Below are 57,671 nucleotides of genomic sequence, written 5' to 3' on the forward strand. Positions count from 1 at the left end.
ATACCCCTGGCGGGATAAGAGGTTCAGCAGGACTCTGCCGCCCACGTTTCTCTTTCTTCATTATTCAATTTTCAAAGAACAGACACCGCAAACGCAATGTCGTGGCCCGTTTCGCTTTTGGCTCCGGGGCCGTCCGAGTGTCGCTTACGCGGCTCTCTTGAATTTCGCTAAGGGCAGGCTTAGAAGCAAACTCCTTCGTCGCCAGCGGCGAGCCGCCCTCGTTCGTGAGGCGTATATAGTCGCCACACTCGACAACTGTCAACACACATCGACAATGTTTTTGAAGTTTTTGCGACAGAAATTTCGGACCCGATCTGTCGATAGCCGACTGCCCCAGGGGAACGCCGGCAATAGCGATTGGACGGCCAGGAAGGAGCCCTATTGCCGCCGCATTGCCGTTCGACACCAAAGCCAACGAAAGTGGGCGCCGCCGACGGAGCAGCGCCTCTCTTATGAGCCCTACTATATAGGAGTGTGCGATGGGCCTTGCAGAGAAGGTACACCGCCCCGCCTGGTAGAGCGCTCTATAAGAGAAGTGCTTGGGGGCTCGTTCGGAGCCTGGCGCTTCGTTGACTTCACCTGCCATGACAGGCAAATGTCACGGCCACAACAAAAGCGACAAGCCGTTCCGCCCGGGGAAGAAGCAGCCTTTCTGGATGCCAGACACGGAAGATGTCATAGCCGAACTCGGCAACGAGCCGCCGCTTATCGCGGATGGCCGCAGCGGCCCGCCCGACCGGCGCGAGGTTTCTGCACGCTGGCTGTCGGGAACATTTCTCACTGGCGTGACCTCGAGCGTGCTGATGGGCGTGGCGCTGTTCGCCGCCCTTGACGGCCGTCAGCAGCTGGCCACCCCACCCGAGATCGCCGAGTTGATCAGCCTTGCCGGCAACGGGGATTCCGGTGAAGTCGCCAAGACCACCAGGCTGGTGGCGCCGCGTCAGATCGCAAAGGCCAAGGACCGCCGCCGCATGGAAGTGTCGATGGTCACCAAGGTCGGCGACCGCGACGTCATCCACACCATGCCTTTCGTCCAGATCAAGATGGCCCTTGCCGCCGGCCACACCACCAGCCGCGCCTACCCACCCTTCGACCCGATGCAGGTGTTCGGCGACGACAGCGACGACAATGCCCAGCCGGCGACGGCCTCTGCCGCTTCCGGCCAGATCTACGGCGCCAAGGTCGAAAGCGAGATGAGCCTGAAGACCATCGATTTTCCGATCGAAACGGCTTCCTTCGACGAAAAGAGTGACCTCTCCGCCGACGAGGTGGAAAAAGTGGTGCGCGAAGCCGGCACCGACCTCAGCGACGGCGCCGTGCAGGTCGCTTCACTTCACTATGTCGACCCGCAGCGATTCGGCGAAGCTTTTGCCGAGAGCATGGCGGGCTCCTACGACGTCAAGATCGTGCCGGAAAATGTCTCGGTGGCGCCCCGCGCCACTGTTGACGACCAGGCGCCGGCTTTCGCCGAGGAAATCATCCCCTTCACCAAGGATCTCGACGTCACCGAGGCTTTTGCTAATTCGGGCTACACGGGTGAAGATGCCACCGGAATGGCCGAAGCCATCGCCAAGTTGCTCAACGCAACGGCGCTCAAAGCTGGAACCGTGCTGCGTGTCGGTCTTGAGGTTCACGGCGATGCCGCCAAGGTCGTGCGCACCAGCGTCTATGACCGGACCCAGCACATCGTCACCATCGCGCTCAACGATCGCGGCCAGTATGTGCCGGCGCAGGAACCGGATCCGAACCCCGAATTGCTGACGGCCTTCGATGATTCGTCGGCGCCCGTGGTGGTGCGCGGCAACCTGCCCAACGTCTATGACGGCATCTACCGCGCCGCCTATTCCTACGGCATGTCCAAGGTGATGACGCAGCGGTTGATCAAGTTGCTGGCGTCCGACGTCGACTTCCAGTCCCGCCTCAGCCCCGCCGACCGCATCGAAGTCCTGTTCTCGCAGCCCGACGGTGACGACCAGACCTCGGACAGCTCCGAGCTTCTTTACGTCTCGGCGACGTTCGGCGGCCAGACCCGCAACTTCTACCGCTTCCAGATGCAGGACGGCGGCACCGACTATTTCGATGAGGACGGCTCGAGCGCCGAGCAGTTCCTGTTGCGCAATCCCCTGCCCGCCGGGAAATTCCGCTCCGGTTTCGGCGCCCGCAGGCATCCCATCCTCGGCTATGTCCGCATGCACACCGGCGTCGACTGGTCCGCGCCGATCGGCACGCCGATCATCGCCGCCGGCAACGGCACGGTCGAGAAGGTCGGCTGGGCCGGCGGTTACGGCAAGCAGATCATCATCCGCCATGCCAATGGCTATGAGACATCATACAATCACCAGAGCGCTTTTGCCAAAGGCATCGAACCGGGCGTGCACGTCCGCCAGGGCCAGACCATCGGCTTCCTCGGCCAGACCGGCCTCGCCACCGGCCCGCATCTTCACTACGAACTGATCGTCAACGGCACCAAGGTTGATCCGATGCGTGTCCGCCTGCCGGTCGGCAAGGTGCTGAAGGGCGATGACCTCGTTGCCTTCAAGCGCGAGCGCGAGCGCATCGACGAACTGCTGAAGCAGGAAGACAGCGATTCGCTGAAGGTTGCGAGCGCCAAGATCGACGGTTGACCCGCTTCAGCCTTGCTGATCTTCGGCCTGTCGCGACCATGGCAATCGCTCACCGGGAATGGTCGTCCAGGCGATGACAGCCGCAAACAGGCAAAGCAGCGCGGTCACCGAAGAGACCGCGGCAAAAGCGGCGTCGCTGGCGGCGAGCCTCGCCGCATCGATGGCCGGCCCAAGCCCGGCTGGCGCCGGTTCACCAAATCCTGGGATGCCCGGCGTTGCGCTCGCGTCCAGCGCATTCGCGTAAACCCATGCGGCAAGCGAGCCCATCGCCGCCACCGCGATCAAACCGCCGATGCGTGAGACGGCATTGTTGATGCCGGAGGCCGCCCCCGTGTCCTTGTCTTCCACCGCCGTCATGATCGCGGTCGACAAAGGCGATACGACCAGAGCCATGCCGAGCCCCATCAGCCCCATCAGCGGGAATGTTCCGGTCCAGAAATTATGGATACCGGCGTAGGTGAGCAAGGCCAGCCCGGCAAACGCAAAAGCCACGACCAGGCTGCCGCAGGCGATCGGAAAACGCGGTCCGATCCGGTCCGACAGCTTGCCGACAGGTCCTGACAAAAGCGCGATGGCTGCCGACAAGGGCAGGAAGATGAAGCCGACCTCGGCCGTGCTCAGTCCCCAGCCGGCGATCAGCAGCATCGGCAGATAGAAAAGGTTGGCCGATAGCGCGAAATAGAGGAAGAACGTCGCCACATTGGCGCCAGCGAAAGCACCGACGCGAAACAGGCTGAGGTCGATCATCGGCTCGCGCTGCCGAAGCTCGAAGATGATGAAGACAGCCAGCAATACGACGCCTGCGGCAATGCTCGGCCCTGCCATGAGGCCCTCGCCGCTGGCGCTCATCGAGGTCAGCCCATAGGCAAGCGCGCCGAAGGCCAATGTCGCGAGCGCTGCACCGCCGAGATCCAGGCTGCGTTTCTCCGTCGGCGTATCGGCTGGAACCTTGGCCAGCAGAAGCCAGATCGAAATAAGCCCGAGCGGCAGGTTGATGGCGAAGATCGCCCGCCAGATGCCGTCGCCGAAGGCCGACAGCACGAAACCGCCGAACACCGGGCCAAGTGCCGTGGTCAGCGCTGAAGCCGCCGCCCAGATGCCGATAGCGCGGCCGCGTTCTTTCTTCGGGTAGGCCTTGGCGATGATGGCGAGGCTGCCGGGCACCATGATCGCTGCGCCAATGCCCTGGACGGCACGAAATGCGATCAGCACAATGGCATTCGGCGCCAGCGCACAGGCAAGCGAAGCGACGATGAACAGCGCAATGCCGGCCACGAAGGCGCGGCGTAGGCCGAATCGGTCGCCGGCGGCACCCCCGGCCAGGATCAGCGCCGACAGCGTCAACGCATAGGCATTGGAAATCCACTGCGCCTCGGCAAGGCTGGCGCCGAGGTTGACGCGGATCGCCGGTGTGGCGATGGCCAGGATCGAGCCGTCTATGAAGCCAAGCGCCGAGGCCAGAATTGCCGCGATCAGCACAAATCGCCGCTGCGACTGCGGACAGAACGTCCCATTCCTGACCGGGCTGGTCAGCGGGACGGCGGCAGCTTTACTCGGTGAATGCATGAAATCTTGCTTAAACCCCTAGCGCACCGGCAACAACCAGCCAGTGGCTTGCTGTCGCTGAAACCAGCCGTTTGGCCAGGTCGCACTCTGTCAGGGCGCAAATGGCACAGTCATGCTGGCGCCGTTACACGCAGCCGGCGGGGATTTCGGTGAGGCGACCACTTGAAAGCTCGGTTTCATTCTGATCGTGCATCTGGTCTATGCCGCCGCACTTCACAGTTCATTGCTGCGCAAGGTTATCGGCTGAAGGTCCGCCGACAAACTCCACCGTGACACCCGGTGAAACCAGCTTGGCCAACTCCCGCGCATCCCAGTTGGTCAGGCGTACGCAGCCATGGCTTTCGGTCTTGCCGATCTTCGACGGATCCGGCGTGCCGTGGATGCCATAGGTCGGCTTGTCCAGGGCGATCCAGACCGAGCCGACGGGACCGTTCGGGCCCGGCGGAATGGTCAGGACCTTGTCGTTCTGGCCCTGCTTGAAATTGATGCTGGGGTTGTAGGTGTAGTTCGGATCGAGCGCGACGCGCGACACCGTGTGTATGCCGGACGGTGACGGCGTGTCCGATGAGCCGATGGTTGCGGGATATGCCGCGACCAGTCTGCCGCCGGCATCATAGGCGAAAACCTCTTTCTTGTCCTTGTCCGCGACGATGCGGGCCACCGGCGTCGAAACCAGTTTTCCGAAATTGGCGACCTTGATGGTTGTGCCGGGACGATTGAAATCGACGTCCGGGTTGAGCGCTTTGAGATAATTCTCGTCCATGTGGAAGCGCTCCGCGAGCGCCTCGGTCACGGACGTATAACCCATGCGGTCGAGTTGCGCCTTCTGGCTGTAGTCTTCCGGGATCGACGCGACATAGGGACCGGCCGCATCCTCCGCTGTGATCGTGTAGTTGGCGAAGGCATCGCCGCCGGATTGCGCAAGTGCCGCCTGGATGGCGACCGCGTCGGTCGATCGCAGATTGGCGCCGGTGATCTGGTTGTAGGCAGCGAGCGCCTTGTCGACATTCGAACCGAAACGCCCGTCGATGACGCCAGGCGAAGCGCCACCCCGGTCGAGCAGCACCTGAAGGGCGGCGACATCCTGGCGCGCTCCCAGCGAAAGTGCTGGGGCAACAGTGGCCTTGTCGTCAGCCTTTGGTGGCAGAGCCGCCTGATCGGCGGGTATCGCCGGCTGGGCAGGGTCTATCGAGGCCTCGTTCAGCGGCTGGCGCTTGATGGTGCCCGGCTTCGCCGGCTGTGGCGCGTCGGGATAATTGTCGTCGTAGCTGCCATCGTCCTGCGGTGGGGGAGGATAGGCTTCGACGGAATTGTCCCCATAGGGATCGTACTCGTCCGCCGGTGGCGGGATAACGCGGCCTTCCTCTTCCAACTGCTGGCGGCGGAACCGCGCCATGTCTTCCGGATCGTCGAGATAGTAGCGGTCGTCGCCGTCGGGGGCGCGGCCCAATTCGCGCAGTCGTGTCTCACGGCGCAGGGCACGACGGTCGAGCCGGGTCTGCGGCGGCTGGATGGCGATGACCTTGCCGGTATCGGCATCGACGATGACGCGGTTGCCTCTAGCGTCGTAGTAGATGTCGAGATTGCCGTCCTGGGCGATAAGGATGCCCCCGGTATCGGCGGCACGGACAATCGGTGGTGCGCTGTCCTGCGTTGGGGCAGCGATTGCATTGGCAGACAAAAGCCCGCCGGCAAGTACCGAAAGGGTGAAGATCGTACGCAGCATAGTGGCGAAACTCTCCGGTCCGTAATTGCCGCCGCCCGGCATTGTTCTCTGGCGAAGCCCCTCGCCAGCAAACCAGTTACCCACCATATGGTTCCAACATGAACCGGGCATGAAGATGGCGGTTTCCCGGCACCTCGACGAATATTGGGTGGCCTGCGGCAAGCCCCAATTCCTTGCGCGCCTGCTTCGTCAGTTTCAGGGCAACAAGGCGATGGCTCTCGCGCAGATAGTCTTTCAGCGCAGCATCATCCATGCTCTGGCTTGTCCGACGCTGGATCCATGTCATGCCGCGCGAGGCAAGATAGGGCGCTGGTCGCAGGCCCGGCTGCTCCTTGAGCACATCATAGGCGATTTCGGAGCATTGAACGTGACGAAGAGCTGCTGGCCCTGGTCCCAGCCGCCGATCGCGAAGACCTTGGCTCCGACCTTCCAGACATGGGCTCCGCCCCACTGGACGACATGGCTCGTCGCAGGCAGCGATGCGCAGAAGCTGTTATAGTCGTCCAGCGTCATCCCCGCCCCCGTTTATATGAAAAAGCCGCGCGTCCAGGATGGACGCGCGGCTTTGGATCAGGCTGCCACTTCCGCCGCCACAATCGTCGGTTTCGAGCGGAAGTTCAGCCGATCGGAACCGGCTGTCACCTTGACGGTCGAGCCGTCGAGGATGTCGCCGAGCAGGATCTTCTCCGCCAGCGGGTCCTGCAATTCCTTCTGCATCACTCGCTTCAGCGGTCGCGCGCCATAGGCAGGGTCGTAGCCCTTGGCCGCCAGCCAATCGATCGCCTCCTGGTCCAGCGAAAGTGTGATCTTGCGATCGACAAGCAGGCTCTCCAGCCGCTTGAGCTGGATCTCGACGATGCGGCCCATATCCTGCCGGCGCAGCCGGTGGAACAGGATCACCTCGTCGACGCGGTTGAGGAACTCCGGCCGGAACGACGCCCTGACGACACCCATCACCTCGTCGCGAACCAGATCGACGTCCTGATCCTCGGTGAGATTGACGAGATATTCGGCGCCCAGGTTCGACGTCATGATGATCAGCGTGTTGCGGAAGTCGACCGTGCGGCCCTGGCCATCGGTCAGGCGGCCATCGTCGAGCACCTGCAACAGCACGTTGAACACATCGGGATGCGCCTTCTCGATCTCGTCGAACAGCACGACCTGATAAGGCCGGCGCCGCACCGCTTCGGTCAGCGCGCCGCCTTCCTCATAGCCGACATAGCCGGGAGGCGCACCGATCAGCCGGGCGACCGAGTGCTTTTCCATGAACTCCGACATGTCGATGCGCACCATCGCGCTGTCGTCGTCGAACAGGAAGCTTGCCAGCGCCTTGGTCAACTCGGTCTTGCCGACGCCCGTCGGCCCGAGGAACATGAACGAGCCGATCGGCCGGTTCGGATCCTGCAGGCCCGCGCGGGCGCGCCGCACAGCTTTCGAGACAGCTTGCACCGCCTCGCCCTGGCCGACGACACGCTTGCCGATCTCGTCTTCCATGCGCAGCAGCTTGTCGCGCTCGCCCTGCAGCATCTTGTCGACCGGAATGCCGGTCCAGCGCGAGACGATATGGGCGACATGATCGGGGGTGACCACCTCTTCGACCATGCCGGCTTTGCCGTCCTGGGTTTCGGCCTCCTTCAGCTTCTTTTCCAGCTCCGGGATCTTGCCATAGGCAAGCTCGCCGGCGCGCTGGAATTCACCCTTGCGCTGGGCAATGGCAAGGTCGTTGCGCGCCTCGTCGAGCTGCTTCTTCAGATCGGCGGCCAGCCCGAGCTTCTGCTTCTCCGCCTGCCATTTGGCGGTGATCTCGGTCGATTCCTCCTCAAGGCCGACGAGTTCCTTTTCCAGGCGGGCAAGCCGATCCTTCGAGGCGCCGTCCGTCTCGACCTTCAGCGCCTCGCGTTCGATCTTGAGCTGCATGATGCGGCGATCGATCTCGTCCAGCGCCTCGGGCTTGGAATCGACCTGCATGCGCAGCCGCGATGCGGCTTCGTCGACCAGGTCGATCGCCTTGTCCGGCAGGAAGCGGTCGGCGATGTAGCGGTTGGACAGCGTCGCCGCCGCCACCAGCGCCGAATCCGAAATACGCACCTTATGGTGCTGCTCGTACTTCTCCTTCAGGCCGCGCAGGATCGAGACGGTGTCTTCCACCGTCGGCTCGTCGACGAACACCGGCTGGAAGCGGCGGGCAAGCGCTGCATCCTTCTCGACATGCTTGCGATACTCATCGAGCGTAGTGGCGCCGACGCAGTGCAACTCGCCCCGCGCCAAAGCCGGCTTCAACAGGTTCGACGCATCCATGGCGCCATCCGCCTTGCCGGCGCCGACCAGCGTGTGCATCTCGTCGATGAACAGGATGATGTTGCCGTTGGCCGAGGTGACTTCGGAGAGCACTGCCTTCAGCCGCTCCTCGAACTCGCCGCGATATTTGGCGCCGGCAATCAGCGCGCCCATGTCGAGCGCCATCAGCTGCTTGTCCTTCAGCGATTCCGGTACGTCGCCATTGACGATGCGCAGCGCCAGGCCCTCGGCGATCGCCGTCTTGCCGACGCCGGGTTCGCCGATCAGCACGGGATTGTTCTTGGTGCGGCGCGACAGCACCTGGATGGTGCGGCGGATCTCGTCGTCACGGCCGATCACGGGGTCCAGCTTGCCGGCACGGGCATCCGCGGTCAGGTCGCGCGCGTATTTCTTCAGCGCGTCGTAGCCCTGTTCGGCACTCGCCGAATCGGCGGTGCGGCCCTTGCGGACATCGTTGATGACCTGATTGAGCGCCTGCGCGGTGACGCCGGCCTTGGCCAGTATGTCGGCGGTCTTGGCCGATTTCTCCATGGCGAGCGCCTGCAAGAGCCGCTCCACCGTGACAAAGCTGTCGCCGGCTTTCTTGGCCAGTTCCTCGGCGGTCGAAAACACTTTTGCCAGCGGCTGCGCCAGATAGAGCTGGCCATTGCCGCCCTCGACCTTGGGCATCGCTTCGAGCGCCGCCTCGACGCCAAGCTTGACGTCGCGGACGTTGCCGCCGGCGCGTTCGATCAGCGACGCGGCCAGGCCCTCATCGTCGTCGACGAGCACTTTCAGGATATGTTCAGGGGTGAATTGCTGATGGTTGCGGGAAAGCGCCATGGTCTGCGCGGACTGGATAAAGCCGCGCACGCGCTCTGAGTATTTCTCGAGGTTCATATCTGTCTCCTTCCATCACCGGCCCGCTTTGCGGCACCGGATCCGATTGCGGTGACGGACCCGCCCATTCGAGCCGGGTCCAGTTGAGGCTGATATGGTGCACAAGCTCCGAACCCTCAAGACGTCTCGATATCGGCAACTTCATAATATTGCACGGCCGCCCAAACGAAAACGGCGGAGATTCCTCCCCGCCGTTCCATGTCTTGAGGTGCCGTTCGATCAGTTGTCGATATCGACATTGACCGGCTGGGCATTGCCGCTTTCGACCGGGGCCGCCTCGGCACTTTCGCCACCGCCATCAACCTGATCGGCGTTCACGCGCGGGCGGCGCGGACGACGCGGACGACGGGCAGCCCCGCTTTCAGCGGCCGCCTCGTTGAGTTCGGCCTGGGCGGCAAGACCTGCCGGGGAAAGATTCTCGAACGACGGAGCCGGTTCGGCCGGCGCTACAGATTCGGTCGGCGAAACGGCTTCGCCCTGAACCGGGGTCTCGTTGCCCTGGGGCTGACCACCTTGCTCCACAGACGAACCAAAGTCGCGCTGGCCGTTCTGGCCATAACCGCCATTGGGGCGACGATCGCGATGGCGCCCGCCATTGTTGTCGCGGCCACCATTGTTACGCCCGCCATTGTTATCGCGGGCCTCGCGGCCACCTTCCCGGTTGAGCGCAACCTCGGCAGGCGTCCCTTCGATGACCGGCTGCGGGCCGGCGCCATGGTTGATCACCGGGATCTGGACGTCGGAAACAGTGTTGCTGTTGTTGTTGCCGCCATTGTCGAAATCGTCGCGATCCTCGTCGCCGTCATCGTCGAAATCATCGCGATTCTGCTGCGCGTTCTGGATCGGCATCTGCGCCTGTGCGGCCGCGATGATGCGATTGTAGTGCTCGGCGTGCTGGAGATAGTTCTCCGCCATGACCCGGTCGCCGGAGCTGTGAGAATCGCGGGCAAGGGTGGCATATTTTTCTGCGATCTGCTGAGCCGAACCGCGGATCTTCACATCCGGGCCATTGCTCTCGTAGTTGCGCGTCAGGGGATTAGGCCCCTTGCGGTTGTTGTTATTGTTGTTGTTATTGTTACCACCGCCGCCGCCACTATTGTTGCGACCGCGCATGCGCCTGTTCTGCTGTTGTGGCCTCATCAAACTCTCTTCATTTTGAAATTTTCGAAAAACTCTTCACGAACGGAGGCGCTCATGCAGCCAGCCGTTTCGTCTCTTCACCGGCGTTCGCCCGCATCGATTGCGTTGGCGCCACGTGCCATCCTGTTCCGGTTACATCACTTGCCGGACGATTCCCGCACGAAGCTTGGGCATCGTTTGCGCAAGAAGGCAGCTATTTCCAAGGAAAACCGAATCGCTAAGAGCACTGCCTGCTTCGTCTCATCCGGTTAAGGCGACCCTAGCCGCATTCCCCGGCATTGCCAAGCGCTTTTTTGCACTGCGTCAAGGCTTTATCCTTTCAAAGACAACAACCCTGTCGTTTCCACCGAGGTCACGAAAAGCACCGCCCGGCACATAGCCGGCTGCAGCGAATATCTCGCAGACCTCGTTGCGTTGCGTATGGCCGATCTCGACCGCAATCCTGCCTTCAGTTTCCAAAAACCTTGCCGCTTCCGCAGCGATGGTTGTGTAGGGGTTCAGACCGTCCGCGCCACCATCCAGGGCCAGGTGCGGGTCGAAATTGCGGACTTCGTCCTGCAGATTTCCAATGTCTTCCGTGGTTATATAGGGAGGGTTTGCGACAATTACATGGTACCGGCCGGAAACTTTTTCGAACCAGTCCGACTGCAGCGTCGTGAACCGGCCTGCAAGACCCAGTTGCCCGGCATTGCGCGCCGCCGTCGCCAGCGCACCCGCGGACAGATCGACGCCCGTGGCGTTAGCCGTCGGCACGACGCTGAGCAGCGCCAGCGCAATGGCGCCGGTGCCGGTGCCAAGATCGAGGATGCGGCACTCGCCTTCCCGCGCCGCAACTGCCTTGACGAAGGGCAATATTGCCTCGACCAGCGTTTCGGTATCCGGCCGCGGCTCCAGCGTTTCCGGCGACAGCGACAGGCGCAAACCGTAGAATTCACGATAGCCGAGGATGCGATGCACCGGTTCGCCGCCAGCGCGGCGTCTCAAGGCGGCATCGATTTCGGCAACAACGCCGGCGCCGAGCCTGCGTTTGGGGTCCGCAATGGCTTGCGTGCGCGTGGTGCCGGAAAAATGCTCGACGATCAGCCTCGCATCGAGCGCCGGATCATCGATAGCGGCAGCGGCAAGCCGAGCCTGCGCTTCCCGCAGCAGCGGCCCGAGTGCATCGGGCAGGTCAGTCATCGATGCCGATGTCGGCGAGCAATTTCGACTGGTGATCGGCGATCAGCGCGTTGATGATCTCGTCGAGTTCGCCCATCATTACCCGGTCGAGCTTGTAGAGCGTCAAATTGATGCGGTGGTCGGTGACGCGGCCTTGCGGAAAATTATAGGTGCGGATGCGTTCCGAGCGGTCACCGGAACCGACCTGTGACTTGCGCGATTCGGAACGCTCCTCGTCAGCCTTTCCGCGCTCCAGATCATAGAGCCGGGCCCGCAGGATCTGCATGGCCTTGGCGCGGTTCTGATGCTGCGATTTCTCCGCCTGCACGACCATGATGCCGGTCGGCAGATGGGTGATGCGGACGGCCGAATCGGTGGTGTTGACGTGCTGGCCGCCCGAACCCGAGGCGCGCATCGTGTCGATGCGGATGTCTTCGGCCCTGATGTCGATGTCGACCTCTTCGGCTTCGGGCAGCACCGCGACGGTTGCCGCCGAAGTGTGGATGCGCCCGCTCGCCTCGGTTGCCGGCACGCGCTGCACCCGGTGCACGCCGGATTCGAACTTCAGATGCGCAAAGACGCCCTTGCCGGACACGGTGGCGATGATTTCCTTGTAGCCGCCGGCATCGCCATCGCTGGCCGAGGCGGTCTCGAAACGCCAGCCGCGTTCGGCGGCGTAGCGCTCATACATGCGAAACAGGTCGCCGGCGAACAGCGCCGCCTCGTCTCCGCCGGTGCCGGCGCGGATTTCGAGAATAGCGTTCTTGTCGTCGGCGGCATCCCTGGGCAACAGCAGGATCTGAATGTCCTTCTGCAGCGCCTCGATGCGGTCTTCGATCTCCGGCAGCTCGGCCTCGGCGAGCGCCCGCATCTCGGCATCGGTGCCCTTGTCGGCAAGCATGGCTTCGAGGTCGGCCTGCTCACGCTCGGCCAGGCGCAGTGCCCTGACCTTGGCAACCATGTCCTGGATTTCGGCATATTCGGACGCCATGCGCACATAGGCATCCGGCGCCGGGCCGGCTGACATCTGCGCTTCGAGCATCTCGAAACGCTTGACGACTTGATTCATACGATCGCGGGGCAAATTGACCATGATGAGGCTGCTATAACGGGATCGAACGGTCGTCGGCAAAGGCCTGCAGCAGCGCTCGCATCGGCAAGCCCTGTGCCGGAGCCATCAGATTGTCGTCGAAAAACGCCTTCAACTCGTCCAGCGGCAGTTCCGTCAGCATCGCCTTGACCGGACCGATCGATGCCGGCGACATCGAGATCGAACGGAAGCCGAGTCCGATCAGCGCCATCGCCGAAATCGGCTTGCCTGCGAGTTCGCCGCACAGCGTCACCGGCGTATTGTTGCGGACGCCGGCATCGGCGATCTGCTTGAGCACCCGCAGGAACGGCGCCGACAGCGTGTCGAAGCGGTTGGCCAGTTGCGTGTTGCCGCGGTCGACGGCCATGACGAACTGGAACAGGTCGTTCGAACCGACCGAGACGAAATCGACCGACTTCATCAGTTCATCGAGCTGGAACAGGAGCGACGGCACTTCCAACATGGCGCCCAACTTCAGGCTGGTCGGCAAATGATGGGCAAAGCGCGAGAGATGCCGCACCTCGCGGTCGATGATCTCGCGTGCCTGGGTGATCTCGCCAAGCTCGGTCACCATTGGCAGCATCAGCTTCAATTCGCGGCCGCCGCTGGCCTTGAGCAACGCGCGAATCTGGGTGCGCAGCAGGCCCGGCCGGTCGAGCGTCAGGCGGATCGCCCGCCAGCCAAGCGCCGGGTTCTCTTCCTGGATCGCGCCCTTGAAATAGGGCAGCACCTTGTCGCCGCCAATATCGATGGTGCGGAAGGTGACCGGCTTGCCACGCGCCGCCTCGAGCACGTCGCGGTAGAGCTTTTCCTGGGCTTCGGCCCGGGGAAATGTCGAGGCGACCATGAACTGAAGTTCGGTGCGGAACAGGCCGATGCCGGCCGCACCCGCTTCGGCAAGCTGCGGCAGGTCGACGGCAAGACCGGCATTCATCAGCAAATCGACCTGGACACCATCTCTGGTCGTCGACGGCTTCTTGCGCAGCTCGCGGTAGACCTCTTGCCGGCGCGCCCTGAAACGCACCTTTTCGGCGTAGGCGGCTTCGAGATCTGGCTGCGGCCGCAAATGGATCACGCCCTCTTCGCCGTCGACGATGATGGCATCGCCGTTTTCCGCCATGGAAACGGCGCCCTTCATCTGGCCGGCGACGGGGATGCCCATGGCACGCGCGACGATGACGACGTGGCTGGTCGCCGCACCATCCTCGAGCACCAGCCCGCGCATCTTGTCGCGGGGATAATCGAGCAGCTCGGCGGCCCCCATCGAACGGGCGACGATGATGGCGTCCTTCGGCAGCGATGCCGCGACATCTTCCGGCCCGCGCCCCATCAGCTGGCGCAGCAGGCGGTTGGCGAGGTCGTCGAAATCGCTCATCCGCTCGCGCAGATAGGGATCGGTCATGTGCAGCATGCGGGCGCGCATGTCGCTCTGCACCTTTTCCACCGCCGCTTCGGCCGTCAGGCCGTTGCGGATGGCCTCTTCCAGCCGCCGCACCCAGCCGCGATCGTTGGCGAACATGCGATAGGCTTCCAGCACCTGGCGATGCTCGCCTTCGAAGGCGACGTCGCGGCGTTCCAGCATGTCGTCGATGGACAGCCTGAGCGAGCTGAGTGAGGTCTCGAGCCGGCGGACCTCTTCCTCGCTGTCTTCGTTGAAAAGATTGGTGACGACGATGCGCGGCTCGTGCAGCACGACATGGCCGAGCCCGACGCCTTCATTGAAGGACAGGCCGGTGAAGCTGACAGGACGGCGCAGATCGAGTTCGAGGCCGGGCCGGGTCAGCCGCGCCAGATCGCCGGTGGCGATCATCTCGGCGATCACCATCGCGGTGGTTTCCAGCGCCTCGACCTCGTCGTCGCGGTAGTGGCGCATGGTCTTGTTTTGCACCACCAGCACGCCCAGCGTGCGCCCTGCCCGCAGCACCGGCACGCCGAGGAACGAGTTGTAGATCTCTTCTCCGGTCTCCGGCAGATAGGCGAAGGCAGGGTGTTCCTGCGCATTGGACAGGTTGAGCGGCCGCGCGCTGGCTGCGATCGTGCCGACCAGACCTTGGCCCAGCCGCAACTGCGCCAAATGGACGGCGTTCGGGTTCAGACCTTCGGTGGCGTAGAGTTCGAGCACCGAATCGGCGCGCAGCACATAGAGCGAGCAGACTTCCGCGACCATGTTGGAGGCGATGTCGCGCACAATCCGGTCAAGCCGCTCCTGCGGCTCCAGCGGCTCCTGCATGAGCTCGCGGAGCCGTTTGAGCAAAACGCGCGGGCCACTGGCCTGATCACGCATCGCGGCTTGTTCTCCAATGGGCATTCTGCCCGCCGCAGTTTCCACCGCGACCGGCGCACACGCAACAACTCAAATCGTTCTCGCTACTGCTTATCCAGACCGTAGACGGAATGCAAAGTACGAACCGCAAGTTCCGTATATGGACCGTCGATCAGGATCGAAATCTTGATCTCGGAGGTCGTGATGGCGCGGATGTTGATCGATTTGTCGGCCAGCGCCTTGAAAGCGGTGGCGGCGACGCCGGCATGGCTCCTCATGCCGATGCCGATGACCGAAACCTTCGACATGCCGGCTTCCGACTGCACGACATCGTAGCCGATCGAGGCCTTGAGGCGTTCAAGCACGGCCAGCGCCTTGTCGACATCGCCCGACGGCACGGTGAAGGTCATGTCGGTGAACTTGCCGTCCTCGGAAATGTTCTGGACGATCATGTCGACATTGATGTTGGCCTCGGCCAGCGGCCCGAAGATGCCGGCGGCAACGCCCGGCCGGTCGCCGACCCGGCGCAGCGAAATCTGCGCTTCGTCCTTGGCGTAGGCAATTCCGGTGACGACCTGCTGTTCCACGATCTCTTCCTCGTCGCAAATGAGCGTTCCGGGCGGATTGAGCAAATCCCCCATTCCGGGCGCGTCGGGATCGTCGAAGGACGACCGCACGAAGGTACGCACCCTGTGCACCATGGCAAGCTCGACCGAACGCACCTGCAGAACCTTGGCGCCGAGCGAAGCCATTTCAAGCATTTCCTCGAACGAGATCTTGGCCAGCCGCCGCGCCTTGGGCTCGATGCGCGGATCGGTGGTGTAGACCCCGTCGACATCGGTGTAGATGTCGCAGCGATCGGCCTTGACCGCCGCGGCGATGGCGACAGCACTAGTGTCGGAGCCGCCGCGGCCGAGCGTGGCGATGCGATTGTCCGGGCCGATGCCTTGGAAACCGGCGATCACCGCCACCTGGCCCTCGCCGAAGCGCTTGATCAGGAACGCGCCGTCGATGTCGAGGATGCGCGCCGCGCCATGCGCATTGTCGGTCTTGATCGGGATCTGCCAGCCCTGCCAGGAACGTGCATGCACGCCCATATTCTGCAAGGTGATGGCCAGAAGGCCGGCCGTGACCTGTTCGCCGGAAGCGACGACCGCGTCATATTCGCGTGCATCGTGCATCGGCGAGGCCTCACGCGTCCAGCCGACCAGTTCATTGGTTTTTCCAGCCATCGCCGAAACGACCACCGCCACCTCGTGGCCGGCGTCGACCTCGCGTTTGACGTGACGCGCCACGTTGCGGATGCGGGCGATGTCGGCGACCGAGGTTCCGCCGAATTTCATCACGATGCGCGCCATGGGAGCGAAATGCCTTTGCCTGAAGCCGGACCCGGCCAAAAGCCGGAATCCCGAAAAGCGGAAGGCCGGCTGACGCCGGCCGCTGAATGCGCGGCCTCCTTAGCCAAATGATGAAGGTTTCGCAAGGCTGGCGGCCGATTGCCGGTTCCAGAAGCCGGCATATTGCCTTCCGCCCCGCCGCCGCCTACGAAATGCTGCCTGCGGGGAATTCTTTTGGTTCGGCATAACAGATGATGATTGCTCGTCTTCGACGCGCCATGCGATGGCAATCGCTCCCGCTTGTCGCCGGCTTTGCCGTGCTGGCGCTGATTGTCGGCAGCCGTGCCATGCTGGTCGAGGAACAGCGGGCCAACCGCGCCGCCGCGCGCGAGGCAATCGAATATCAGCAATTGCTTTCGGGACTGCTTTCGCTGGCGCAAGATGCAGAGAGCGGCCAACGCGGCTATCTGCTGACCGGCGAGGAATCCTATCTCGATCCCTATCAGCGCGCTGTCGGCGCCATTCCGGGGCAACTTGCCCGCATCGACAGCTTGACTGCCCCTGACGACCAGCTCGTCCAGCAGATCAGCCATATGAAGGACGCGCTTTCGCAAAAGCAGGCTGAACTGGCCGAGACGATTGCCCTGTACGACCAGGGCAATGCGACGAATGCGCTGGATCTGGTTCGCAGCGGCCAGGGCAAGGCCGTCATGGAGGAAATCCGGACCAGCATGGATACGGTCCGACGCATCAGCGCCGCAGCCGTCGCCGCGCGCGATGCGCATACCGACCAGGTCGAGGCCTGGTTACGCATCGGTTCGGTGGCGGCGCTGCTGGCGATCTTCCTGCTTGCCGGCTACGCGATCAGGGAATCGCGCCGCCGCTTCCGTGAGGTTGCCGTTGCCCAGGATGAGTTGGTGCGCAAGAACGTCGCCCTCGGCAAGGAGATCGAGACACGCGAAAAGGCCGAATCCCAGATCCGCCAGATGCACAAGATGGAGGCTGTCGGCCAGCTTACAGGCGGCATCGCCCACGACTTCAACAACATGCTGGCGGTGATCATCAGCGCCATGAACCTCGCCCAGCGCAAGCTGGCGCGCGGCGAGCACGACATCGCACAATTCGTCGATGCGGCGATCGATGCCGCGACCCGTGCCGCCAATCTGACGGCCCGGCTGCTCGCCTTCTCGCGCCAGCAGCCGCTGGCGCCGCAGATCGTCGACGCCAACCGTCTGCTGACCGGCATGTCCGACCTGATCCGTCGGGCACTCGGCGAAACCATCCGCATCGAAACGGTGCTGGCGGGAGGCTTGTGGAAAACCCATGCCGACCCGAGCCAGATCGAGAACGCCGTTCTCAACCTGGCCGTCAACGCGCGCGACGCCATGGGCGATGATGGCAAGCTGACCATCGAGACCGCCAACAGCCATCTCGATGAGAGCTACGCCGCCGCCCATGCCGAAGTCGCGGCCGGCCAGTATGTGATGATCGCCGTCAGCGACACCGGTTCGGGCATGACCCCCGATGTCATCGCCAAGGCCTTTGAACCCTTCTTCACCACCAAGCCGGTCAATAAGGGCACCGGCCTGGGATTGAGCCAGGTGTTCGGCTTCGTCAAACAGTCGGGCGGCCACGTCAATATCTATTCCGAACCCGGCGAAGGCACGACGATCAAGATCTACTTGCCGCGGTATTTCGGCGCCGATGAGCCGGCCGTGCCCACCGGGCGAGGCGACAACCCCGCCGCACCGGTCACCGAAACGATCCTTGTCGTCGAGGATGATGCCCGCGTGAGGGTCTCCACCACCGAGGCCATACGCGAACTCGGATACACCGTCATTCATGCCGCGAGCGGCGAGGAAGCGTTGCAGAAACTGGCGGAGCGCCCGAACGTCGGCCTTCTGTTCACCGACATCGTCATGCCCGTCATGAACGGCCGCAAGCTGGCGGAAGAGGCCGTTGCCCGCATGCCGCAGCTGAAGGTGATCTTCACCACCGGCTTCACCAGGAACGCGGTGGTCCACAACGGCGTGCTCGACCACGACGTGCATTTCCTCGCCAAGCCCTTCACCATCGAGCAACTGGCGGCGAAACTGCGTGACGTGCTCGGCACGACGCAGGGCGCAGCGGATTGATTACAATCGCTTCAGTCTGACGCAGCCGCGCTTCTCCACAGGCCAGGATAGTCGACAACGAAGCCGTGCGGCGAGATGTTGAGGGTCTCGTCATAGCCGAACACCGGCGCGGCATAGGCGTAGCGAACCGTGTCGAGACGCCGATAGGTCTGATCGAGGCGCACCAGGCTCAGTTCAGGGAAAGTCAGGTAGGCGGCCGGAGCAGGCGTCGCCTCGCCGATGCCGAGGTCATACCGGCGGATCGCCAGCAGGTTCGATGCCGGTGTGAAGCCAAGATCGACATCGACAAGGCCGTCGACGCCCTGCTGGACTTCGCCATTCAGCGTCCACTGGCCGTCCGAATCGCGTTCGATCGCATAATGCAGCTTGCGGGTGCCGAGAAAGCCGTCGATCCGCGCTGAACGCGTGCGCCAGCCGACATCGCAGATCACCTCATAGCCAAGGCAGCACGGCTTGCCGTCCTGGATGAAGATGGCCTGTCCCTCGAGACTGTGCCCGACATTGGTCTGTGACAACAGGCAGGCGTCGTGACCCTCCACGTCGAGGCGGTGCCAAAGGATCGAAGCCGTTTCCTGTTTCATCATGGTTTCCTCCAATTCAAATCCTGTCTCCTTTTCGCCCGGCGGATCAATTGTGTTTCGATGCAGGCGCGTGACAGGTGACATGCCCTGACAGAGCCTGTTGCCTGGCAGGCCGAGGAAAATGCTGCCTTGACATTCGCGGCCTCACGCCCGACTTCCTAGCGCATGACCCCGAAATCGAAGTCGATTTCGGAAAGGATCATACGCAGAATTTAAAGTGCTACAGCGTCCTTTGCGCGTCCAAGAGGACGCGCGGCGCTGTAGTGTCGAGGAGACCAACCGATGCCAGAGCCCCGACGATCGACGATCGATGCCGGAGAAGTGGAACGCTTTTCCGCCCTTGCCGCCGAATGGTGGAACCCGAACGGCAAATTCCGTCCCCTGCACAAATTCAATCCGGTCCGGCTGGCCTATATCCGCGACCAGATAGCGACGCGCTTCGGCCGTGACCCGCGCGCTGCAAGGCCTTTCGAGGGCCTGCGCATCCTCGACATCGGCTGCGGCGGCGGACTTCTGTGCGAGCCGATGGCGCGGCTTGGCGCCGAGGTTGTGGGCGCAGATGCCTCCGAAACCAACATCGAAGTGGCCAAGCTGCACGCCGCCGAGGGCAATGTCAGCGTCGACTATCGCGCCACGACGGCCGAGGACCTTGCCGACGCCGGCGAGAAATTCGACGTCATCCTCAACATGGAAGTGGTCGAGCATGTCGCCGACATCGACCTGTTCGTCGCCAAATGCGGCGAGATGGTGCGGCCCGGCGGCATCATGTTCGTGGCCACCATCAACCGCACGCTGAAGGCGCTGGGCTTAGCCATCATCGGGGCCGAATATGTGCTGCGCTGGCTGCCGCGCGGCACCCACCAGTTCGGCAAGCTGGTGCGCCCGGAAGAGCTCGAAAAGGCGCTTGGCGGCGCCGGCCTGACCATCATCGACCGCACCGGCGTCACCTACAACCCGCTGGCCGACCGCTGGGCGCGGTCGAAGGACATGGACGTCAACTACATGGTCCTGGCGGAAAAAGGCTCGGTCTGAAGGCTGATCTGGAGATTTGTCGGACCGTGGACAGTGTGAGAGCCCGACAATTGGCGCTTGAGCTTCCCGAAGCGGCCGAGAAATCGCATTTCGGCAAGGCCGACTTCCGGGTACGCAATCGCATCTTCATGTCGCTGCCCGAAAACGATCGCGCCGTCATAAAGCTCGACATCGGCCAGCAAGAGATGACGACTGCAGCCGAACCGCTGGTTTTCAAGCCAGTGCCTGGTGGATGGGGACGAAAGGGCTGGACGTCGATCATTCTTGACGCATGCGATGAAAGACATTTCGCAGCGCAATACGGATGTCATGGCGAAATGTTGCCCCGCCGGCTCTCAGGAAAATCTTTGACGCGAGCCAGGCCTAACGGATCGGCAAGGCGGCTCCGGCTGCAGGAACTCGACCCTTCTGGCTTTGTGCCCTGGTGGTGATGAACACGCCGGCAGTGATGATGAGCGCGCCTGCCCAGGTCAGCAACTGATAGTGCTCGCCGAGGAAGATGGTTCCGGCAAACAGGCCGACGGCGGCCGCCACATAACCGATCTGGCTGAGATAGACCGGACCGCCAACCGCCTGCAGCCTGAAGAAGAAGGCAAACATCGCCGACGCCGACGCGACCTGCGCGACCACCACCAGCGGCACGCCGCCGAGTGGCACGAAAGCCTCGCCGCCGAACAGGAGAAGAATGCCGGCAAGCAGCATCGCCGCTGACGCCAGATGGCTGCCGACGGCAAGCTCGATCGGGCCGGTGCCGTCCGGCCAGTCGACCGTGCGGTAGATGTTGCCGACGGCAAGGCTGACCGGAATGAGCAACCCCATCGCCACCCAGAACAAATCGGCCGGCTGGCCGGCCTCGCCGCGCGTCACCGCCACCATGACAGCGCCGACGAAGCCGACGGCGATGCCGACAATGCCCAGCATGTTGGGGCGCCGGACACGCAACAGGATCGAGAACACCAGTGTGATGACAGGCGACAGGGTGAACATGATGCCGGTGTAGCCGGCGCCCAGATGCGGGATGGCCGAGAACATCAGGAGGTTGGGGACAGCATAGGACACCGCGGCGGTGACGAAGAAATAGCGCAGTTTGTGCGCGGTGAGCCGGACCCGCTTGCCGCGAGCCAAGAGCACGCACAGCAAGACCCCGCCGGCGCCGAGCGAGATGACGAAGGCCCAGACCATGGCCGGCACGCCGGCAGCCGTGGCGAGCTTGCCGAAGGGCAGCGTCAGGCCGAGCAGGCCGCCGGTGACGACCAGCAGGCCGAGCGCCGAATCCCAGAGAAGTTTCATTGACCGAATCCTGTAGCGCGGCGGCTCTTGGCCGGCATTGCATGTTACGATAAGATAATGGCAAGATTCTTAACGTCAAGATAAATAATGGTGAGACAGTTGGACAGGGCAGCAAGAGCGATCGAGCAATGGAAGCGGGAGCGGCCCGATCTGGATGTCTCGCCGATGGCCGTGCTCGGACGGCTGAACGAGGCCTCCTCGCTGATCGCCCGCGAGCGCCTGGCGCCGTTGTTTGCCCGCTATGGATTGCAGTCGGGCGAGTTCGACGTGCTGGCGACGCTGCGCCGCGCTGGCTCACCCTATGCGCTGACGCCGACCGCTCTCTATGAAGCGACGATGGTCACATCGGGCGCCATGACCAACCGGCTCGACCGGCTCGAAACGTCCGGATTGATCCTGCGTGGGCCTCATCCCAACGATAGACGCGGCATTGTCGTGAGGCTGACCGAAAAGGGCTTGGCGCTGGTCGACGAGGCCGTTACCGCCCACGTGGCCAACGAGCACGCGGTTCTCTCGGGCTTGACGCAGGCGGAACGCGAAACGCTCTCTCGGCTGCTTGAGAAATTGATCGGTAGCGTCAGCTAGCCGGTCAGTTGCGATCGTCCGGGAATACCGGGATAGGCATGAACTCGACGCCATCCTCGGCCAGGCTCTTGGCCTCGTCCAGCGTCGCCTCGCCATAGATGCCGCGCGGGTCGCTCTCGCCGAAATGGATCTTTCGCGCTTCCTCGGCGAACTTGTCGCCGACATAGTCGGCATTCTCGCGCACCTTCTCGGCCATCGCCTTCAGCTGCGCCAGAGCCTGCTTCTGCGCCTCGCCCATGGCGAGCGCTATGGTTTCCTGCTTGCGCGCCGTGGAGACAGCCGGCGCCATCAGCGCTTTCTGCACCTTGTGCGAACCGCAGGTGGGGCAATCGACAAAGCCGCGCTTCTTCTGGGTGTCGAAATCGTCGTTGCTGCGGAACCAGCCTTCGAATTCGTGCTCGTGCTCACAGATCAGGGCAAAACGGATCAAGAGGCTGCACCCCTGAGCCGCGGCGCCTCGCCCAAGCCAGCATTGACGGCGAAATCCCGCGCATTCCTGAGATTGGGGATCTTCTTGCGCGCGGCAAGCGACTGCGCCGGGTCGATCTCGGCGATGATCACCGCCGGCTCGTCATGCGCGGCTTCCGCGATGATACGGCCCCACGGATCGACGATCAGCGAATGACCGTAGGTCTCGCGGCCATCCTCATGCAAGCCGCCCTGCGCGGCGGCGACGACATAGGCGCCATTCTCGATGGCGCGGGCCCTGAGCAGCACATGCCAGTGCGCCTCACCCGTCTGCCGGGTGAAGGCGGCAGGTACGGAAAGCAGGTCGGCGCCGGCCAGTGCCTCGGCGCGGAAGAGTTGCGGAAAGCGCAGATCGTAGCAAACGGCGAAGCCGAGCTTTGCACCCTCGATCTCGGTGACGACGGCCTCGGTGCCCGGCTCATAGGCGGCGGATTCGCGCCAGCTCTCGCCATTGTCGAGATCGACGTCGAACATGTGGATCTTGTCGTATGTCGCGAGCGTGGCGCCGTCCGGCCCGAACAGCAGCGCCCGGTTGGCGAGCTTGCCGTCGGCGCGTAAAATGGCTGTCGAGCCGATATGCAGGAAGACGCCGAGTTCCTTGGCCAGCTTGCGCGCGGTCGAAACGACGATATCCTTGTCCTCGGAGGTGAAGGAGGCGGCGCGAGCTTCCTTGTCGCGGATCAGCGCGCCGGTCATTTCCGGCGTCTGGATGTAGGCGGCACCTTGGCCAGCTGCTTCACGCACCAGCCGTTCGAGATCGACGGCGTTGCGCTCGGGGCTCTCGCCTGAACGCATCTGGATCGCAGCGGCTTTGAAAACACCCATCGTCATTCCCTTAATTCGTCGCGCCGTCAGCGAGCAGTTTGTCGAGCCGGCCTTCGGCCTCCAGCTCGTGGAGATCGTCACAGCCACCGACATGCGTATCGCCGATAAAAATCTGCGGAAAGGTCGAGCGGCCATGCGCCCGGGAGATCATCTCCTGGCGCAGTTCCGGCGAGAAGGAGGCATCGTGCTCGGTAAAGGCTATGCCCTTGCGCTCGAGCAGCCGCTTGGCTGCCGTGCAATAGCCGCACATCATGCGGGTGTAGATCGTGACATCGACCATGACGAATTTCCGCTGTTCGTTGCCGACTTATATAGTCGCGGACTCGTCCGCCCGGAAGTCCCCCGGCAACACACGGGCAAAGGTCAGCACGTCGACGGCGGCCGCACCTCCCCTTTTCAGCGCCTTGGTGGCGGAGCGCACCGTGGCGCCGGTGGTGTAGACATCGTCGATCAAAAGCACCCTGCGGCCGGCGATCTCGATTTCCGCCTCGGCGGGTACCCGAAAGGCGGCCCGCACATTTTCCTCGCGTTCCCCGCGCTCCAGCCCGACCTGCTGGCGGGTGAGTTTCACGCGCCGCACCGCCGAGGGGGCGAAGGGCAATTCACTGAGCGTCGAGACGGCCCTCGCCAGTTCCGCAGATTGGTTGAAGCGCCGCCTGAAAAAGCGCCGCCAGTGCAGCGGCACCGGCACCACCACATCCGCGTCGGCGATGAGATCGGCACCGGCGCGAACCATCCAGCGCGCCATCCATGGTGCCAGATCGGTGCGATCCTGGTATTTCAGCCCCTGCACCATCTGTCGGGCAACGCCGGAATAGGCGACCGCCGCCCGCGCCCGCTCGAAAGGCGGCGGATCGGCAATCGCCTCGGCCGACAGAAAGCCTTCGCCCATATGGTGGGTGAACGGCGTGCCCATGACCGGGCACCATGGCCGCTCCAGCAGCCTGAGCTTCGGCCAGCAGGCGCCGCACAGCACGCCTGGCTGCGAGACATGCCGGCGGCAACCGGCGCAGACCGGCGGAAACAGCATCCGCGCCGGCCAGCCGACAACCGACCGGGCCAGGTTCGTTATTCCGATGGACTTGATCTTGGGCATCGGATCGGCCAGGTGGTTGCTCCTGCACGCCACTATATCAACGATCTCGGAGCGTGGACAAACAAAGGATCTGCCCGTTGCAGCCGATAATGGATACCTCTCTGTGGCTGGCGCACAAGCGGCGCGCGCTTGCCCATCCGGTCGACGGTGCGGACTTTCTCATGCGCCGCACGGCCGAGGACCTTGCCGACCGGCTGGGCGCCGTCGAGCGCAGGTTCGGCAAGGCGGCTGTGCTGTTTTGCCAGACGCCGGCGGCGGCCGAAACGCTCGCCGAAAGCAGCAAGGTCGCCGACATTGTCCGCGTCGAGGCGGACACGGCCTTCCTGAGCGGTGGCGGCGCCGGCTTGATCGCACCGCTCGAAACCGTGCCGTTCGAAGCGGAAAGCCTCGATCTGGCGGTGTCGCTTCTGTCGCTGCAGGCCATGAACGACATCCCCGGCATGCTGATCCAGATCCGCCGTGCGTTGCGGCCGGATGGGCTTTTCCTCGGCGCCTTTGCCGGCGCCGGTACGCTTTTCGAATTGCGCGAAAGCCTGCTTTCGGCCGAGACCGAGCTTTACGGCGGCGCCAGCCCGCGTGTCGCCCCGTTCACCGACGTGCGCGATGCCGGTGCGCTGCTGCAGCGCGCCGGTCTCGCTCTGCCGGTCGCCGACGTCGAGACGGTGACCGTGCGCTATGCCAGCCTGTTCAACCTGATGGCGGATCTGCGGGCCATGGGCGAAACCAATGCGCTCACCGATCGCAGCCGGCGGCCGGGCTCGCGCAAGCTGTTTGCCCGCGCGGCGGAAATCTACGCCGAGCGGTTTTCCGACCCCGATGGCCGTGTCAGGGCAAGTTTCTCGATTGTCTGGATGTCCGGCTGGGCGCCCGACGCATCGCAGCAAAAACCGCTGAAGCCAGGGTCGGCCAAGGTCTCGCTGAAAACAATCCTGGAGGCGCCCGACGGGCAATGATCCTGCCCGCAGGCGCGGAAAAGTTGGATCAGGGAGTGGGTGCGAAAGCGTTCGCAAGCTTGCTGTTGTTGTCGCTGAACAGCCAGACGATCCCGTCACGGACCTCACCGATACCGCCGATGATGGCCAGCGACAGCACGGCGATGATCACGCCATATTCGACGGCCGTGGCGCCGGTCTCGTCGTTCAAAAAACCCAGCAGGACTGCTTTCATGGCCTCAACCCCTCTGTCCGGGACCCTACAGCCGACCTGTTAAGAAAGGTTAACGGCAAAGGCTTAACAGGCGATGAAACCGCCGCCTTTCCGAAATCTCTTAACCATGTCAGCAGTCGCCGCTGCTCCTGCCATTGGACCTGATGATGCAGACCGAGCTCGGCTGCGGCTGCAGCACGCTGCGGCGCAGCGTGTAGGTTTCGCGATGGCCGATCGAGCCTGTCGCCGCCATGTCAAGCCCGCCGAAACCATCACGGGCCGACAGCGAGCGTGTCTGGCTGTCGAGGAAAGGGGTTACAATCAGCGCCAGCGCCACCGCGGCCGAACCGAACAGCAGCGTGATGCGCAATATGCCCATGCCCGCATCGGCGGCGCGAAAGCCGCGCTCGGGCCGGATCGAATCCCAATCCCTGTCTAGGTTCATGCTATCGCTCCCCGGCAAATCGACGGCTCGGCCGCGAACGGCCATGCTTCAATTTTTCACGACGATATAAATCTTCCATTAACGCTGGCTGATACACGCCTCGGCCAGGAACCGACCGGACGCGAGCCTCAGAGAAGATCGATGAGGAACGGGATCAGCGGCGCGTCGGCCGGCGGCATCGGATAGTCGCGCATCTGCTTCGGCCGCACCCATTTCAGCGCCTGCCCTTCCCTGGGATGGGCTATGCCGCGAAAGCGGCGGCAGATGAACAGCGGCATCAGCAGGTGGAAATCGTCGTAGGAATGACTGGCGAAGGTGAGCGGCGCCAGGCACGGAATGTCGGTTTCGATGCCGATTTCCTCATGCAGTTCGCGAATGATGCATTGTTCGGGCGTCTCGCCGGGCTCGACCTTGCCGCCGGGAAATTCCCACAACCCGGCAAGTTGCTTGCCCTGAGGCCGCTGCGCCAGAAGCACCCGGCCGTCGGCATCGACAAGCGCGCAGGCGGCGACCAGGAGCAGGCGCTTGCCGGCGGTCACGACATCATTCATGACCCGGCGGCCGGCGGTAGTGGTAGCGATAGACTTCCTCGAAGCCGAGCGAATGGTAGAGCGCCAGCGCCGGCACATTGTTGGCCTCGACCTGCAGCCAGGCTTCCCGCGCGCCCCGCAGCCGCGCCCATTTGAGCGCCGACAGGATCAGGTTGCGGCCATGGCCCCTGTTGCGCGCCAATCTGTCGGTGGCGACCTCGAACAGGCCGGCGAGATCGCCGTCATGGACGCAGATAAGCGTCGCCAGCGCCTCGGCTCCATCTTCGAGCGCGAACAGCCCGGCTTCGGGCTGGATGGCGCCGATGATCTCCGACAGGCCGGGCCGCAGCGAAACATCCGAACCGCTGACCTTGAGCAACGCGCCGATGAAGCGGCTGATGTCCTTGAGCGGAATCTGGTCCATGGCGGCGTCGAGCTGCGCGCCGGCCAGCGGCAGCCGCATGACCAGCGACTCGTCGAACCGGCTCCAGCCCTCGCGGTCGAGATGGCTGGCGAGATCTGGACCCGACAGCGGCGACATGCGGAACGTCAGCGGCCTTCCATAGGCATCGAAACGGCGGCTGGCCCGGCCGATACGGTCGGCCATGTGCATGATATCGCCGGGATCGAGCGGATTGACCGAGTTCAGCCGCTTGGCAGGATGGCCGGCGGTCAGCCGCACCACCCAGGTGCCGTCATAGTGGACGGCGGCTGCCGGCCAGGCGCGAAAGCCGGCCGCCTCGTAGCGGCGTACGATCGCGAGCATGCTTGCCGGATGCCTGGAGCTCAAAACCGTCAGCTCCGATAATCGCCATTGATGGCGACATATTCCTTGGTGAGATCGCAGGTCCACACCGTCGCCTTGCCGCGGCCGATGCCGATATCGGCGCGGATACGGATGTCGTCGCGCTTCATATAGGCCGACGTCGCCTGCTCGGAATAGCCAGGATCGCGCTCGCCTTCATGCGCCAGCCTGTTGTCGCCGAACCAGATCGACAGCCGGTCGCGATCGGCGGGCTCGCCGGCCTTGCCGACGGCCATGACGACGCGGCCCCAATTGGCATCCTCGCCGGCGACCGCCGTCTTGACCAGCGGCGAATTGGCGATCGACAGCGCGATGCGCTTGGCCGAGCGCGCCGATTTGGCGCCGGTGACGGTGACTTCGACCTGCTTGCGGGCGCCCTCGCCGTCGCGCACCACTTGCAGCGCCAGCGATTTCAACACCTTGCCGAGTGCCCGGCGGAACGCGCCGAGACGGGCATCCTTGGGGTCGGTTATCTCTGGCGCGCCACGCTTGGCAGCCTTGCCGGTGGCGAAGATCAGCAGCGTATCGCTGGTCGAGGTGTCGCTGTCGACGGTGACCGCGTTGAAGGTCTTGGCCGTGCCGCGCGACAACAGGTCCTGCAGAACAGGGGCGGCGATCGGCGCGTCGGTGGCGATGAAGGAGAGCATCGTTGCCATGTCGGGCGCGATCATGCCGGCGCCCTTGGAGATGCCGTTGATGGTGACGTCGGTATCGCCGAGCTTGACGGTCGCGGTCGCCAGTTTCGGATAGGTATCCGTGGTCATGATCGCCTTTGCCGCTTCGGTCCACAGCTCAGGCTTGCCGTTGCTGACCAGTCCCGCGAGCAGATGGCTGAATTTGCTGGTATCGAGCGGCTCGCCGATGACGCCGGTCGAGGCCAGGAAAACCTCCGCTGCCGTGCAGCCGGCCGCCTTCGCGGCCGCCTCGCCGGTCAGCGCGGTCGACTCGCGGCCTCTCTTGCCGGTGAAGGCGTTGGCGTTGCCGGAATTGACGACCAGCACCCGGGCCTTGCCTGCGCCGAGATTCTGCCGGCAGAAGTCGACCGGCGCCGAAGGGCATTTCGATTTCGTGAACACGCCGGCGATCGCGGTGCCTTCATCGAAGACCATGGTCAAAAGATCGGTGCGGTTTTTGTACTTTATCCCTGCCTCGGCGGTGGCGATGCGCACCCCTTCGATTTCCGGCATTTTGGGGTATTTCTTCGGCGCGAGCGGCGAAATCGTCGTGGACATGGAGGCCTCGGGCGGGAAAAATCGCAGGGGAAGGCCGGTTTGCCCGATAGACCGCGCGGGCGCAAGGCGTTTTCGTCGCTCTTGCCCGGGAGCTCGAACCCGCTCGTGGTTAGGCCTGCATTTCAAATCCGATGGCGTCGCCGGGGCCGATGGCGTTATGATCTGCCCCATGGGCAGGCTTGCGATCCTTGCATGGGCATTTCTGGGACTTTTGCTGCTGAGCGCGGATGCGCAGCCGCAACGGCGGGTAGCGCTTGTCATCGGCAACGGCACTTACGCCGAAGCCGGCACGCTGGCCAATCCTGTGAACGACGCCCTCGACATCGCCGACAAGCTGCGCTCGATCGGCTTCGAGGTCATCGAGGGCAATGATCTCGGCAAGCGTGAACTCGAACGCAGCATGGGCGCGTTTTCCGATGCGCTCCAGGGCGCCGGCGTCGGGCTTTTCTATTATGCCGGCCACGGCCTGCAGGTCGACGGGCGCAACTACATCGTGCCGGTCGACGCCAGGCTGGACGTACCGGTCAAGCTGCAGCTCGAGGCCGTGCCGATCGACGAAGTCCTCGACATCATGGAACAGCAGACCAAGGTCAGCCTGGTGTTTCTCGATGCCTGCCGCAACAACCCGTTTGCGCGCAGCCTCAGCCGCACCGCCACCACGCGCTCGGCGAAGGCGCTGGCCGGGCTGGCGCAATTCGAATCGACGCGCGGCTCGTTCATCGCCTTCTCGACGGCACCTGGCGCTGTCGCCATGGACGGCAGCGGACGCAACTCGCCCTTCGCCGCCGCCCTGCTGCGCCACATCGCCGAGCCCGGCCAGAGCATCAACGACATGATGATCGCGGTGCGCCGCGACGTGGTTTCGCAAACCCGCGAAACCCAGCGCCCCTGGGAGCAGGGATCGCTGCTCGAACGCTTCGAATTCGTCTCGGACGGACAACCTGCAGAGCCACAAAGGCCGGCCGCGGCGCCGGCCCCTTCGACGGAAGTCGCCGCACTTGAACGCTCTGTCGGCGAAGACAAGGGATCGATCGAGAAATTCCTGCGCCAGGACTATCTGACGCCGGACACCAGGGCGATGAGCGAGACCGTCAAACGGCTCTACGGCCCATCCGCCATCATCTTCGGAACCCGCTACGACGCCGACGCCATCGTCAAGGTCAAGGCCGACTGGTTCGCGCAGTGGGCCTCCTGGTCGCTAAGCATGGAGGCCGGCAGCCTGGAAGTCGCTCCGCAGGGCGAAGATCGCGCCGAGGCAGTCTTTGCGATGCGCTACGACTATCTTCCAAAGGACACGTCGGCGGCACGCCTGACCGGCAAGGCGCGCGTCACGCTTGGGCTGGTCAAGGCCGGCGGCGGCTGGCGTATCGAATCCGAGACATCGCAGGCGATGCAGTAGGCGTGATCCCACGGCCAGCCGGGCAATTTAAGCCGGCAGCGTCTCATAGCGATAGGAATTTTTTCTTGACTCGGTGAGGGCAGCTATGCTACATTTTTGCCTATGGTGCTGATTTGCGCCAGTGACCCGCCGCCCGGCGGGTTTTTGCGTTTGGAGCTTCGCCAACCGACACGCCGGTAGACTTCCAGAGAATAAACTTGACCCCTGCCGCTACCATCCGTTCCTGAAGCTTGAAAACGCGCCGTTTCGTTTGAGCGTCGGGGCGCCTATATTGCCGGCGATAGTGTTGGCGAGGAGACAGAGATGGCCGAGGACGCCGATCCGGCGCGCAGATCAATCGGTGCGCGGCGCAACCCCGACAGCGCCGATGCCATTCTCGAAGCCGCCGAGGCCGTGCTGGTCGAAGCCGGTTATGCCGGTTTTTCCATCGAAGCCGTGGCGCGGCGGGCCCGCGCCGGCAAACCCACCATCTATCGCTGGTGGCCGAGCAAGGCGGCGTTGCTGCTTGAGGTCTACCAGCGCCAGAAGCGCGTCGATGTTCCCGATACGGGCCGGCTGGAGGAGGATCTCGTCGGCTTCCTCAAAAACCTGTTCACCCACTGGCGCGAGACATCGTCGGGAAGCGTGTTCCGGTCGCTGATCGCCGAGGCCCAGTCCGACGAGACCGCTGCCGCGGCCCTTGCCGACTACTCGCTGGGCCGACGGTCCCATACCGGCCAGATCATCGAACGCGCCAAGGCAAGGGGCGAAATCCCGGCCAGCGTCGATTCAGCTGTTGTCGCCGACCTGATCGCCTCCTTCGCCTGGAGACATCTGTTGACCAACCGCCTCGACGAGGACGAAGCGACCATCGGCAAGGCGGTCAACTACGTGATGCGAGGCATAGCGGCGCCCGCCCCGTAAAGATGGCAATGAGAAAGGGCGCGGCAACCCCTGGCTGCCGCGCCCTTTTTCAAGGAGCTATCAGTCTTACTTGGCGCTTTCCAGCGTATCGACCGTCTTCTTCAGGTTCGCGTCGGGGATCTCGATCTTGGCGCCGGCGCGCAGCGACTTGACCAGTGCGAAATACTTGTCGCGGATGACCGCCTGCTTGGCCTGGTCCTTGACGTCCTCGAAGGCCGGCGGCTGCTTGGTGCGCTTGTCCTCGAGCTTGATGACATGCCAGCCGAACTGCGTTTGCACCGGCTGCTCGGTGTATTTGCCGACCTCGAGCGCGGAGGCCGCCTTGTCGAACTCCGGCACCATCTGGCCAGGTCCGAACCAGCCGAGATCGCCGCCGCTGGTCTTGCCCGAGGGATCGCTGGTGTGCTCGTTGGCGAGCTTCTGGAAGTCGGCGCCGCCATCGAGCTGCTTGATGATGGCCTCGGCCTCTTCCTTGGTCTTCACGAGGATGTGACGGGCATGCAGCTCATTGGTGGGCGGCGTGTTGGCGATTTCCTGGTCGTAACGGGCGCGGACCTCGGCGTCGGTGACCTTGTCGACGACGCCCTTCTCGACCATCTCGCCATGCAGCGCGCGCTCCTGCAGGAAAGCCATGCGGCGCTGGAAGTCGGGATCCTTGTCGAGCCCTGTGGTGACCGCCTCGGCGGCCATGACGCGGATCTCGATGGCAGCCGAAAGGGCGGCGGCACGGCGCTGCTCGGGCGGCAATTGCGCGAACTGCTGCGACAATTCCCCTTCGGCAAGCACCAGATCTGCTTCGGTCAGGGGCTGGCCGTTGACCGTGGCGATAACCTTGTTCGGATCGACCGGTGCCGCGGCCGGCGCTGCTGCATCCGCCGGAGCGGGAGCGGTTTGCTGCGCCATCAGCGGCGAGAGCGAAAGGGCCGACAGGCCGACTGCCAAGCCAAGGCTGGCGAGCGACGCGCGGCGGAACAACAAGGACATGGGGTAACTCCGGTGGGGATTGAAAGAGGGGTGGCTTCCAGATCGGCCAGATTGTGGCGGAATTTGGCGCAGCCAGCAGGGCCGGCGCGGCGTTGACATCAGTTGAGCCCCCTCTTATCTGTCCAACGACTTTGCGTCCAGAACCGTTTTCCGGGCGCTTTTTGTGTTTGCCAGTGTTCACTAATGTGTTTGCCAGTGTTCACGTGGAATTGATGGGGCCGGCCGGCGCTCATCTCAAGATTGAGAAATTCTATCGAAAGGACCATCGGATGGTCAGTCTCGGCGGTCTCGCCCGTAAGGTTTTCGGTTCCTCCAACGACCGTCGGGTCAAATCGACCCGGCCGCGTGTCGAGGCGATCAACGCCATGGAAAACGAGATGCGGGCGCTTTCCGACGAGGAGTTGGTCGGCCGCACCGCGAAATTCCGCCAGGACATCGCCAATGGCGCCACGCTGGACGACCTGTTGATCCCGGCCTTCGCTACTGCCCGCGAGGCAGCGCGCCGCGTGCTCGGCATGCGCCCCTTCGATGTCCAGCTGATCGGCGGCATGGTGCTGCACAATGGCGGTATTGCCGAGATGCGCACCGGCGAGGGCAAGACCCTGGTGGCGACGCTGCCGGTCTACCTCAACGCGCTCGCCGGCAAGGGCGTCCACGTCGTCACCGTCAACGATTACCTGGCCACCCGCGACTCCGAATGGATGGGCCGCGTCTACAAATTCCTCGGCCTCTCGGTCGGCGTCATCGTCCATGGCCTGTCCGACGAGGAGCGCAGCGCCGCCTACGCCGCCGATGTCACCTACGCCACCAACAACGAGCTTGGCTTCGACTATCTGCGCGACAACATGAAATACGAGCGCGCCCAGATGGTGCAGCGCGGTCACAATTACGCGATCGTCGACGAAGTCGATTCCATCCTGGTCGACGAGGCGCGCACGCCGCTGATCATTTCCGGTCCGCTCGAGGACCGTTCGGAAATGTACAACACCATCGACACCTTCATCATCCAGCTGCAGCCGCAGGATTATGAGATCGACGAGAAGCAGAAGACCTCGATCTTCACCGAGGAAGGCACCGAGAAGCTCGAGAACCTTTTGCGCGACGCCGGCCTGCTCAAGGGCGAGTCGCTCTACGACGTCGAGAACGTCGCCATCGTCCACCACGTCAACAATGCGCTGAAGGCGCACCGGCTGTTCCAGAAGGACAAGGACTATATCGTGCGCAACGGCGAGATCGTCATCATCGACGAGTTCACCGGCCGCATGATGCCGGGCCGCCGCTATTCGGAAGGCCTGCACCAGGCGCTCGAAGCCAAGGAGCATGTGGCGATCCAGCCGGAGAACCAGACGCTGGCCTCCGTCACCTTCCAGAACTATTTCCGCCTCTACAAGAAGCTCTCCGGCATGACCGGCACGGCGCTGACCGAGGCCGAGGAATTCGGCAACATCTACGGCCTGGAAGTCACCGAGATCCCGACCAATCTGCCCGTCGTGCGCATCGACGAGGACGACGAGGTCTACCGGACTGTCGAGGAGAAATACAAGGCGATCGTCAGGGAGATCCGCGAAGCCAGCGCCAAGGGCCAGCCGACGCTGGTCGGCACCACTTCCATCGAAAAGTCCGAGCAGCTGGCCGAGCGCCTGCGCAAGGAAGGTTTTACCGATTTTGAAGTGCTGAACGCCCGCCATCACGAGCGCGAGGCGGCGATCGTCGCCCAGGCCGGCAAGCCCGGCGCCATCACCATCGCCACCAACATGGCCGGCCGCGGCACCGACATCAAGCTCGGCGGCAATGCCGAGATGCGCATCGAGGATGAACTCGGCGACATGCCGGCCGGACCCGAGCGCGAGGCGCGGGAAAAGGAAATTATTGCCGACATCGAGCGGCTGAAGGAAAAGGCGCTGGCCGCCGGCGGCCTCTACGTGCTGGCCACCGAACGCCACGAATCGCGCCGCATCGACAACCAGTTGCGCGGCCGTTCCGGCCGTCAGGGCGACCCCGGCCGCTCGAAATTCTTCCTGTCGCTGCAGGACGATCTGATGCGCATCTTCGGCTCCGAGCGCATGGACGGCATGCTGCAGAAGCTCGGCCTCAAGGAAGACGAGGCGATCATCCATCCGTGGATCAACAAGGCGCTGGAAAAAGCGCAGAAGAAGGTCGAGGCGCGCAACTTCGACATCCGCAAGAACCTTCTGAAATATGACGACGTCTCCAACGACCAGCGCAAGGTGGTGTTCGAGCAGCGCATCGAGCTGATGGACGGCGAGGGCCTCTCCGAAACGATCGCCGAGATGCGCGAAGGCGTCATCGACGAGATCGTCGCCAAGGCCATTCCCGAAAACGCCTATGCCGAGCAGTGGAACGTTGCCGGGCTGAAGGCCGAGATCGCCGAGTTCCTGAACCTCGACCTGCCGGTCGAGGACTGGGCCAAGGAAGAGGGCATCGCCGAGGATGACATCCGCGAGCGCATCGGGCAGGCCGCCGAAGCCGCCGCCAAGGAGCGCGCTGAGCGTTTTGGCCCCGAGGTGATGAACTATGTCGAGCGCTCGGTTGTGTTGCAGACGCTCGACCATCTGTGGCGCGAGCACATCGTCAATCTCGACCATCTGCGTTCGGTCGTCGGCTTCCGCGGCTACGCCCAGCGCGATCCGCTGCAGGAATACAAGGGCGAGGCGTTCGAGCTGTTCCAGGCCATGCTGGGCAATCTGCGCCAGGCCGTCACCGCGCAGCTGATGCGCGTCGAACTGGTCCGTCAGGCCGCCGAAGCGCCGCCTCCGGAAGCCCCCGACATGTTCGGCACCCATATTGACGGCACAACCGGCGAAAACGACTTCGAAGGCGGCGAGACCGCCCTCCTGGTCCGCCCGGAGACAACGGCCGTCGTCGCTCCCGAAGACCGAGATCCAAACAACCAGGCCACCTGGGGCAAGGTCGGCCGCAACGAAGCCTGCCCGTGTGGCTCCGGCAAGAAATACAAGCACTGCCACGGCGCGTTCGCGTAAGGGTGCGCTTTCCTTCTCCCCGTCACTACACGGGGAGAAGGTGCCCGAAGGGCGGATGAGGGGCGGCGCTGGGGCTTGCGATTGGCCGACACCCTCACTTGAGGGGAGAGATGGCCGGCAGGCGAGAGGGCCTATGGCCTAGACAGAATTTCGTCACCATTTCAGCCGTTATAGATCACACCGATAATTCGGCGCACATGCTGCACTTCTGCGACGCCAGGTTGCGCCTTTCCAACGGAAAGGACTTCCGATGAGCCAAGACCGCCTATGCTCTCGAATTGGCGCAGATGACTGAGATTTCCGGGGAGGGCCAACCCTATCCGCTTGAAGAGTCCGGATCCATTGTCGAGAGCCAGCGCAACTAATGTTCCCTCATGAAGCCCAATTTCGGCAAGACTGATCGAAGCCCCTCCAAGCACTACCTGCTTTGGAAGAGCAAGCGGCACAGCACTCTCGTCAACAACGCGAAATGCGACCTCAACGCGATCTAAAACTTTGAAAGCGTCAACAAGAACTGCCTCATCCTGCCCCTGATCTACCTTGATGTCGTGGTCAAATAGAACTCCCATGACCTGATGGGCAGCGACTTCTACTTCAGGAAAAAATACCGTTGAGGGGCTTCTCGTTCGAGGATCAGGGACTTCTGCTGTCAGTCCAATGATGTCCGAGCCCTTTGAGCGCAGGAGGCGACGTGCGAAGACCGACTGACCATGACGCGCAATGACAAGACGGCGATCGAGGACCAGTCCAGGTTGAGCCTCGACGATCGCCAAGGCTCCCTGTGGAGCTGCAAAGCCAAAATTATGGCGGCGCAGATAGAATACAGCCTTTCCAACTAGTAACTTAGGATCGAACGGTTCCGTAGATTCCTGCGAACCCCCAGTGGGAGAGTGTAGGGTGAATGCTGCAAGGTCGGGATAGACCATCACGTCGAGCGACGGCGGCGGCATCGGATCCAGCGCCGGCGGCGCGTCAACCGCCGGTATGGTTGGTTGAGTGGCCGCCCTACGTTTCCATCGATCGCACTCCTCGTACATTCGCCCGGTAAGAACGACGAGCTGCCCAAGATCATCGGCACATTGCCCCACTTCGCCAGGTCGAATGTCCTGTCGGTTGCCATGGTGCGCTTTGTTCATCAATTGCAGCACTGGTGAGCCCTCGACCAACGCCGGATGCGCAATGAAGTCCGCAAACACCTGCATCGCAAACATCCCTTGCGGACCGGCCTTTATGTAAGATCGCAGACGATCCACAAAGGTCTTCAATGTAGGATCGGGATTTGCCTTTGCCCAAGCTAAGTGGGCAGGATCGTCGAACACGTCGCCCAACACCCCTTCAAAGAAAAATCTGCACCCGTCCGCAAAAGACCGGGCCGGCTCTTCAGCATCTCGATCCTTGTCATATAATATCTTGCGGACCTCGATCTCGGCCTGATGAGGCGTAGTTCTAACCAGAGGTTGATTTAGCGTCGCCGGATGAACGGCGAGGTGCTCCACACTAGGAACAACCGTTAGGCGGCCAACGGCGCCGGCAAAACGCCTATCGTAGGACGTGATAACTAGCTGCGCACCTACTTCGACCAGCGTTCCAAGAGAGTCCGCCAATTGTCGTCGATTTTCATCATCGAGCAATTCTTGCGGATCATCGAGTAAGAGAGTCTTCAGGCCTCCACGGGTCTTCAGCACATACTCCCAAAACGCAAAAAAGAACCCGACCAAACTGGCCCGCAGTGCCGACGCGTTTGTCACGTGCTGTGCGGGCGCAGACACGCCGCCCGCACGCACAACGAGATCGAGTTCGCCCTTCCGTCCCATGGCCGTGTCGACCAATTCATGTGCGGTGCTGGGAAAAGTGCTGACATAAATTCGCGACCGCCACAGTGCTGCTTCGGTACGAAGTATCTTACGAAGTTGATCGACTTGCCGGTCCGCCAACTCGCCTAACTTTGAAAGATTTGCGAGCGCGGCGCTCGCGGTCTCGTACTCAATGATCCGCTTTTCGGCAGCGCGCCGAAGTTGAATTTCAGCTTTCAAACGGATGCATTTCGATAGAGCCTTGGTAATTGGCTCAGCGCCTTTCACTGTGGCGTCAAGCTCCAAGAGCTTGCCCATGAGCGTGTTCTTCTCGGAAGCTTCACCTGCTTTGCGCCTGCTACCGAGAACGTTTTCAAAGACTTGACGAGCGAACGCGTCGTTCCCCTGTCGCCACCGGGCAAAACGCAACGCTAAGTCGAGACGCCTCAAGCCCTCTGCCAGGGCAGCACAACTCGCGGGGAGCGAGACAGGCGTGGCGGTAGCGAGATCGGATCTGTGCCTAACTGCCTCGTCAAATGCCTTGGCCGTTTCACTTTTGAGAGCGGCCAATTCACCCGAGAACGCGTCGAGTGCAAAAAGCTCATCGAGAAGAGCTGTGCGTACAAGGTCAACGGGATGGGCCGGGAGGTCCCTTTTAAGTTCAGCTTGCAATGCTTCAGGCAGAACGCTGTTGAGCTTGCCAAGGACGGCTTGCGCCCATCGATTTAGCGTCTGAGCAAACAGAGCCGCGTCCGCGCTTGCCTCATGGAGATGCGTTTTGACCAGCCGACCACTGATGGGATCGAGCGCTTCAACCAGGGAACCGCTGCATACCACGCAAAGATCTTCACTGCGACCGAGGTCGGGGTGTTCTTCAAGCCAGGTAGCCACATGAGCGTAAAGACGGGAACGAGCCGCAGACGATGGATCTTGTGCCAAGCCCTCGAGTAATTTTGCCTCTCGCATTATCTCGCTAATTTTGGTCTCGGCGGCGTTCAACTGCTCCAGCGTGAGTTCGCGAAAGCCTCGCAACCTTGCTATCGAAGGAAGTCGTTGGGGCTGGCCCACTTCGTTAAGTGCTGGCGAAATCGAACTCTCAAGATCCGCACCACGTTTGGGGTCCGCAGGATCGAATCCTTCACCAAGAATGTTCCGAACGGACTCATAGGCGGTCGACTTTGTCGTTTCAAAATACCGGGTGATCTCGTCAACAGTTTCTTCAACAGCCGCATCACCAGGTTCCGGCACCGCCTTTGGCGGCACGAGCGCCGGATAGGGCCGCAGCTCCGCCGCAAGGTCATCCCGCGCTGTTCTGTAAATCCGATCAATTCCCTCGAGTTCTTTAGTTTTGGCCTTGATGAAGTCCTTTACCTTGTTCTTGGCGCGCAGAGCGTGCCCTGCCAAGTCCACCAGCGCCGAAAGGCCCGTCAACTCCGCAACAGCTCGACCAAGCTCAGATTCGCTTCCAACTTTGATGAGCGGGAGAAGGCCTGGCATAACTGTACCGATCCGCACGGCGATCGGATCAACGCCGAGGCCAGTTAATTCCGGCGGTGTCTCCTCAAGGACACCTCGCGCAGTTCGCTTCTGAGTACGGCGGATGGGAGGCAATAGCTCTCCTTCTTCGTCAGCAAAGGTCAGTTCCACCCATGTATCGGCTGGAACCCATCCCTGATCAGGTCGATACTGAGAAACATCAGGCAATGGGGTAACTGGAGAAAGACGGTGCGCCGTTTCATCGTCCCCTCCATCTGCATTAGCTATCCAGCAGTTGAAGTCTACGTCCGCCTTTTCTGGCTCGCGCTGTGGGCGAAGGATCTCACCTGTTAGACCCCAAATGATGGCATTTAAAAGTGAGGTTTTTCCGGAGCCATTGCGGCCCTCGAACAGGGTCACCGGTGCTGCAAATTCATGGACATAGTTTTGCGGTGGCGCGCCAGGAGTTCCAAATTTGTGAAGTCCCGCGAACCTATGAGCTTCAACCTTTGCCAGTGTCAGGCGCCTATTGTTGGCATTGGCTGGGCGCGCCGGAATCGCCGCCACTTCTGGCGGTTTAACGAGAATTTCATCTACCAATTGTTCGGCATGCGTAGCACTGACATTGGCTGTCCAATTTGCCGCGCCCCTCGTTCGGTACCATTGCAGAGCACTGCGTGCTCGGTCATCTGGCAATGAGAATAATACATCACCACCAATAATAACCGCCCGGCTGCTAACTAGATCTGCCAGCAGAGATTCGAGGGTATGGAGATGGAGGTGTTGCGGTGCAAATTCAATCATTTTCCCCCTAATATTTTTTCCGCAAACGTTGTTCGCGCCAGGTCTCTGATGGACACGTTGAGGTCAACGATTTCGACTCAACGGATTATTTCTCTCAGAGATTCACCGGACACCCCAAAACTGCCCGATGGAATTTTGAGCATAAAGCAACATTTGTCCACACCCTTGCAATCCATAAATTAGTCAGCCGATTTTGATTTGGAAATGCTGGTCACAACCGGGTACGACGGCACCAAATCTTCAACGCCGGCGCCGCCCCTCATCCGCCTGCCGGCACCTTCTCCCCGTATAGCGACGGGGCGAAGGAGAACCCCACCCAACCGTTTCTTAATGTGTCTCCGCTACACCCAGCCCTGAAAAGAAGCGGAAAACGGAGAGAAATCGGGGTGCGCTTTTCCGCGGCCACGACTGCCGGGCGGTTCTTGCCGCAGCGTTGGGCGCTGCGCATGGGGCCGTTGCTTGGCCGCATCGATGCCGTGCTGTTCACCGCCGACGAGCGCGGCGAGGCGAGCCGCATGTCGGTCATCGCCTTCTCGGTCCGCATCGTCAGCGCCGTCATCGCCTTTGTCAGCCAGGTGCTGATGGCGCGCTGGATGGGCTCGTTCGAATATGGCATCTTCGTCCTCGTCTGGGTGACGATGGTCATCGTCGGCAACCTCGCCTGCCTCGGCTTCCACACCTCGGTCATCCGCTACATTCCCGAATACCGCGAACGCGGCTTGATGGATGAGCTGCGCGGCATCGTGCTGGCCAGCCGTCTGTTCGTGCTGATCGCCTCGACGCTGATTGCCGGGGTCGGCGCGCTCGGCGTCTGGCTGGCGGCACCCTGGATCGAAAGCTACTATGTGATCCCGTTCATCCTCGGCGTCATCTGCCTGCCGATGATCGCCATGTCCGACCTTTTGTCGGGCCTGGCACGCGCCAACAGCTGGGCGTTGTTTGCCCTGTCGCCGACCTATCTGGTGCGGCCCGTGCTGATCCTGCTGTTCATGGCGCTGATGCTGTTCGTGGGCTACGCACCTGATGCCAGGACCGCCATCTTCGCCTCGATCGCCGCCACCTACGCCACCACGCTGGGACAACTCGTCGGTGTCACCCAGCGCATGGAACGGCAGATCCCGGCGGGGCCGATGAAGGTGCATTTCGCGCAATGGTTCATCGTCTCGCTGCCGATCTTCCTGGTCGAGAGCTTCTTCTTCCTGCTGACCAATGCCGATGTGCTGATGGTCGGCGCCTATATGGATCCCAATGACGTCGCCGTCTATTTCGCCACCGTGAAGACGCTGGCGCTGGTGCATTTCGTCTACTTCGCCGTCAAGGCCGGCGTTGCCCAGCGCTACGCCCAGTTCACCCATGGCGACCCGCAAAGGCTTGCCGCCTTTGCCCGCGAGACGGTGTCGTGGACGTTCTGGCCCTCGCTGTTGATGGCGCTGCTGGTGCTGGCGCTCGGCGAGCCGATGCTGGTGCTGTTCGGCCCGGAATTCACATCAGGCTATCCCTTGCTGTTCCTGCTCGTCTTCGGCGTCGTGGCGCGGGCCGCCGTCGGCCCTTGCGAAAGCCTGCTGACGATGAGCGGCAACCAGAACATCTGCGCCGCTGTCTATGCCATGACGCTGGCCTTCAACATCGCCCTCAATGTGGTGCTCATCCCGATGTTCGGCCTGTGGGGCGCGGCAATGGCCACCGCCTTTGCCATGATCTTCGAAGCCGGCGCGCTCTCCTTCACGGTGTGGCGCAAGCTCGGCATCGCCATGCTCATCTTCGTGCCTGCGAAAGGAGCCGCGTGATGGCTGCCATCCCGTTGCTTGAGGAAACCAGCGGCGGCACCGCCGGAGCCATGGTGTCGGGCCTTGCCGGGCTGACCCGCGACGCCGATCCCGCCCATATCGAGATCCTCGCCAACAACCGGCCCGAGCGCAAGCTCGCCATCTACCCGGCATCGGCAGGTTTCGACCTGGTGGAGGAGCTGGATTATCTCTGCGCCCGCACGGTCGAGTCCAACGTGTTCTTCAACCCGCGCTTCCTGGCGCCCGCCATGCCGCGGCTGGAGGATCGCGAGGTGCGGCTGGCGGTCATCCGCGACGGCGACGAATACCGCAACCGGCTGCGCCTTCTGGTGCCGTTCTCGGTTGAGCGGCCGGTGGTGCCGCTCGGCGTTCCGGTCATGCGCACATGGTCGAGCCCGTTCGGTCCGCTCGGCACGCCGCTGGTCGACCGCGACGATCCGGTCGGCGTCGTCGAGGACTTCTTCGCGATGCTGTCGCGCCCGCATCTCAAGCTGCCGAAAGTGTTCGTCCTGCCCGACATCCGGCTCGATGGCCCGGTGGCGAGCCTGCTTGCCACCGTGGCCGAGGCGCGCGGCCTGACGCTGGTCACCACCGGCCAGAGCCAGCGCCCGGCGCTGGAGAGCGAGCTCGATGGAGACGATTATCTGAAGGCCTCGCTGCGCTCGCACCATTATCGCGAGTTCCGCCGCCTGAAGCGGCGCCTTGGCGACCTTGGCAAGCTTGAGCATGTCGTGGCGCGCGGCCCCGAAGACATCCGCCATGCCATCGAAGGCTTCCTGTCGCTGGAAGCGGCCGGCTGGAAGGGTCGCGAACGCACCGCCATGGCGATCGACCGCTTCCGCGCCGCCTTCGCCCGCGAAGCCGTGCACCGGCTGGCCGAGCAGGACATGTGCCGCATCCACTCGCTGACGCTCGACGGCCGCACCATCGCCTGCCTGATCGTCTTCGTCGAAGCCGGCATCGCCTACACCTGGAAGACGGCCTACGACGAGACGCTGGCCAGCTATTCGCCCGGCACGCTGCTGATGATCGAGGTGACCAGGCAGCATCTCGACGATCCCAACATCATGATGACCGATTCCTGCGCGGTGCCCGACCATCCGGTGATGAGCCGGCTATGGGCCGAGCGCAAGCCGATGGGCACCCTGGTGATCGGCCTGGCGCCGGACGCCGACCGCCTCACCCGCCAGGCCGCCTCGCAACTGCACCTCTACCGCGAGACCCGCAACATGGCCCGCCTGCTGCGCAACCGCATGAAGAGCTTGCTGGGACGGCGGTGAGAAAAGGCAGGGTGCGGTTCTGGAGAATGGCACATCTTCGCTGCAATATTTGACGGGTGGGTGACCGGGAATTTACTTCGGTTGCCTGCAGGCAAACGCGAATATTGATCTCTGCTTATAAAAAAACGAGATTTCTCGCAGAAATTTCCAGTGAAAGCCGATAAGACCTACTCGCATTCTTGTTCTTCATTCACGATAATCTAGTGATTCGGTAGCGATGAGAGAGAAATGTCGCTGAATCATGAGGCCAACGGCGCCCGGCACATCAGTGCGGAGGACAGCGCCGTTGTCCGAAGGGCCGACGAAGACTTCGAAGAACTGATTCGAAGCATTCGAGCCGCAACGCATCAAGCTTTGCCTCTCTTCGAAGAGGAGCCCGTGACCGGATTGGCCCAGTCAGACACGCTAGCCGCCTCCCTCGGCTCGACTTCGGCCCGGACGGGCTCGAGCCAGGCCCGCGCCATGCGCGGCTCCTCGCTCTTGTCCAACGACAGGCTGGATCCACGTGCCGATGACGACTTGGCGTGGTCGTTGGTTGATCACGATGCCGACGCTCCCGATACCGACAAATGGGAATTGCAGGAAGAGGTGGCGAAGCTGCAGCGCTTGCAGGATCGCACCTCGAAAGAGCTTGGGCGAAAATCGCGCGAGCTATCGATCGCGAGTAAGACAATCGCCGACCTGGACGTCCAACTCAACAAGGCACGGCAGACCATTGCGCAAGCGGACAGGCATGCCGGCCAGCGGGCAACGCGGTTCCTCGAAGCGAATGTCGAGGTTGAGCGTCTGGGCCGGAACCTGGCGCGCGTGTCGGGGCAACTTCGCGACGAGATCATCGCCAGGCAAGCCGCCGAGCAGGCGCGTGAGGACGTTGCATCGCGGCTCGCCAGCTTGCAACAGGCCGCCATGCTGCTTCGTTCCAAGGTCGCGGATTACCAGCTCCAAAACGAAAGACTGACCGGCAAACTGTCTGCGCAGATGCTGGTGCAGCAGGACCTGCAGGTGCGGCTGTCCACGGTCGAGCATCAGCGCGGCGTTCTCGGCGATTGCGCCGCCACCGCGCAGGTACGGGCCGTCGAACTTGAAAAGAGGTTGCGCTCGCTCCAGCGCAGCGCCGCCGATCAAAGCGTGGTCCGCGCAACGCCGAGCGTGGGACAGCCCGCCGAGGGCGTGGCCGAGCATCGGCGCCAAACCTCGGAAACCGAGATTGCGACGTTGCGCCAGGAGCGCGACGCGGCGCGCCGAGACTATGGCGCGGTGAAGGTTCAACTCGCCGATCTCCGCTTGCGCGACATGACCGACGAGCTCGCGCATGCCCGTTGCCGCGATGAGAACCGCCAGCTTCACCACAGGCTGGAAACGCTGAGACGCCAGGATCCGCCCAGCGGACCGGCAGCGGATGACAATGCCGATCTCGAACGGACATTCGACGAATTGCTGGCGGCTGGCGAGCTTGGCGCGGCCAATGACGGCGATCCCACCGCGACGCGCAAGGCGTCTTGATCGCGTTGGGATTTGCCACCCAAAGCTCGAAGAGTGAAGGTTGGTGCCCCTAGCCGGAATCGAACCAGCACTCCTTGCGGAACTCGATTTTGAGTCGAGCGCGTCTACCAATTCCGCCATAGGGGCTCAGGCCGGGCGGCCTGGATGGCGCGGGACTATACGGTTGGAGGGCTGTTCGTCAACTGGCCAATTCTCCGGTGCCCTCAAGATGCGACCAATCTGCGCCTTTCGATTTCGTGACGGGGCTGCCATTGTGCAGCGCGGAAAATCTTTCTAGACAGGCGGCGCATCAAAGCGCGGCACGTCTGCGGGGACGGATGGCGTGCTCTGGGTCTTTGTTCTGTGCATGCCGTTACACCCCAACCTGCCTGCGCAATTGAACGACACGCATTAGGAGTGCCGATGCTTCGCGGACTTTACGACTGGACCTTGTCGCTGGCGGCCCGCAAATCCGCCGAATGGTGGCTGGCCTTCATCGCTTTCGTCGAGAGCTCGGTGTTCCTGGTGCCGGCCGACGTGCTCTATCTGCCGATGGCGCTGTCGCGGCCGGATCGCGCCTACCGCTATGCGCTGATCGCCACCGTCGCCTCGGTGCTGGGCGGCATCGCCGGCTGGTTCATCGGCCACTACGCCTATGACGCGGTGGCGAGGCCGATCCTCGAATTCTACGGCAAGTACGACGAGTTCGAAGCGCTGCGCGCGGGGGCAGGCGTCGGCTTCATCGTCCTGATGCTGATCACATCGGGCGCTGCCCACCTGCCGCCGATCAAGGTGGTGACGATCCTGTCCGGCGTCATCGGCGTCAATTTGCTGTTGTTCGTGGTGCTGGCGATCGTGGCCCGCGGTGGCCGTTTCCTGCTGCTCGCCTGGCTGCTGCGCCATTATGGCGAACCGATCCGCGAATTCATCGAGAAGCGCCTCGGCCTCATCGCCGGCGCCGGCGCGGCTGCCCTGATTTTGCTCTATATCCTGGTCAAATACGCGTTCTGAACAGAACCATTGCGAGCCGGACGGACCGATTGAAATGACAGCGACCATGAATGCCGACACCGGACGCCAGCGCACGCTAACCGCCTTGTTCCTCGCCGTCGCCATGGCCGCCACCGTCGGCTCGGCGCTCGGCTTCCAGTATCTCGGCGGCTACATCCCCTGCCACCTCTGCCTCGAACAGCGCACGCCCTACTATATCGGCGTGCCGCTGATGGTGCTGGCGGTGATTGCGTCGATGCTGCACGCACCGGCATGGCTAACGCGCGGCCTGCTGGCCGTCGGCGGCATCCTGATGCTCTACGGCCTCTATCTCGGCGTCTACCACTCCGGCGTCGAATGGCAGTGGTGGGCCGGCCCGACCGATTGTACCGCAGGCGCCGGGCCGGTCGACACCGGCGGCAAGGGCGTGCTCGACGCGCTCGACAAATTCGTGCCGCCGTCCTGTGACAAGGCCGCCTTGCGCATCCTCGGCCTGTCGCTGGCCGGCTGGAACGCCATCGCCAGCCTGATCCTCGCCGCCGTAGCCTTCCGCGGCGCCCTCACCCGCGACTGATTTGGCGCGATGGCGCCGACGCGAGATCGTTCAAGGAATTCGGCAGGCTGAGTCGTATGGAGTGATTCTCGAGAACCGAAGCGGAGCGGACATTTGGTCCGTGAGCATCGGAAGCGCAGACAATCGCTCCAGACGGCCAGCCTCCCGAATTCTCGAACGATCTCAGGGCTCCAGTTCGACATCCCAGTACAGATAATCCATCCAGCTCTCATGCAGATGGTTGGGCGGGAACAGGCGGCCATTGTTGTGCAGATCGTGCACCGTCGGCTGGAAAGGCTTCTGCAGCGGCCACATCTTGGCATGCGCCGGCATCATGCCGCCCTTCCTGAGGTTGCAGGGCGAGCAGGCGGCAACGACATTCTCCCATGTCGTCGCGCCGCCGCGATGGCGGGGGATGACGTGATCGAAGGTCAGATCCTCCGGCGTGCCGCAATACTGGCACTGGAAGCGATCGCGCAGGAAGACGTTGAAGCGGGTGAAGGCCGGGTGCCTGGAGGGCTTCACATAGGCCTTCAGGCTGACCACGCTCGGCAGCTTCATCGAGAAGGTCGGCGAGGAGACGGCATGCTCGTATTCCGCGACGATGTTCACCCGGTCGAGGAACACCGCCTTGATGGCATCCTGCCACGACCAGAGCGACAAGGGGTAATAGCTGAGCGGACGGTAATCCGCATTCAGCACCAGTGCTGGAAGCCCATCCGGAGATACGGCAACCGTCACGTGTTCACCTCCTTGGTTCTAGACCCGAACGGCGCGGATACTGTAAGCCCGACATGACAGGGATGTGAAGCGGATTGTCGCGTCGCCGAAGCGCCAAAAATGCGTGATTTTTATGATTTTTTGCGGATTCAGGCCGGCGGCGCGGCGTCCCGCCCTCTGGTTTCACGATAATAGGACCAGAAAAGCCGCGATGCGACACCTCGCCACGGGCTCCATGATTCGGCCAGTGCGATCAGGGTTTTCTCCGGCGGACGCGGCTCGATGCCGAGCGCGTGGCCGACCGCGCTCTGCAGCGCGACGTCGCGCGCGGGGAAGATGTCGGGATGCCCGGCGGCGAATAAGAGATACACTTCCGCCGTCCACGGGCCGATGCCGGACACCGCCGTCATCGTCGTGATCGCCTCCTGGGCATCGAGCGAACAGAGGTGATGAAGGTCGAGGCCGTCGGCCACCGCCTGGGCAATTGCGATCAGGCCGCGCTGCTTGGGCCGCGACAGGCCGGCCTCGCGAAACATGTCCTCGCCGGCGGCCAGGATTGCTTGCGGCGTCAGCGGATCGACGAGTTTGGTCAGCCGGCCGAAGATCGCATCGGCACTGGCGCGGGACACTTGCTGCGAGACGACGATCGACGCCAGGCTTCGAAACCCGGGCTCGGACAGCCGCAGCGGCACCTCGCCGGCCATGCCGCGCACCTTTTCCAGGCGCGGGTCGATCACGCAAAGCGCATCGAGCCCCCGGGCAATGTCGTCTGATGTCACGATACGGCGCATGCTTTCTTGTTCCTCGACCGTCGACAGGGTAGCAATTGGCGAAGCGCCGCAAAACATGATTGCCGCCTGAGAGATGACACTCCTGACATTCCGCTTCGCGCCCAGCCCCAACGGCGACCTGCATCTCGGCCACGCCTATTCGGCGCTGCTCAACCAGAAGCTGGCGGCACAGGCGCACGGCCGCCTGCTGCTGCGCATCGAGGATATCGACACGACGCGCTGCACGCCGCTATTCGAGGCAGGCGTGCTTGCCGACCTGAAATGGCTGGGGCTTGGCTGGGAAGAGCCGGTGCGCCGCCAGTCCGAGCATTTCGCCGAATACCAGGCGGTGCTCGAGCGGTTGATCGCGGACGAACTCGTCTACCCCGCCTTCATGAGCCGTGGCGAGATCCGCGCCTTCATCACCGACAGCGAAAAGCGTGGGCGCGACTGGCCGCGCGATCCCGATGGCGTGCCGCTCTACCCCGCCACCGACAAGGCGCTGCCGCTGAAGGAACGCCAGCGGCGGATCGCCGAGAATGCACCCTTCGCCTGGCGGCTGGATGTCGATGCCGCCATGGCGCGTGTCGGCAAGGACCTTTCATGGACGGAGTATTCTGACGAGACGCTTTCCGCGACGCGCTCCGTCGAAGCCCGCCCGCGGGACTGGGGCGACGTGATCTTGGCGCGCCGAGACATTCCGACCAGTTACCACCTCGCCGTCGTCATGGACGATGCGCTGCAAGACGTCAGCCACGTCGTGCGCGGCCAGGATCTGTTTTCCGCCACTGGCGTGCAGCGCCTGCTGCAGCAACTCCTCGGACTGCCGCAACCGGCCTATTTCCATCATCGTCTCATCCTGGGGCCAGACGGACGAAAGCTGTCCAAAAGCCTCGGCGACACCAGCCTTGCCGCCTTGCGCCATGCCGGCGCATCACCTGACGGCATCCGGCGGATAGTCGGGCTTTGAGCCGGCGAGATCAGACAAACCACCTGCCAAATGCGCCGGCCGTTGAATTCCGATGATGCATGGATCAATGGTTTCGCTTTGCGCGTCGGGTTGAAGCGCATTAGAGCAGCGCCACGGTCAACTCCCCCCAACACGGCGGTCTCCGGAACATGCACAGCATCAAGCGGTTCATCCCCGCCACCTTCGTCGTCCTGTGGGCGACCGGCTTTATCGGCGCGCGCTACGCCATGCCGTGGGCGGAACCGTTCACATTCCTCGCCGCGCGTTTCGTCATCGCCGCCATCCTGCTGGCAGTTTTGATGCTTGTGCTGGGTTCAAAAAGAGCCACGCGCAAGGAGGCATTGCATGCCACCGGCGCCGGCATCCTGATGCATGGCGTCTATCTCGGCGCCGTCTTCTGGGCCATCCACAGGGGCATGCCGGCCGGGTTTTCGGCCTTGATCGTCGGCCTGCAGCCGCTGATCACGGCCGTGCTTGCCGGCAAGTTTCTCGGCGAGGCGATCCTGCCGCGCCACTGGCTTGGCCTTGGTATCGGCCTCATCGGCATCGTCATCGTGCTGTGGCCGAAGCTCGGCGCGCTGGGCGGCGGCGTGACCGCGGCGACATTGACCGCCTCGCTGGTCTCGGTACTCGGCATGAGCGCCGGCACCATCTGGCAAAAGCGCTTCGCCTCCGGCGGCGATCTCGTCGCGGCGACCATGTGGCAATATGTCGGCGGTGGTTCGTTGATGCTCCTCGCCTCGCTCGCCTTCGAAACCCGCACGGTCATCATCAATGGCGAACTGATCTTCGCCATGGCCTGGCTGGTGCTGGTGCTGTCGCTCGGCGCCATTTTCCTGCTGATGGTGATGATCCGCGACGGGGAGATGTCGAAGGTGGCGTCGCTGTTCTACCTGGTGCCGGCGGTGACGGCGGTCATCGCCTGGGCACTCTTCGACGAGCAGCTCAACGCGCTGCAGATCGTCGGCATGGCGATCACGACCTTCGGCGTTGGCCTGGCAACGGCGCGGCAGACCAAGGGAGTTGGGGAATTGAAGAACTGAAGAATTGAGGAATTGAGGAATTGAGGAATTGAGGAATTGAGGAATTGAGGAATTGAGGAAGATGGGGGCCATCTGGCGCTGGGTGCTACGTCAATTCTTCAATTCTTCAATTCCTCAATTCTCCCATTCCCCAGTTCCCCAATTCGACCTGTCATCCCACCCGCGCACGCGCCTCCAGATAGCGACTGATCGCGGCGTTGAGCTCGCCGCCGAGGATGAAGATCGCCGAGACCATGTAGAGGAAGACCACGGCGATCATGATCGAGGCCAGGCCGGCATAGGTCGTCACGTAGGACGAGAAGTGGTCGAGATAGGTGGCGAAGATGGTCGAGCCGATAAGCCATGCCGCCAGCGTGAAGACGATGCCCGGCACCAGCGAGACGAAGCGGCGCTTGCCCGCCGGCAGCCAGAAATGCACGGCAAACAATCCGCCGACGATGACCGCCGAAGCGATGACGTAACGCCACAGGGTGATGGTGCCCATATAGGGCTTGATCCAGTCGATATGGGCTTCGGCGAGCCGCGCCAGCAGCGGCGCGAACACCAGGAGCACGCTGATCGCCAGGAAACCGGCCGTGGCGATGAGAACGAAGATGATGCTCTGCACCCGGCGGTAGATGATGCCGCGCGTTTCCGAAACGCGGTAGGCGCGGTTGAGCGACGTGCGCAGCGCCTCGATGCCGTTCGACGCAAAATAGGCAGCAAGCACCACACCATAGGTCAAAAGGTCGGTGCGCCGGACGGTCAGCACATTGAGCACTTCGCGCGCGATCGGCTTGGCGATCTGTTCGGGCCAGGTGTCGAAGACCAGATGCACGGCCGTGTCGGAGAACGCCTGTGCGCCCAGGAAGCTCGCCAGCGTCGTCGCGAAGATCAGGAACGGGAACAGCGCCATCAGCGATGTGATCGCCAGATGGCTGGCCATGGCCCAGCCGTCATCGGTGTTGAAATGGCCAAGCGCGTCGTAGAGAACCCGCTTGAGGGCTACGATCTTCCGCAACAAGAACCGCGCCCTCCAATTGTCTCCACGCCGGGAATATGGGAAGGGATTGCGGCAAATGGCAACCCTTGGCGAAACCACGAACAGTCCGGCGCAGAAGGTGCGCTCGATTATCATCACCGGTGCGTCTTCGGGAATAGGCGCGTACTGCGCCCGCGCGTTGAAGGCGGAAGGCTGGCGGGTGTTCGCAACGGCGCGCAAGCCGCAGGACATCGCCGCGCTCGAAGCCGAGGGCATCGAGGCCTTCTATCTCGATTATTGCGAGCCGGACTCCATCGCCGCGCTGGTGACGGCGGTGCTCGACCGCACCGGCGGCCGGCTCGACGCCCTGTTCAACAACGGCGCCTATGCGCAGCCGGGCGCCGTCGAGGATCTGCCCGTTGCGGCGCTCAAGCAGCAGTTCGAGGCGAATTTCTTCGGCTGGCATGATTTGACCCGCCGACTGGTGCCGGTGATGCGCCGCCAGGGTCAGGGCCGCATCGTCCACTGCTCGTCGATCCTTGGCCTGGTGCCGGTGCGCTTCCGCGGCGCCTATTCCGCGTCGAAGCATGCACTGGAGGCCTTGATGCTCTGCCAGCGCCAGGAACTGGCCGGCAGCGGCGTCCACGTTTCGCTGATCGAGCCGGGGCCGGTGAAGTCGAAGATCGCCAGCAATGGCCTCATTTGGTTTCTCAGCAGCATCGACCACGAAAATTCCGTGCACCGCGTGGACTATGCGGCGCAACTCGAGCGGTTGCGGGCCGGCGGCAGCCAATCGGCCTTGAAGCCAGGGCCGGAAGTCGTTCATGCGGCGCTGCGCCATGCACTTCTATCGCGGCGCCCGCGCCCGCACTATGTGGTAACAGTGCCGGCCAGGATCGGTGCGGTGCTCAAACGCATCCTGCCGGCATCGATGCTCTACCGCCTGATGGCCAAACGCGCCTGAACGCCAAACAACTGGAACGCAACAATGGCAACCGTCTTCAACATTCTCGCCATTCTGGTCATGGTCGCCGTTGCGGTCGTGCTTGTTCGTGGCCTCATCAACATGATGCGCGGCGGTTCCGGCGTCACCTCGAACAAGCTGATGCAGGCACGCGTCATGCTGCAGGCCGTGGCGCTGGTGCTGATCCTGCTTGCGGTGTATTTCACCCGCAAGTGAGGATATCGGCAGCCGGGGAGGCGAAATGGTCAAGCTCAACAAGATCTACACCCGCACCGGCGATGATGGCACCACGGGTCTCGGCACCGGCGAAAGGCGGCTGAAATCCGACCTGCGGGTAGACGCTTACGGCACCGTCGACGAGGCCAATGCCTGCATCGGCATCGCCCGGGTCCACACGGCCGCGACCCATCCCGCGATCGATGCCATGCTTTCCCGCATCCAGAACGATCTGTTCGATCTCGGCGCCGATCTCGCCGTGCCCGACGACGGCAAGCCACTCGGCTACGAGCCGCTTCGCATCGTCGCCGTGCAGACCGACCGGGTCGAGAAGGACATCGACCTTCTCAACAAGGAGCTTCAGCCGCTCAAATCCTTCGTGCTCAATGGCGGCACGCCGGCAGCGGCGGCACTTCACCTTGCCCGCACCGTGGCGCGGCGGGCCGAAAGGCTGATCGTGGCCCTTGCCCAGGACCCGAACGAGCACGTCAACCGCGACGGACTGAAATACATCAACCGCGTCTCGGATTTCCTGTTTGTCGCCGCCCGGGCGGTCAATGACAACGGAAACGCCGACGTGCTATGGGTTCCCGGCAAGAACCGCTGATTGTCGAAAGCGGAAGAGGGCCTGGGGCAATGTTCATCCCGCTTTACGACACCAACAGGCTGCGGCACATCCGCCTGCAATATGTGACCATCGGGCTGATCGTGGTCAATGCCCTGGTCTACCTTGCCACCGCGCTCGGCGGCGAGAGTTTCTCCAATGCCGCCGTGCTTGGTCTCGGCTTCATCCCGTCGGTCGTCCATGACACCGCCGAGCTCGATCCCCGTTTCATCGTCATCCCCGAAAGCCTGAGCTATCTCACCTATTCCTTCCTGCATGCAGACATCTTCCATCTCGGCGGCAACATGCTGTTCCTGTGGGTGTTCGGCGACAATGTCGAGGATGCGCTCGGCCACATCCGCTACCTCATCTTCTACCTGTTGTGCGCGATCGCCGGCGCCGCTTTCCAGGGCCTCGTCGCCTGGGATTCGCAAGTGCCGCTGATCGGTGCCTCCGGCGCCATCGCCGGCGTGGTCGTCGCCTATCTGATCCTTTATCCCAGGGTGAAGGTCTGGGTGCTGGCCTTTGCCCGCATCCCGCTGCGGATTCCGGCCTTCATCCCGCTCATCTTGTGGGTGCTGTTCCAGGTGGTGATGTTTGCCGCCGGCGGCGAGGACCAGATTTCGTGGGCCTGCCATATCGGCGGCATCATTGCCGGAGCCGTTCTTGTGCTCGTCTTGCGCAGCCGCGGCGTGCCGCTGTTTGCCGGCGCCGACGAGGACGTCGCGCCCACCGCTCCCGACCAACCCCCGGTTGCCACGGAACCGCTGATCCCCGACCCGCCCGCCGCGACACCGCGCTGGGGGCGAGGAAACGCTTCCAGTTCGGACTGAACCGATTTGAGCAGCTTGCAGCGTATTGACGTGCAGGGTTGCCGCAACTACGGAAACGTCACCGCCGCAACCTAAGGCGGGCAAAGACCAGAATTTCCATCCGGCCAGAATTCCATCCGGCCAAAATTCAGTCAGGAATGTCGGCTTTCGACAACTCGGAAAGGGCGCAGGCTGTTATAGCGCGCCCAACTAGCGTGAAGAGGTGACAGGCAAATGAAGATCCTTGTACCCGTGAAGCGGGTTGTGGATGCGAACGTCAAGGTTCGCGTGAAGGCTGATGGTTCGGCGGTGGAGCTCGCCAACGTCAAGATGGCGATGAACCCGTTTGACGAAATCGCGGTGGAAGAAGCAATCCGGCTGAAGGAAGCCGGCAAGGCCGAAGAAATCATCGTCGTCTCGATCGGCCCGCAGCAGGCGCAGGAAACACTGCGCACCGCGCTCGCCATGGGCGCCGACCGCGCCATCCTGGTCAAGACCGACGAACAGACCGAGCCGCTCGGCGTCGCCAAGGTGCTGAAAGGCGTCGTCGACGCCGAGCAGCCCGGCCTCGTCATCCTCGGCAAGCAGGCTATCGACGACGATTCCAACCAGACCGGCCAGATGCTGGCGGCACTGCTGGGCTGGGCGCAGGGCACCTTCGCCTCCAAGATCGTGCTCGACGGCGACAACGCCAAGGTGACGCGCGAGGTCGACGGCGGCCTGCAGACCGTGGAACTGAAGATGCCGGTGATCGTCACCGCCGACCTTCGCCTCAACCAGCCGCGCTATGCCTCGTTGCCCAACATCATGAAGGCCAAGAAGAAGCAGCTCGACGAGAAGACCCCGGCCGACTACGGCGCCGACGTCAAGCCGCGGCTGAAGGTCATCAAGACCGAGGAGCCGAGTGGCCGCAAGGCAGGCGTCAAGGTCAAGAGCGTCGCCGAACTGATCGACAAGCTCAAGAACGAAGCCGGCGTGCTGTAAGCGATCGGGAAAGGAACAAGAAAAATGGCTATTCTCCTCATCGCAGAACACGACAACGCAACGCTTTCCGACCAGACCGCCAAGGCGCTGTCGGCCGCCCTGCAGATCGGCTCGGACGTGCATGTGCTGGTTGCCGGCAAGGGCGCCAAGCCGGCAGCGGACGCTGCCGCCAAGCTCAAGGGCGTGAGCAAGGTGCTGCTGGCCGAAGCCGACGAACTCGCCGAGCGCCTCGCCGAGCCGACGGCAGCACTGGTTGTGTCGCTGGCGGGCGCTTACGACACCATCATCGCGCCGGCGACCTCGTCGGGCAAGAATGTCGCGCCGCGCGTGGCTGCGCTCCTCGATGTCGCGCAGGTGTCCGAGATCATCGAAGTCGTATCGGCCGACACCTTCAAGCGCCCGATCTATGCCGGCAACGCTATCCAGACGGTGCAGTCGAGCGACGCCAAGAAGGTGATCACGGTTCGCACAGCCTCGTTCCAGGCAGCCCCCGAGGGCGGCTCGGCGGCGGTCGAGACCGTCAAGGCCGCGGCCAATCCCGGCCTCTCCACCTTCGTCGAGAACAAGCTTTCCGAGACCGACCGTCCGGAGCTGACCTCGGCCAAGATCATCATCTCGGGTGGTCGTGCGCTGGGTTCGGCGGAGAAGTTCCAGGAGGTCATCCTGCCGGTCGCCGACAAGCTCGGTGCAGCCGTCGGCGCCTCCCGCGCCGCGGTCGATGCCGGCTATGCGCCGAACGACTGGCAGGTCGGCCAGACCGGCAAGGTGGTTGCCCCCGATCTTTACATCGCGGTCGGCATCTCCGGCGCCATCCAGCATCTCGCCGGCATGAAGGATTCGAAGGTCATCGTCGCCATCAACAAGGACGAGGAGGCGCCGATTTTCCAGGTTGCCGACTACGGCCTCGTCGGCGATCTCTTTGTCATTCTGCCGGAGCTGCAAAAGGCGCTTTGACGCTTTCTGCCAAAGGTATTAAATGTGAGGGTGGGGTAGACGAAGTCGCCCCGCCCTTTTAGTTTGCACCGCACAAAAAGCAGGCCGCAAAGGCGAAAAGCAATCCAGCAAAAGTGCGCAGCGGTTTTCCCGGGAAAAGCGCGTAGCGCTTTCCCTAGGGAATTGCGGTAAAATAAAAAGGTGGAGCGCTTTCGCAGTTCAAGCGGAAGGGCTCAGGACGGGATCGGTGTAATGAGCAAGATCGAGACGATCGGCATCATCGGCGCGGGCCAGATGGGCGGCGGCATCGCCCATGTCTCCGCGCTTTCGGGCTACAAGGTGCTGATCTATGATATTTCGCCCGACCGCATCGAGAAAGGCATCGCCACAATCAGCGGCAACATGGCCCGCCAGGTGGGGTCCGGCAAGCTCGACGAGAAGGTGCGCAACGACGCGATGGGCCGCATTTCGGCCGCGCCCGCGATGGCCGATCTTGCCGGCGCGGATCTGGTGATCGAAGCGGCGACCGAGGACGAGACGGTCAAGCGCAAGATCTACGCCCAGCTCTGTCCGCAGCTCAATCCCGAAGCCATCCTGGCGACCAACACCTCGTCGATCTCGATCACGCGGCTTGCCGCGCAGACCGACCGGCCGGAGCGGTTCATCGGCATACATTTCATGAACCCGGTGCCGCTGATGAAGCTGGTCGAACTGGTGCGCGGCATCGCCACCGAGGACCAGACCTTCGAGGCGGCAAAGACCTATGTGAAGCAACTCGACAAGACGATTACGGTCTCGGAGGATTTTCCGGCCTTCATCGTCAACCGCATCCTGCTGCCGATGATCAACGAGGCGATCTACACCCTCTATGAGGGTGTCGGCTCGGTCGACGCCATCGACACCGCCATGCGGCTCGGCGCCAACCATCCGATGGGGCCGCTGCAGCTGGCCGATTTCATCGGGCTCGATACCTGCCTGTCGATCATGCAGGTGCTGCATGACGGCCTGTCGGACTCGAAGTACCGTCCTTGCCCGCTGCTGGTGAAATATGTCGAGGCCGGCTGGCTCGGCCGCAAAACCGGGCGCGGTTTTTACGATTATCGCGGCGAGCATCCCGTTCCGACGCGCTGAGCGCATCGTCGGCGCAAATCAGGGGCAAGCCTTTCGGCGGTGACAGGCTCGATCAGGAGGCCGCGGCCAGCGGCTCTGTCCGGCCATCCACGATCCGTGCGTCGGGCGCCACGGAGACACAGCCACGGCCGGCCGCCTTGGCCGCATAGCAGGCCGCATCGGCTCTCGCGATGATCTCGTCGACCTCGCCGCAATTGGCATTGATCGCAGCCAGTCCGATGCTGGCGCCGATCACGTGAGGACGGCCGTCCCAGGTGAAGTCCAGGCCGCCGATCGCATCGATGATGGAGCGCGCCGCGATCTTGGCACCGGCTGCTGAACCCGATTTCAGAATGACCGCGAATTCGTCGCCGCCGAGGCGAGCGACGATATCGTCTGGACCAAGCACGCCACGAATCGCCACGGCAACCCGCTTCAGCAGCGCGTCTCCCGCCGCGTGGCCGCCCGTGTCGTTGACCAGTTTGAAGTGGTCGAGATCGATGAACATGAACTGATGTCCGCTGGCTCCGACCGACTCTGTCGTGTCGCCGGTCGACTTCCTCGTGTCGGCGGTGCCGTCCTTGCGGGCCTGACCGACCAGGCCCTCCATGGCGCGGATGAAGCTCGAGCGATTGGCAAGGCCGGTCAGCGCGTCGTGTGCCGCGGCGTGCGCCAGTTGGCGCTGCAGCGCGCGCGCATCGGTAAAGTCCTGGAAGACGATGACCAGCCCGCAGAATTCGTTCCGTTCGTTGATGATCGGCGACACGACCTGGCGGATGCTGCAGCGCGTGTCGTCGCGCCGGATCAGGACGGCGCGGCTGTTCTGGTCGGCGGGCGCATGAACGCCAATCGCGGGCCGGGTGACGCCGATCCTGTGCCCCGTCTCCTCGTCGACCGCCCAGTAGACATGGCCAAGCATCTTGCCGAGAGCCTCGCCGCCGGCAATCCCGGTCAGCTTTTCGGCGACCGGGTTCATGAAGGTGACGCGGTTTGCGGCATCGGTGCAGATGACGGCATCGCCGATCGATTGCAGCGTCACCCTCAGCCGCTCCTTTTCATCGGCAAGCATTGCCGCCGACACAGTGAGGCGCTCTTCGGCCTCCTTGCGACGGGTGATGTCGGTCAGGCTGCCAATGGCCCTGATCAGCCGTCCATCCTCGTCGCGTTCGATAGCCTTGCCGCGGTCGAGTATCCACATCCAGTGGCCATCCTTGTGGCGCATCCTGAATTCGGCCTCAAAGAACGGTGTCTTGCCCTCGAGATGAGCGCGATCCGCTTCGGCGACAGTCTCGCGATCGTCGGGATGAATCATCGTCAGCCAGCTGTCGGTGTCGCCATCGAGCTCGCCATCCGCATAGCCCAGCATCTTGACCCAGGTCGAGGAATAGGTCGTGCCGCCCTTGCGCATGTCGAGGTCCCAGACGCCTTGGCCGGCACCAGCCAGAGCAAAATTCCAACGCGTTTCCGCTTCGGCAATGCGCGCCTCGGCCTGCTTGCGCGCGTCGATGTTCTCGATTTGGGAGACGAGATAGAGCGGACGGCCGCTGGTCTCATCGCGAATGACCGAGCCGGCAAGATGGGCCCAGACGGGCGTTCCGTCCTTCCTGAGATAGCGCTTCTCGAAGTGGAAGGAATTGACCGTGCCCGCCTTCAGATCGTCCATCGTCTCCCGCCCGATCTGCAGATCGTCGGGATGCGTGATCTGGAAGAAAGTCAGCGCCTCGATCTCTTCGCTTGTGTAGCCAAGCATGGCGGCGAAGGCCGGATTGGTCTGGCGGATGCGACCGTCGAGACCGACAACCACGATGCCGATCGCCGAATCCTCCATGGCGCGGCGGAAGCGCAGTTCGCTCTCGGCAATCTGCTGGCGATGCCTGCTGATCCTGCGTATGGACAGGGCGGCGAGGAACAGCGCGCCCACCGCCATCGCCACCGCGATCTGCAGGCAGAGCTTCAACGCTTCGGTGCCGAGGTCCAGGCGCGAAAGCAGGATCGAGGTCGCCAGCACGCCCAAGCCGGCGACGAGCAACGCCAACCCTGCATGCCCAAGAGATTCTCGGCTGGTCAATCCTCGCCACATCACGATACGTGCCACCCCCGTGCGCAAACGCATGTTCTCGCATCAACCTTGGCGGATCGTTTTTAAGGAAAGGTTGCGTCCGGCATGCCGGCGTGGTCGCCAACCGGCAAACAATTGCCGGCATGATTAAGGATCGGTGCACGGGTCCGCGATCGTTACGAAACGCTACCAGCGTATGAAAAACCGTCCGCCGAGCGCACCGAGCAATGCGAGCGCTGCGATCGCTATCGTGTACCAGGGGGCGACGAAAAGCGGCGAGTCGTCGAAGCAGTGCGCGGCATAGAAGGTTGCCGCCAGCCCGCCGGCGAGCAGGCCCGCCACCGCACCGGCAAGCACCGGCCGTGTCGGCGCGCCATAGCGCAGCATCCACAGGAAGACGGCAAGCGGGCCAATACCGATCAGCGGGATGAAGCCCATGCAGAACATCATGTTGTTGCCGACCATCCGTGTACCCCACAGCGCCTCCGGCACCATGAAAAGCTCCAGAAGCACCGCCACGGCTACCAGCACTGGCGCCGCGGCCATCCAGGCCATTGCCCGGCCCGTCGAGGCACCCGGTGTCGACAAGGCGCGGATCAGGGCGAAGGCGCTGACGGCAAGCACGATGGTGAAGACGAATTTGGAGAGGAAGCGCATCGTGTGCGCGGCCGCCATGAAGTCTGGGCGCGGGCCGATGGTCAGCAGGAAAACGATGGCCGCGATCACCGCCCCCGCACCGGCGGCCAGCCACCAGGCCGATTGCAGCGGCATCGCCTTGCTGCTTGCATCGGCGTCCAGCGCCCTGATGAGATCGTCCGTCC

At 63.0% G+C, this 57,671-nt stretch carries 48 protein-coding genes, 1 tRNA gene and 2 pseudogenes (1 of these 51 running past the window's edge); 23 read left to right on the forward strand and 28 right to left on the reverse strand.

Annotated elements, in window-relative coordinates:
• Nucleotides 1-656: 656 nt before the first annotated feature.
• Entirely contained in the window at nt 657-2,624 is a 1,968-nt protein-coding gene (locus NKI21_RS22800; protein ID WP_352867443.1) for a M23 family metallopeptidase, read from the forward strand.
• Between the two features lie 6 nt (nt 2,625-2,630).
• On the opposite strand, the gene NKI21_RS22805 is transcribed toward NKI21_RS22800, so the two are convergent.
• From NKI21_RS22805 to NKI21_RS22845, 9 genes and pseudogenes are all read right to left on the reverse strand, one after another.
• The gene (locus tag NKI21_RS22805) at nt 2,631-4,190 is read right to left on the reverse strand and encodes an MFS transporter (protein WP_352867446.1); all 1,560 of its coding nucleotides are present in this window, start codon (nt 4,188-4,190) and stop codon (nt 2,631-2,633) included.
• 220 nt (nt 4,191-4,410) lie between these two features.
• Complete coding sequence (locus NKI21_RS22810) at nt 4,411-5,916, reverse strand: L,D-transpeptidase family protein (protein WP_352867449.1); 1,506 nt, start codon at nt 5,914-5,916, stop codon at nt 4,411-4,413.
• A gap of 154 nt (nt 5,917-6,070) precedes the next feature.
• Nucleotides 6,071-6,429, reverse strand: a pseudogene (locus NKI21_RS22815) (MmcQ/YjbR family DNA-binding protein); the annotation flags it as partial.
• A gap of 57 nt (nt 6,430-6,486) precedes the next feature.
• Nucleotides 6,487-9,093: an ATP-dependent chaperone ClpB gene (clpB, locus tag NKI21_RS22820; protein WP_352867452.1), complete on the reverse strand. Its 2,607-nt coding sequence runs from the start codon at nt 9,091-9,093 to the stop codon at nt 6,487-6,489.
• A 219-nt stretch (nt 9,094-9,312) separates the two neighbouring features.
• Nucleotides 9,313-10,233 (reverse strand): DUF4167 domain-containing protein, encoded by a 921-nt coding sequence (locus tag NKI21_RS22825; protein ID WP_352867455.1) that lies wholly within the window; start codon nt 10,231-10,233, stop codon nt 9,313-9,315.
• A gap of 303 nt (nt 10,234-10,536) precedes the next feature.
• Nucleotides 10,537-11,412 carry a peptide chain release factor N(5)-glutamine methyltransferase gene (gene prmC, locus NKI21_RS22830; protein WP_352441698.1) on the reverse strand — a complete coding sequence of 292 codons (876 nt, stop codon included), beginning with the start codon at nt 11,410-11,412 and terminating at the stop codon, nt 10,537-10,539.
• On the reverse strand, nt 11,405-12,484 hold the full coding sequence (gene prfA, locus NKI21_RS22835) for a peptide chain release factor 1 (RefSeq protein ID WP_352441699.1): 1,080 nt from the start codon (nt 12,482-12,484) through the stop codon (nt 11,405-11,407). Before prfA ends, prmC begins: the two co-directional genes overlap by 8 nt.
• A 10-nt stretch (nt 12,485-12,494) precedes the next feature.
• Entirely contained in the window at nt 12,495-14,765 is a 2,271-nt protein-coding gene (ptsP, locus tag NKI21_RS22840; protein ID WP_352441700.1) for a phosphoenolpyruvate--protein phosphotransferase, read from the reverse strand.
• A gap of 83 nt (nt 14,766-14,848) precedes the next feature.
• Nucleotides 14,849-16,102 carry an aspartate kinase gene (locus NKI21_RS22845; RefSeq protein ID WP_013529459.1) on the reverse strand — a complete coding sequence of 418 codons (1,254 nt, stop codon included), beginning with the start codon at nt 16,100-16,102 and terminating at the stop codon, nt 14,849-14,851.
• A 257-nt stretch (nt 16,103-16,359) separates the two neighbouring features.
• Between NKI21_RS22845 and NKI21_RS22850 the strand changes: the two genes are divergently transcribed.
• Complete coding sequence (locus tag NKI21_RS22850; RefSeq protein ID WP_352441701.1) at nt 16,360-18,216, forward strand: CHASE3 domain-containing protein; 1,857 nt, start codon at nt 16,360-16,362, stop codon at nt 18,214-18,216.
• 11 nt (nt 18,217-18,227) lie between these two features.
• On the opposite strand, the gene NKI21_RS22855 is transcribed toward NKI21_RS22850, so the two are convergent.
• Nucleotides 18,228-18,800, reverse strand: coding sequence for a putative glycolipid-binding domain-containing protein (locus NKI21_RS22855; RefSeq protein ID WP_348629846.1), 573 nt, complete (start codon nt 18,798-18,800; stop codon nt 18,228-18,230).
• 279 nt (nt 18,801-19,079) lie between these two features.
• On the opposite strand from NKI21_RS22855, the gene ubiG reads away from it, so the two are divergent.
• Nucleotides 19,080-19,829 (forward strand): bifunctional 2-polyprenyl-6-hydroxyphenol methylase/3-demethylubiquinol 3-O-methyltransferase UbiG, encoded by a 750-nt coding sequence (gene ubiG, locus NKI21_RS22860; RefSeq protein ID WP_023811162.1) that lies wholly within the window; start codon nt 19,080-19,082, stop codon nt 19,827-19,829.
• 26 nt (nt 19,830-19,855) lie between these two features.
• Nucleotides 19,856-20,196, forward strand: a pseudogene (locus tag NKI21_RS22865) (MmcQ/YjbR family DNA-binding protein).
• Here NKI21_RS22865 and NKI21_RS22870 read toward each other — a convergent pair.
• Nucleotides 20,193-21,119, reverse strand: coding sequence for a DMT family transporter (locus NKI21_RS22870; protein ID WP_023811160.1), 927 nt, complete (start codon nt 21,117-21,119; stop codon nt 20,193-20,195). The pseudogene NKI21_RS22865 and the gene NKI21_RS22870 overlap by 4 nt on opposite strands.
• Nucleotides 21,120-21,218: 99 nt before the next feature.
• On the opposite strand from NKI21_RS22870, the gene NKI21_RS22875 reads away from it, so the two are divergent.
• Nucleotides 21,219-21,704, forward strand: a complete 486-nt coding sequence (locus tag NKI21_RS22875) for a MarR family winged helix-turn-helix transcriptional regulator (RefSeq protein WP_023811159.1) — start codon at nt 21,219-21,221, stop codon at nt 21,702-21,704.
• Nucleotides 21,705-21,708: 4 nt separating this feature from the next.
• Here the strand turns inward: NKI21_RS22875 and NKI21_RS22880 are convergent, their stop codons facing one another.
• The 4 genes from NKI21_RS22880 to NKI21_RS22895 are packed head-to-tail and all read right to left on the reverse strand — an operon-like array spanning nt 21,709 to nt 24,105.
• The gene (locus NKI21_RS22880; protein WP_023811158.1) at nt 21,709-22,134 is read right to left on the reverse strand and encodes a DUF1178 family protein; all 426 of its coding nucleotides are present in this window, start codon (nt 22,132-22,134) and stop codon (nt 21,709-21,711) included.
• The gene (locus tag NKI21_RS22885) at nt 22,131-22,997 is read right to left on the reverse strand and encodes a carbon-nitrogen hydrolase family protein (protein ID WP_023811157.1); all 867 of its coding nucleotides are present in this window, start codon (nt 22,995-22,997) and stop codon (nt 22,131-22,133) included. Before NKI21_RS22885 ends, NKI21_RS22880 begins: the two co-directional genes overlap by 4 nt.
• Before the next feature lie 10 nt (nt 22,998-23,007).
• The gene (grxC, locus tag NKI21_RS22890) at nt 23,008-23,277 is read right to left on the reverse strand and encodes a glutaredoxin 3 (protein ID WP_023811156.1); all 270 of its coding nucleotides are present in this window, start codon (nt 23,275-23,277) and stop codon (nt 23,008-23,010) included.
• Between the two features lie 27 nt (nt 23,278-23,304).
• Nucleotides 23,305-24,105, reverse strand: coding sequence for a ComF family protein (locus NKI21_RS22895; RefSeq protein WP_023811155.1), 801 nt, complete (start codon nt 24,103-24,105; stop codon nt 23,305-23,307).
• 65 nt (nt 24,106-24,170) lie between these two features.
• On the opposite strand from NKI21_RS22895, the gene NKI21_RS22900 reads away from it, so the two are divergent.
• Nucleotides 24,171-25,046 carry a methyltransferase domain-containing protein gene (locus NKI21_RS22900; RefSeq protein WP_023811154.1) on the forward strand — a complete coding sequence of 292 codons (876 nt, stop codon included), beginning with the start codon at nt 24,171-24,173 and terminating at the stop codon, nt 25,044-25,046.
• A gap of 28 nt (nt 25,047-25,074) precedes the next feature.
• Here the strand turns inward: NKI21_RS22900 and NKI21_RS22905 are convergent, their stop codons facing one another.
• From NKI21_RS22905 to argJ, 5 genes are all read right to left on the reverse strand, one after another.
• Complete coding sequence (locus NKI21_RS22905; RefSeq protein ID WP_352441702.1) at nt 25,075-25,260, reverse strand: Flp family type IVb pilin; 186 nt, start codon at nt 25,258-25,260, stop codon at nt 25,075-25,077.
• 109 nt (nt 25,261-25,369) lie between these two features.
• Nucleotides 25,370-25,684 carry a hypothetical protein gene (locus tag NKI21_RS22910; RefSeq protein WP_352753245.1) on the reverse strand — a complete coding sequence of 105 codons (315 nt, stop codon included), beginning with the start codon at nt 25,682-25,684 and terminating at the stop codon, nt 25,370-25,372.
• 128 nt (nt 25,685-25,812) lie between these two features.
• Nucleotides 25,813-26,235: a (deoxy)nucleoside triphosphate pyrophosphohydrolase gene (locus NKI21_RS22915; RefSeq protein ID WP_292455459.1), complete on the reverse strand. Its 423-nt coding sequence runs from the start codon at nt 26,233-26,235 to the stop codon at nt 25,813-25,815.
• Complete coding sequence (locus NKI21_RS22920; RefSeq protein WP_352753242.1) at nt 26,228-26,980, reverse strand: GNAT family N-acetyltransferase; 753 nt, start codon at nt 26,978-26,980, stop codon at nt 26,228-26,230. The genes NKI21_RS22915 and NKI21_RS22920 overlap by 8 nt, the downstream gene beginning before the upstream one ends.
• Before the next feature lie 29 nt (nt 26,981-27,009).
• Complete coding sequence (gene argJ, locus NKI21_RS22925; protein WP_352613265.1) at nt 27,010-28,251, reverse strand: bifunctional glutamate N-acetyltransferase/amino-acid acetyltransferase ArgJ; 1,242 nt, start codon at nt 28,249-28,251, stop codon at nt 27,010-27,012.
• Nucleotides 28,252-28,420: 169 nt separating this feature from the next.
• Between argJ and NKI21_RS22930 the strand changes: the two genes are divergently transcribed.
• Together NKI21_RS22930 and NKI21_RS22935 are read left to right on the forward strand one after the other, a co-directional pair.
• Nucleotides 28,421-29,650 (forward strand): caspase family protein, encoded by a 1,230-nt coding sequence (locus NKI21_RS22930; RefSeq protein WP_352867465.1) that lies wholly within the window; start codon nt 28,421-28,423, stop codon nt 29,648-29,650.
• A gap of 303 nt (nt 29,651-29,953) precedes the next feature.
• Nucleotides 29,954-30,553, forward strand: a complete 600-nt coding sequence (locus NKI21_RS22935) for a TetR/AcrR family transcriptional regulator (RefSeq protein WP_352867468.1) — start codon at nt 29,954-29,956, stop codon at nt 30,551-30,553.
• A 66-nt stretch (nt 30,554-30,619) separates the two neighbouring features.
• On the opposite strand, the gene NKI21_RS22940 is transcribed toward NKI21_RS22935, so the two are convergent.
• Nucleotides 30,620-31,537, reverse strand: coding sequence for a peptidylprolyl isomerase (locus NKI21_RS22940; protein WP_023811146.1), 918 nt, complete (start codon nt 31,535-31,537; stop codon nt 30,620-30,622).
• Between the two features lie 269 nt (nt 31,538-31,806).
• On the opposite strand from NKI21_RS22940, the gene secA reads away from it, so the two are divergent.
• Entirely contained in the window at nt 31,807-34,539 is a 2,733-nt protein-coding gene (gene secA / locus NKI21_RS22945) for a preprotein translocase subunit SecA (protein ID WP_352867472.1), read from the forward strand.
• Between the two features lie 161 nt (nt 34,540-34,700).
• On the opposite strand, the gene NKI21_RS22950 is transcribed toward secA, so the two are convergent.
• Nucleotides 34,701-38,612, reverse strand: coding sequence for an ATP-binding protein (locus tag NKI21_RS22950; protein ID WP_352867475.1), 3,912 nt, complete (start codon nt 38,610-38,612; stop codon nt 34,701-34,703).
• A gap of 386 nt (nt 38,613-38,998) precedes the next feature.
• Between NKI21_RS22950 and NKI21_RS22955 the strand changes: the two genes are divergently transcribed.
• From NKI21_RS22955 to NKI21_RS22965, 3 genes are all read left to right on the forward strand, one after another.
• Nucleotides 38,999-40,399 carry a lipopolysaccharide biosynthesis protein gene (locus NKI21_RS22955; RefSeq protein WP_352867477.1) on the forward strand — a complete coding sequence of 467 codons (1,401 nt, stop codon included), beginning with the start codon at nt 38,999-39,001 and terminating at the stop codon, nt 40,397-40,399.
• Nucleotides 40,399-41,679 (forward strand): GNAT family N-acetyltransferase, encoded by a 1,281-nt coding sequence (locus tag NKI21_RS22960; RefSeq protein WP_023811141.1) that lies wholly within the window; start codon nt 40,399-40,401, stop codon nt 41,677-41,679. The genes NKI21_RS22955 and NKI21_RS22960 overlap by 1 nt, the downstream gene beginning before the upstream one ends.
• A gap of 378 nt (nt 41,680-42,057) precedes the next feature.
• Nucleotides 42,058-43,182, forward strand: a complete 1,125-nt coding sequence (locus NKI21_RS22965) for a coiled-coil domain-containing protein (protein ID WP_352867479.1) — start codon at nt 42,058-42,060, stop codon at nt 43,180-43,182.
• Between the two features lie 41 nt (nt 43,183-43,223).
• On the opposite strand, the gene NKI21_RS22970 is transcribed toward NKI21_RS22965, so the two are convergent.
• A tRNA-Leu gene (locus tag NKI21_RS22970) sits at nt 43,224-43,308 on the reverse strand.
• Nucleotides 43,309-43,584: 276 nt separating this feature from the next.
• Here NKI21_RS22970 and NKI21_RS22975 point away from each other — a divergent pair.
• Both NKI21_RS22975 and NKI21_RS22980 read left to right on the forward strand, forming a co-directional pair.
• A complete protein-coding gene (locus NKI21_RS22975; RefSeq protein WP_023811139.1) occupies nt 43,585-44,172 on the forward strand; it encodes a YqaA family protein in 588 nt (195 codons plus the stop codon).
• A gap of 34 nt (nt 44,173-44,206) precedes the next feature.
• Entirely contained in the window at nt 44,207-44,725 is a 519-nt protein-coding gene (locus tag NKI21_RS22980) for a disulfide bond formation protein B (RefSeq protein ID WP_063173147.1), read from the forward strand.
• Between the two features lie 162 nt (nt 44,726-44,887).
• Here NKI21_RS22980 and NKI21_RS22985 read toward each other — a convergent pair whose 3' ends face one another.
• The gene (locus tag NKI21_RS22985; RefSeq protein ID WP_006328497.1) at nt 44,888-45,445 is read right to left on the reverse strand and encodes an HNH endonuclease; all 558 of its coding nucleotides are present in this window, start codon (nt 45,443-45,445) and stop codon (nt 44,888-44,890) included.
• Nucleotides 45,446-45,573: 128 nt separating this feature from the next.
• Nucleotides 45,574-46,215, reverse strand: coding sequence for a DNA-3-methyladenine glycosylase family protein (locus NKI21_RS22990; protein WP_023811137.1), 642 nt, complete (start codon nt 46,213-46,215; stop codon nt 45,574-45,576).
• Nucleotides 46,216-46,288: 73 nt separating this feature from the next.
• Between NKI21_RS22990 and gluQRS the strand changes: the two genes are divergently transcribed.
• A complete protein-coding gene (gluQRS, locus tag NKI21_RS22995) occupies nt 46,289-47,164 on the forward strand; it encodes a tRNA glutamyl-Q(34) synthetase GluQRS (protein WP_023811136.1) in 876 nt (291 codons plus the stop codon).
• Between the two features lie 149 nt (nt 47,165-47,313).
• Nucleotides 47,314-48,207 (forward strand): DMT family transporter, encoded by an 894-nt coding sequence (locus NKI21_RS23000; protein WP_352441716.1) that lies wholly within the window; start codon nt 47,314-47,316, stop codon nt 48,205-48,207.
• Between the two features lie 151 nt (nt 48,208-48,358).
• Here the strand turns inward: NKI21_RS23000 and NKI21_RS23005 are convergent, their stop codons facing one another.
• The gene (locus NKI21_RS23005; RefSeq protein WP_013529430.1) at nt 48,359-49,210 is read right to left on the reverse strand and encodes a YihY/virulence factor BrkB family protein; all 852 of its coding nucleotides are present in this window, start codon (nt 49,208-49,210) and stop codon (nt 48,359-48,361) included.
• A 55-nt stretch (nt 49,211-49,265) separates the two neighbouring features.
• Between NKI21_RS23005 and NKI21_RS23010 the strand changes: the two genes are divergently transcribed.
• From NKI21_RS23010 to NKI21_RS23040, 7 genes are all read left to right on the forward strand, one after another.
• The gene (locus NKI21_RS23010) at nt 49,266-50,132 is read left to right on the forward strand and encodes an SDR family oxidoreductase (RefSeq protein ID WP_352867484.1); all 867 of its coding nucleotides are present in this window, start codon (nt 49,266-49,268) and stop codon (nt 50,130-50,132) included.
• Between the two features lie 24 nt (nt 50,133-50,156).
• Nucleotides 50,157-50,348: a twin transmembrane helix small protein gene (locus tag NKI21_RS23015; protein ID WP_013529428.1), complete on the forward strand. Its 192-nt coding sequence runs from the start codon at nt 50,157-50,159 to the stop codon at nt 50,346-50,348.
• A gap of 25 nt (nt 50,349-50,373) precedes the next feature.
• Nucleotides 50,374-50,955, forward strand: a complete 582-nt coding sequence (locus tag NKI21_RS23020) for a cob(I)yrinic acid a,c-diamide adenosyltransferase (RefSeq protein WP_023811132.1) — start codon at nt 50,374-50,376, stop codon at nt 50,953-50,955.
• 29 nt (nt 50,956-50,984) lie between these two features.
• The gene (locus tag NKI21_RS23025; RefSeq protein ID WP_023811131.1) at nt 50,985-51,785 is read left to right on the forward strand and encodes a rhomboid family intramembrane serine protease; all 801 of its coding nucleotides are present in this window, start codon (nt 50,985-50,987) and stop codon (nt 51,783-51,785) included.
• Nucleotides 51,786-51,998: 213 nt separating this feature from the next.
• Nucleotides 51,999-52,748, forward strand: a complete 750-nt coding sequence (locus NKI21_RS23030; protein WP_023811130.1) for an electron transfer flavoprotein subunit beta/FixA family protein — start codon at nt 51,999-52,001, stop codon at nt 52,746-52,748.
• Nucleotides 52,749-52,772: 24 nt separating this feature from the next.
• Entirely contained in the window at nt 52,773-53,702 is a 930-nt protein-coding gene (locus tag NKI21_RS23035; RefSeq protein ID WP_128304638.1) for an electron transfer flavoprotein subunit alpha/FixB family protein, read from the forward strand.
• A gap of 231 nt (nt 53,703-53,933) precedes the next feature.
• Nucleotides 53,934-54,812, forward strand: coding sequence for a 3-hydroxybutyryl-CoA dehydrogenase (locus NKI21_RS23040; RefSeq protein ID WP_013529423.1), 879 nt, complete (start codon nt 53,934-53,936; stop codon nt 54,810-54,812).
• A 52-nt stretch (nt 54,813-54,864) separates the two neighbouring features.
• On the opposite strand, the gene NKI21_RS23045 is transcribed toward NKI21_RS23040, so the two are convergent.
• Nucleotides 54,865-56,826, reverse strand: coding sequence for a PAS domain S-box protein (locus NKI21_RS23045; protein WP_352441717.1), 1,962 nt, complete (start codon nt 56,824-56,826; stop codon nt 54,865-54,867).
• A gap of 210 nt (nt 56,827-57,036) precedes the next feature.
• Nucleotides 57,037-57,671 carry the 3' portion of an NrsF family protein gene (locus NKI21_RS23050; RefSeq protein WP_352441718.1) on the reverse strand. Its footprint extends 4 nt past the window's final position, so the window shows 635 of its 639 coding nt (coding positions 5-639); its start codon lies off the right edge, out of view; its stop codon occupies nt 57,037-57,039.

The sequence above is a fragment of the Mesorhizobium sp. M0715 genome (assembly GCF_040320355.1).
In the GTDB taxonomy this organism is placed as follows: Bacteria; Pseudomonadota; Alphaproteobacteria; order Rhizobiales; family Rhizobiaceae; genus Mesorhizobium.

Excerpts from the sequence above, each read along its gene's own strand:
- NKI21_RS23020 (WP_023811132.1), top strand. The coding sequence starts at position 50,374 with ATGGTCAAGCTCAACAAGATCTACACCCGCACCGGCGATGATGGCACC.
- NKI21_RS22935 (WP_352867468.1), top strand. The coding sequence starts at position 29,954 with ATGGCCGAGGACGCCGATCCGGCGCGCAGATCAATCGGTGCGCGGCGC.
- NKI21_RS23015 (WP_013529428.1), top strand. The coding sequence starts at position 50,157 with ATGGCAACCGTCTTCAACATTCTCGCCATTCTGGTCATGGTCGCCGTT.
- grxC (WP_023811156.1), bottom strand. The coding sequence starts at position 23,277 with ATGGTCGATGTCACGATCTACACCCGCATGATGTGCGGCTATTGCACG.
- NKI21_RS22800 (WP_352867443.1), top strand. The coding sequence starts at position 657 with ATGCCAGACACGGAAGATGTCATAGCCGAACTCGGCAACGAGCCGCCG.
- NKI21_RS22845 (WP_013529459.1), bottom strand. The coding sequence starts at position 16,102 with ATGGCGCGCATCGTGATGAAATTCGGCGGAACCTCGGTCGCCGACATC.
- NKI21_RS22825 (WP_352867455.1), bottom strand. The coding sequence starts at position 10,233 with ATGAGGCCACAACAGCAGAACAGGCGCATGCGCGGTCGCAACAATAGT.
- NKI21_RS22805 (WP_352867446.1), bottom strand. The coding sequence starts at position 4,190 with ATGCATTCACCGAGTAAAGCTGCCGCCGTCCCGCTGACCAGCCCGGTC.
- NKI21_RS22850 (WP_352441701.1), top strand. The coding sequence starts at position 16,360 with ATGCGATGGCAATCGCTCCCGCTTGTCGCCGGCTTTGCCGTGCTGGCG.
- ubiG (WP_023811162.1), top strand. The coding sequence starts at position 19,080 with ATGCCAGAGCCCCGACGATCGACGATCGATGCCGGAGAAGTGGAACGC.
- NKI21_RS22870 (WP_023811160.1), bottom strand. The coding sequence starts at position 21,119 with ATGAAACTTCTCTGGGATTCGGCGCTCGGCCTGCTGGTCGTCACCGGC.
- NKI21_RS22940 (WP_023811146.1), bottom strand. The coding sequence starts at position 31,537 with ATGTCCTTGTTGTTCCGCCGCGCGTCGCTCGCCAGCCTTGGCTTGGCA.
- NKI21_RS23040 (WP_013529423.1), top strand. The coding sequence starts at position 53,934 with ATGAGCAAGATCGAGACGATCGGCATCATCGGCGCGGGCCAGATGGGC.
- NKI21_RS22905 (WP_352441702.1), bottom strand. The coding sequence starts at position 25,260 with ATGAAAGCAGTCCTGCTGGGTTTTTTGAACGACGAGACCGGCGCCACG.
- argJ (WP_352613265.1), bottom strand. The coding sequence starts at position 28,251 with ATGTCCACGACGATTTCGCCGCTCGCGCCGAAGAAATACCCCAAAATG.
- NKI21_RS22885 (WP_023811157.1), bottom strand. The coding sequence starts at position 22,997 with ATGGGTGTTTTCAAAGCCGCTGCGATCCAGATGCGTTCAGGCGAGAGC.
- ptsP (WP_352441700.1), bottom strand. The coding sequence starts at position 14,765 with ATGCGTGATCAGGCCAGTGGCCCGCGCGTTTTGCTCAAACGGCTCCGC.
- secA (WP_352867472.1), top strand. The coding sequence starts at position 31,807 with ATGGTCAGTCTCGGCGGTCTCGCCCGTAAGGTTTTCGGTTCCTCCAAC.
- NKI21_RS23000 (WP_352441716.1), top strand. The coding sequence starts at position 47,314 with ATGCACAGCATCAAGCGGTTCATCCCCGCCACCTTCGTCGTCCTGTGG.
- clpB (WP_352867452.1), bottom strand. The coding sequence starts at position 9,093 with ATGAACCTCGAGAAATACTCAGAGCGCGTGCGCGGCTTTATCCAGTCC.
- NKI21_RS22910 (WP_352753245.1), bottom strand. The coding sequence starts at position 25,684 with ATGAACCTAGACAGGGATTGGGATTCGATCCGGCCCGAGCGCGGCTTT.
- NKI21_RS22990 (WP_023811137.1), bottom strand. The coding sequence starts at position 46,215 with ATGCGCCGTATCGTGACATCAGACGACATTGCCCGGGGGCTCGATGCG.
- NKI21_RS22930 (WP_352867465.1), top strand. The coding sequence starts at position 28,421 with ATGGGCAGGCTTGCGATCCTTGCATGGGCATTTCTGGGACTTTTGCTG.
- NKI21_RS22920 (WP_352753242.1), bottom strand. The coding sequence starts at position 26,980 with ATGCTCGCGATCGTACGCCGCTACGAGGCGGCCGGCTTTCGCGCCTGG.
- prfA (WP_352441699.1), bottom strand. The coding sequence starts at position 12,484 with ATGGTCAATTTGCCCCGCGATCGTATGAATCAAGTCGTCAAGCGTTTC.
- prmC (WP_352441698.1), bottom strand. The coding sequence starts at position 11,412 with ATGACTGACCTGCCCGATGCACTCGGGCCGCTGCTGCGGGAAGCGCAG.
- NKI21_RS23010 (WP_352867484.1), top strand. The coding sequence starts at position 49,266 with ATGGCAACCCTTGGCGAAACCACGAACAGTCCGGCGCAGAAGGTGCGC.
- NKI21_RS22980 (WP_063173147.1), top strand. The coding sequence starts at position 44,207 with ATGACAGCGACCATGAATGCCGACACCGGACGCCAGCGCACGCTAACC.
- gluQRS (WP_023811136.1), top strand. The coding sequence starts at position 46,289 with ATGACACTCCTGACATTCCGCTTCGCGCCCAGCCCCAACGGCGACCTG.
- NKI21_RS22975 (WP_023811139.1), top strand. The coding sequence starts at position 43,585 with ATGCTTCGCGGACTTTACGACTGGACCTTGTCGCTGGCGGCCCGCAAA.
- NKI21_RS23035 (WP_128304638.1), top strand. The coding sequence starts at position 52,773 with ATGGCTATTCTCCTCATCGCAGAACACGACAACGCAACGCTTTCCGAC.
- NKI21_RS22855 (WP_348629846.1), bottom strand. The coding sequence starts at position 18,800 with ATGATGAAACAGGAAACGGCTTCGATCCTTTGGCACCGCCTCGACGTG.
- NKI21_RS22960 (WP_023811141.1), top strand. The coding sequence starts at position 40,399 with ATGGCTGCCATCCCGTTGCTTGAGGAAACCAGCGGCGGCACCGCCGGA.
- NKI21_RS22915 (WP_292455459.1), bottom strand. The coding sequence starts at position 26,235 with ATGAATGATGTCGTGACCGCCGGCAAGCGCCTGCTCCTGGTCGCCGCC.
- NKI21_RS22810 (WP_352867449.1), bottom strand. The coding sequence starts at position 5,916 with ATGCTGCGTACGATCTTCACCCTTTCGGTACTTGCCGGCGGGCTTTTG.
- NKI21_RS23025 (WP_023811131.1), top strand. The coding sequence starts at position 50,985 with ATGTTCATCCCGCTTTACGACACCAACAGGCTGCGGCACATCCGCCTG.
- NKI21_RS23030 (WP_023811130.1), top strand. The coding sequence starts at position 51,999 with ATGAAGATCCTTGTACCCGTGAAGCGGGTTGTGGATGCGAACGTCAAG.
- NKI21_RS22950 (WP_352867475.1), bottom strand. The coding sequence starts at position 38,612 with ATGATTGAATTTGCACCGCAACACCTCCATCTCCATACCCTCGAATCT.